39 protein-coding genes (2 of these 39 running past the window's edge) are annotated in these 57,671 nt (G+C 58.1%); 13 read left to right on the top strand and 26 right to left on the bottom strand.

Going from position 1 to position 57,671, the window contains the following annotated elements; translation table 11 throughout:
* A protein-coding gene (locus ACR0J2_RS16285) for a murein hydrolase activator EnvC family protein (RefSeq protein ID WP_480813236.1) crosses the window boundary here: on the top strand, positions 1-270 show its end. Its footprint begins 861 nt before the window's first position; 270 of the gene's 1,131 nt are visible here — the last part of the coding sequence; its start codon lies off the left edge, out of view; the stop codon is at positions 268-270.
* 6 nt (positions 271-276) lie between these two features.
* Positions 277-1,617 carry a S41 family peptidase gene (locus tag ACR0J2_RS16280; RefSeq protein WP_480813235.1) on the top strand — a complete coding sequence of 447 codons (1,341 nt, stop codon included), beginning with the start codon at positions 277-279 and terminating at the stop codon, positions 1,615-1,617.
* 65 nt (positions 1,618-1,682) lie between these two features.
* Here the strand turns inward: ACR0J2_RS16280 and ACR0J2_RS16275 are convergent, their stop codons facing one another.
* The 3 genes from ACR0J2_RS16275 to ACR0J2_RS16265 all read right to left on the bottom strand — a co-directional run bounded on the left by ACR0J2_RS16275 (position 1,683) and on the right by ACR0J2_RS16265 (position 4,453).
* The gene (locus ACR0J2_RS16275) at positions 1,683-3,209 is read right to left on the bottom strand and encodes an MFS transporter (RefSeq protein ID WP_480813234.1); all 1,527 of its coding nucleotides are present in this window, start codon (positions 3,207-3,209) and stop codon (positions 1,683-1,685) included.
* A gap of 110 nt (positions 3,210-3,319) precedes the next feature.
* The gene (locus ACR0J2_RS16270; protein ID WP_480813233.1) at positions 3,320-3,679 is read right to left on the bottom strand and encodes a hypothetical protein; all 360 of its coding nucleotides are present in this window, start codon (positions 3,677-3,679) and stop codon (positions 3,320-3,322) included.
* Between the two features lie 12 nt (positions 3,680-3,691).
* Positions 3,692-4,453, bottom strand: a complete 762-nt coding sequence (locus tag ACR0J2_RS16265; RefSeq protein WP_480813232.1) for a DUF6478 family protein — start codon at positions 4,451-4,453, stop codon at positions 3,692-3,694.
* A 247-nt stretch (positions 4,454-4,700) separates the two neighbouring features.
* On the opposite strand from ACR0J2_RS16265, the gene ACR0J2_RS16260 reads away from it, so the two are divergent.
* The 4 genes from ACR0J2_RS16260 to ACR0J2_RS16245 are packed head-to-tail and all read left to right on the top strand — an operon-like array spanning position 4,701 to position 10,942.
* Complete coding sequence (locus ACR0J2_RS16260; RefSeq protein ID WP_480813231.1) at positions 4,701-7,787, top strand: ABC transporter transmembrane domain-containing protein; 3,087 nt, start codon at positions 4,701-4,703, stop codon at positions 7,785-7,787.
* Positions 7,777-8,679, top strand: a complete 903-nt coding sequence (locus ACR0J2_RS16255) for a CPBP family intramembrane glutamic endopeptidase (protein WP_480813230.1) — start codon at positions 7,777-7,779, stop codon at positions 8,677-8,679. Before ACR0J2_RS16260 ends, ACR0J2_RS16255 begins: the two co-directional genes overlap by 11 nt.
* 59 nt (positions 8,680-8,738) lie before the next feature.
* The gene (accD, locus tag ACR0J2_RS16250) at positions 8,739-9,671 is read left to right on the top strand and encodes an acetyl-CoA carboxylase, carboxyltransferase subunit beta (protein WP_170614077.1); all 933 of its coding nucleotides are present in this window, start codon (positions 8,739-8,741) and stop codon (positions 9,669-9,671) included.
* Positions 9,668-10,942 (top strand): bifunctional folylpolyglutamate synthase/dihydrofolate synthase, encoded by a 1,275-nt coding sequence (locus ACR0J2_RS16245; RefSeq protein WP_480813229.1) that lies wholly within the window; start codon positions 9,668-9,670, stop codon positions 10,940-10,942. Before accD ends, ACR0J2_RS16245 begins: the two co-directional genes overlap by 4 nt.
* A 55-nt stretch (positions 10,943-10,997) precedes the next feature.
* On the opposite strand, the gene zapE is transcribed toward ACR0J2_RS16245, so the two are convergent.
* On the bottom strand, positions 10,998-12,056 hold the full coding sequence (gene zapE / locus ACR0J2_RS16240; RefSeq protein WP_480813228.1) for a cell division protein ZapE: 1,059 nt from the start codon (positions 12,054-12,056) through the stop codon (positions 10,998-11,000).
* Positions 12,057-12,221: 165 nt separating this feature from the next.
* On the opposite strand from zapE, the gene ACR0J2_RS16235 reads away from it, so the two are divergent.
* The 4 genes from ACR0J2_RS16235 to ACR0J2_RS16220 all read left to right on the top strand — a co-directional run bounded on the left by ACR0J2_RS16235 (position 12,222) and on the right by ACR0J2_RS16220 (position 18,480).
* The gene (locus ACR0J2_RS16235; RefSeq protein ID WP_480813227.1) at positions 12,222-13,760 is read left to right on the top strand and encodes an alkaline phosphatase family protein; all 1,539 of its coding nucleotides are present in this window, start codon (positions 12,222-12,224) and stop codon (positions 13,758-13,760) included.
* Positions 13,761-13,904: 144 nt separating this feature from the next.
* Entirely contained in the window at positions 13,905-15,770 is a 1,866-nt protein-coding gene (locus ACR0J2_RS16230) for a PAS-domain containing protein (protein ID WP_480813300.1), read from the top strand.
* Complete coding sequence (locus tag ACR0J2_RS16225; protein ID WP_170614072.1) at positions 15,770-16,471, top strand: response regulator transcription factor; 702 nt, start codon at positions 15,770-15,772, stop codon at positions 16,469-16,471. The genes ACR0J2_RS16230 and ACR0J2_RS16225 overlap by 1 nt, the downstream gene beginning before the upstream one ends.
* 242 nt (positions 16,472-16,713) lie before the next feature.
* Positions 16,714-18,480 carry an ABC transporter ATP-binding protein gene (locus ACR0J2_RS16220; RefSeq protein WP_170614071.1) on the top strand — a complete coding sequence of 589 codons (1,767 nt, stop codon included), beginning with the start codon at positions 16,714-16,716 and terminating at the stop codon, positions 18,478-18,480.
* A gap of 94 nt (positions 18,481-18,574) precedes the next feature.
* Here the strand turns inward: ACR0J2_RS16220 and ACR0J2_RS16215 are convergent, their stop codons facing one another.
* The 5 genes from ACR0J2_RS16215 to ACR0J2_RS16195 are packed head-to-tail and all read right to left on the bottom strand — an operon-like array spanning position 18,575 to position 28,054.
* The gene (locus ACR0J2_RS16215; RefSeq protein WP_480813226.1) at positions 18,575-19,885 is read right to left on the bottom strand and encodes an HlyD family type I secretion periplasmic adaptor subunit; all 1,311 of its coding nucleotides are present in this window, start codon (positions 19,883-19,885) and stop codon (positions 18,575-18,577) included.
* Positions 19,869-22,013 (bottom strand): type I secretion system permease/ATPase, encoded by a 2,145-nt coding sequence (locus tag ACR0J2_RS16210; RefSeq protein WP_480813225.1) that lies wholly within the window; start codon positions 22,011-22,013, stop codon positions 19,869-19,871. Before ACR0J2_RS16210 ends, ACR0J2_RS16215 begins: the two co-directional genes overlap by 17 nt.
* Complete coding sequence (locus ACR0J2_RS16205; protein WP_480813224.1) at positions 22,010-23,353, bottom strand: TolC family protein; 1,344 nt, start codon at positions 23,351-23,353, stop codon at positions 22,010-22,012. The genes ACR0J2_RS16210 and ACR0J2_RS16205 overlap by 4 nt, the downstream gene beginning before the upstream one ends.
* Positions 23,340-24,173, bottom strand: a complete 834-nt coding sequence (locus tag ACR0J2_RS16200) for a SapC family protein (RefSeq protein WP_480813223.1) — start codon at positions 24,171-24,173, stop codon at positions 23,340-23,342. The genes ACR0J2_RS16205 and ACR0J2_RS16200 overlap by 14 nt, the downstream gene beginning before the upstream one ends.
* Positions 24,174-24,226: 53 nt before the next feature.
* Positions 24,227-28,054 (bottom strand): Ig-like domain-containing protein, encoded by a 3,828-nt coding sequence (locus ACR0J2_RS16195; protein WP_480813222.1) that lies wholly within the window; start codon positions 28,052-28,054, stop codon positions 24,227-24,229.
* Between the two features lie 221 nt (positions 28,055-28,275).
* Here ACR0J2_RS16195 and ACR0J2_RS16190 point away from each other — a divergent pair, with 221 nt between their 5' ends.
* Positions 28,276-30,327: a beta-propeller fold lactonase family protein gene (locus ACR0J2_RS16190; RefSeq protein WP_480813221.1), complete on the top strand. Its 2,052-nt coding sequence runs from the start codon at positions 28,276-28,278 to the stop codon at positions 30,325-30,327.
* Between the two features lie 24 nt (positions 30,328-30,351).
* Here the strand turns inward: ACR0J2_RS16190 and ACR0J2_RS16185 are convergent, their stop codons facing one another.
* Complete coding sequence (locus ACR0J2_RS16185) at positions 30,352-31,668, bottom strand: HlyD family type I secretion periplasmic adaptor subunit (RefSeq protein WP_480813220.1); 1,317 nt, start codon at positions 31,666-31,668, stop codon at positions 30,352-30,354.
* Positions 31,668-33,365: a type I secretion system permease/ATPase gene (locus tag ACR0J2_RS16180; RefSeq protein WP_480813219.1), complete on the bottom strand. Its 1,698-nt coding sequence runs from the start codon at positions 33,363-33,365 to the stop codon at positions 31,668-31,670. Before ACR0J2_RS16180 ends, ACR0J2_RS16185 begins: the two co-directional genes overlap by 1 nt.
* 535 nt (positions 33,366-33,900) lie before the next feature.
* On the opposite strand from ACR0J2_RS16180, the gene ACR0J2_RS16175 reads away from it, so the two are divergent.
* Positions 33,901-36,345, top strand: a complete 2,445-nt coding sequence (locus tag ACR0J2_RS16175) for a GcvT family protein (protein WP_480813218.1) — start codon at positions 33,901-33,903, stop codon at positions 36,343-36,345.
* A gap of 22 nt (positions 36,346-36,367) precedes the next feature.
* Here ACR0J2_RS16175 and ACR0J2_RS16170 read toward each other — a convergent pair whose 3' ends face one another.
* Positions 36,368-37,252, bottom strand: a complete 885-nt coding sequence (locus ACR0J2_RS16170; RefSeq protein WP_480813217.1) for a LysR substrate-binding domain-containing protein — start codon at positions 37,250-37,252, stop codon at positions 36,368-36,370.
* Positions 37,253-37,472: 220 nt separating this feature from the next.
* On the opposite strand from ACR0J2_RS16170, the gene ACR0J2_RS16165 reads away from it, so the two are divergent.
* Entirely contained in the window at positions 37,473-38,828 is a 1,356-nt protein-coding gene (locus ACR0J2_RS16165) for an MmgE/PrpD family protein (RefSeq protein WP_480813216.1), read from the top strand.
* A gap of 13 nt (positions 38,829-38,841) precedes the next feature.
* Here the strand turns inward: ACR0J2_RS16165 and ACR0J2_RS16160 are convergent, their stop codons facing one another.
* The 14 genes from ACR0J2_RS16160 to ACR0J2_RS16095 form a co-directional block, all read right to left on the bottom strand.
* Positions 38,842-39,540: a maleate cis-trans isomerase family protein gene (locus tag ACR0J2_RS16160; RefSeq protein ID WP_480813215.1), complete on the bottom strand. Its 699-nt coding sequence runs from the start codon at positions 39,538-39,540 to the stop codon at positions 38,842-38,844.
* A gap of 38 nt (positions 39,541-39,578) precedes the next feature.
* Positions 39,579-40,646 carry a pyridoxal phosphate-dependent aminotransferase gene (locus tag ACR0J2_RS16155; protein ID WP_480813214.1) on the bottom strand — a complete coding sequence of 356 codons (1,068 nt, stop codon included), beginning with the start codon at positions 40,644-40,646 and terminating at the stop codon, positions 39,579-39,581.
* Positions 40,643-42,295 (bottom strand): hydantoinase B/oxoprolinase family protein, encoded by a 1,653-nt coding sequence (locus tag ACR0J2_RS16150; RefSeq protein WP_480813213.1) that lies wholly within the window; start codon positions 42,293-42,295, stop codon positions 40,643-40,645. Before ACR0J2_RS16150 ends, ACR0J2_RS16155 begins: the two co-directional genes overlap by 4 nt.
* Positions 42,295-44,391, bottom strand: coding sequence for a hydantoinase/oxoprolinase family protein (locus tag ACR0J2_RS16145; protein WP_480813212.1), 2,097 nt, complete (start codon positions 44,389-44,391; stop codon positions 42,295-42,297). Before ACR0J2_RS16145 ends, ACR0J2_RS16150 begins: the two co-directional genes overlap by 1 nt.
* A 335-nt stretch (positions 44,392-44,726) precedes the next feature.
* A complete protein-coding gene (locus ACR0J2_RS16140) occupies positions 44,727-46,016 on the bottom strand; it encodes an amidase (protein WP_480813211.1) in 1,290 nt (429 codons plus the stop codon).
* The gene (locus ACR0J2_RS16135; protein WP_480813210.1) at positions 46,013-47,206 is read right to left on the bottom strand and encodes a YlbE family protein; all 1,194 of its coding nucleotides are present in this window, start codon (positions 47,204-47,206) and stop codon (positions 46,013-46,015) included. The genes ACR0J2_RS16140 and ACR0J2_RS16135 overlap by 4 nt, the downstream gene beginning before the upstream one ends.
* Positions 47,203-47,829 carry a hypothetical protein gene (locus ACR0J2_RS16130; RefSeq protein WP_480813209.1) on the bottom strand — a complete coding sequence of 209 codons (627 nt, stop codon included), beginning with the start codon at positions 47,827-47,829 and terminating at the stop codon, positions 47,203-47,205. The genes ACR0J2_RS16135 and ACR0J2_RS16130 overlap by 4 nt, the downstream gene beginning before the upstream one ends.
* Entirely contained in the window at positions 47,829-48,458 is a 630-nt protein-coding gene (locus tag ACR0J2_RS16125) for a hypothetical protein (protein ID WP_480813208.1), read from the bottom strand. The genes ACR0J2_RS16130 and ACR0J2_RS16125 overlap by 1 nt, the downstream gene beginning before the upstream one ends.
* A gap of 37 nt (positions 48,459-48,495) precedes the next feature.
* On the bottom strand, positions 48,496-49,881 hold the full coding sequence (locus tag ACR0J2_RS16120; protein ID WP_480813207.1) for a Rieske 2Fe-2S domain-containing protein: 1,386 nt from the start codon (positions 49,879-49,881) through the stop codon (positions 48,496-48,498).
* Between the two features lies 1 nt (position 49,882).
* A complete protein-coding gene (locus ACR0J2_RS16115; RefSeq protein WP_480813206.1) occupies positions 49,883-51,403 on the bottom strand; it encodes an aldehyde dehydrogenase in 1,521 nt (506 codons plus the stop codon).
* A gap of 521 nt (positions 51,404-51,924) precedes the next feature.
* Complete coding sequence (locus ACR0J2_RS16110; RefSeq protein ID WP_480813205.1) at positions 51,925-52,743, bottom strand: TIGR03084 family metal-binding protein; 819 nt, start codon at positions 52,741-52,743, stop codon at positions 51,925-51,927.
* On the bottom strand, positions 52,736-54,739 hold the full coding sequence (locus ACR0J2_RS16105; protein ID WP_480813204.1) for an acetyl/propionyl/methylcrotonyl-CoA carboxylase subunit alpha: 2,004 nt from the start codon (positions 54,737-54,739) through the stop codon (positions 52,736-52,738). Before ACR0J2_RS16105 ends, ACR0J2_RS16110 begins: the two co-directional genes overlap by 8 nt.
* A 122-nt stretch (positions 54,740-54,861) precedes the next feature.
* Positions 54,862-56,493, bottom strand: coding sequence for an acyl-CoA carboxylase subunit beta (locus ACR0J2_RS16100; RefSeq protein ID WP_480813203.1), 1,632 nt, complete (start codon positions 56,491-56,493; stop codon positions 54,862-54,864).
* On the bottom strand, positions 56,493-57,671 hold the 3' portion of the coding sequence (locus tag ACR0J2_RS16095; RefSeq protein WP_480813202.1) for an acyclic terpene utilization AtuA family protein. It continues 603 nt past the right edge of the window; only the last 1,179 of its 1,782 coding nucleotides appear in the window; its start codon lies beyond the right edge, outside the window — the gene reads right to left on this strand; its stop codon occupies positions 56,493-56,495. Before ACR0J2_RS16095 ends, ACR0J2_RS16100 begins: the two co-directional genes overlap by 1 nt.

The following is a 57,671-nucleotide window of genomic DNA, read 5'->3' as shown; positions in this document are numbered from 1 at the left end:
CTTGGCAACCTGATGATCCTGGAACCCCAGCCCGGATTGCTTTTTGTCTTTTCCGGGTTGCAAGAGGTCTTCGGTACACCCGGAGAAGTGATCACCGAAGGAACGCCGGTTGGGTTAATGCCTGGTGAAACGCCGGAAATCGGCGCTATTTTGTCAACTACAAGTGATGGCACTGGAACTGACCGGTCAGAAACGCTCTATATAGAGGTAAGACAGGATAATAGCCCGGTGGACCCGGAATCGTGGTTTCGGACCCAAAAGGATGGATAAACAAACATGAAGAGATTTGTGATGGCCGGTCTGGCCGGAACTGTGGCAGGCATTATCGCAACCACTCAGATTGCCGGACCTTTGCTGGCGCAAGAGGCCGAAAGCAAGGCCAGCGTGTATGAGCAATTGGATCTGTTCGGGGACATTTTCGAACGTATCCGCGCCCAATATGTCGAAGAAGTCGAGCCGGAGGAGCTGATCGAGGCAGCCATTGACGGAATGCTGACCTCACTGGATCCGCATTCCAGCTACCTGTCGCCTGACGACGCCGAACAGATGCGCGTGCAGACACGCGGTGAATTCGGCGGGCTGGGGATTGAGGTCACACAAGAAGAAGGCTTCGTCAAAGTCGTCTCACCCATCGATGATACCCCCGCGGACGAGGCGGGGATCGAAGCCGGCGACTTCATCACCCACGTTGATGGTGAAAGCATTCTGGGCCTGACGCTGGACAAGGCGGTGGATCTGATGCGCGGGCCGGTCGGCTCGGAAATCGTGATCACGGTGGTGCGCGAAGGCGAGCAGGAACCGTTTGACGTCACCATTATCCGCGACACCATCAAGTTGACCGCCGTACGTGCACGGACCGAAGGCACCAGTGTCGTTCTGCGTGTGACCACATTCAATGATCAGACCTACCCCAATCTGGAAGCCGGATTGAAGGAGCAGATCGAAGAAGCCGGCGGGATCGATAAGGTCAATGGCGTAGTGCTGGATTTGCGGAACAATCCGGGCGGCTTGCTGACACAGGCGATCAAGGTGTCGGACGCCTTTTTGAATGAAGGGGAAATCGTTTCGACCCGCGGCCGCGATCCGGGCGAAGGGGAAAGGTTCAATGCAACGGCAGGCGATCTGACCGAAGGCAAACCGATTGTGGTTCTGATCAACGGCGGGTCAGCCTCGGCCTCGGAAATTGTGGCAGGGGCGCTTCAGGATCATCGCCGTGCGATTGTTGTTGGCACCAAGAGCTTTGGCAAAGGCTCGGTCCAGACAGTCATGCCATTGCGCGGCGACGGTGCAATGCGTTTGACCACATCACGCTATTATACGCCTTCGGGCCGCTCGATTCAGGCGCTTGGCGTCAGCCCCGACATCATCGTCGAGCAACCGCGCCCAGCCCCAGAACCCGAAGAGGAAGAGGGCAATGCACGCACCCGGTCCGAGGCCGACCTGCGTGGCAGCCTGAACAACGACAGCCTGAGCGAGGATGAAGTTCGCCAGATCGAAGAAGACCGGGCCCGTGCCGAAGCGACTGCCGAGTTGCGGGAAAAGGACTATCAGTTGGCCTATGCTATCGATATTCTGAAAGGCCTGTCGGCCTTCAACCCCAACGGGCCTTCGCAGTAACAAATAAATTGGGCCGCCGGTTTCGGCGGCCCTCGTTACCGGAACAGATCTTTCATCGGCTGCGATCAGCTTTCTATTTTGTGCAGCTTGCTTTCATCCAGCATCAGCGCAAGTACGATCCCGACGGACACGGAAATCGCTGCAAAGACAAATGCCATGTTCATGCCGGTATCGAATGCTCCGGCTATCGCGGTTTTGACCGTCGCAACTTCACTTTCGCCGAGCTTCTGCATGACTGCCTGCGCGGATTTGGTGGTCAGCGTTCCGCCATTGATTGCCTGAAGTTCAGCATCAGACAGTGTGACACCGGCCGCTGTCAGTTTGTCGCGCAGGCTGGCAAGGCTTGTGACATACATGATTGCCGTGGCGCAGGCGACGGCAATGGCCCCGTAGACCAGGTGGGTCATGAAGCTCAGCCCGCCAACAAGACCCGCCCGTTCGGGCTTTACAGCGCAGACTGCCGCCGTTCCCGACGGCCCGACAGTCAGCGTCGCCCCCAATCCGATGAACGCCATGCCTGGCAGAATTTGGAAATAGCCAAGGCCCTGCGGCAAGACGACAACAGTTACTGCGCCAATTGTCGCGATCAGGTAGCCCCAGAACATCAGCCTTTTTGGACCGAAATCGTTGTAAAGCGTTCCTGAAACAATGGATCCGACCGCCAATAGAACAGTCAGCGGTGCCAGCCCAAGCGCCGATTGAAAAACGGTCCAGCCCAGTACTTTCTGCATGTATTGCGGGAAATACAGCAAACCCACAAAGGCCGCAGACACATTGAACATGTTCAGGCCCAGCGTGATCAGAAATTCTCGGTTCTGCATCAACTGAGGCAGCAGCAAAGGTTCCTTTACGCGTTTTTCGACACGTGGGAACAAAAGAAACAGGACTGCGCTGACAAAAAACAGAAGAAGCAGCGGAACCGAAGTCCAGCCCCAATCCGCACCGACATCCAGGGCGTACAGCAGCAGCAAGACCGCGAACGACAGGATGCCCATTCCGGCAAAATCGATGTGTTCGCCTTGTTTGTGTTTGGTCTCACGCTCCATCAAGAACAGGGCTGTCGCCATCGAAATGCAGGAAAACACGACGTTGGCCAGAAAGAACAATCGCCAGTCACCAAGGTCGACGGCAAAGCCGCTGATCATTGGGCCGAAGACATTGCCGCTGGTTACACCTGCAAGGATCAGCCCCATAACCAGGGCCCGATGCTCGGGCTTTGATACTTTGGTGGCGCCGAAGGCCAGTGTGCAGGGCCAGATACATCCGGCTCCGATGCCTTGAAGGGCCCGTGCTCCGATCAGGTAGTCCAGACCGGGGGCGACAAAGCATAGGATGGAAGAAAACAGAAAGATCGAAAGACCGATGATCATGATCTTTCGGTGCCCGTACATGTCGCCGAGTCGCCCGCCGGCGACCATGGTCATGGCGAAAAACAGGGCGTAGATGTTGAGCACCCACTGGGTGCTTGTAATGTCGGCATCAAAGCTGTTTTCGATGGCCGGGATCAGCATCAAAGCGCCGGTAAAATCAATCCCGATCCCAAATGCGGTCACCATAAGGGCGATGACCTTGATGATACTACTGCGGTCCATTGAGAAACCCAGGTTGCTCCGGATGTCCCGATAATGCATCAAGCCGGTCAAAAAAGATAGGAAAACAGCAGTTTAACGGTCCAGCCGGTACGACAGGCTGAACGCCCGGCCTATTCCGCGTTGCCGCAGATCCGTCGTAATGCGCGTTTCAGCATGTCCAGTTCGGCGCGCAAAAGCTCCACCTCAGCCCTCAGGTTATCCGCAGCGGGAGTGCCCGCGATCACCGTGATGTCGCCCAGTTTGTTCGTCGTTGCGGTGTCGACGATCACAAAACAGTGCACCCCTTCGGAAAGGGCAGAGATGGGCAACTGAATACTCAGATCCCAACCGCCATCCGCGCGTGAAACGCTGAACTTTTCCAGCGGTTCACCGAGATAGCGCACTTCGATCTTGGGTTCCGTTTCGGCCTGCAGATGGCCTTGCCAAAGCCCGTCTTCGAACCGTGTGCATGTGAGGGAGGGAAGGGTCATGCGGCAAGCACCTTACAAGTCAGCTCGGAAATGGCGGCAAAACGTCAAATCGCGCAAAACGATCCGATTCATCCCAGGATCGTCAAAGATCAGATCCAGCCAGATCTTTTCAACACGTTTCTCGTTCAAAGACAGATGCGCAAGGTCAAAGTCCATTGCGTTGGAGGTTCGGTTTTCGTCAAGTTTGCGCAACACTTGTTCCGTATTTGGGCCGTGCTGAATGTTGAGACGTGCGAATATGTCTCCGTTCCGCTCGCATTCGACCAACGTGTCGACACGCATCAGGTGTTGGCGCGTCAGGTCTTGCGCTGCGTCCGGTGGGAGCTCGACCGACAGGGACAGGAAAGAACCGGTGAACCCGAACACCTCGATCGCAAGGCTGAATGGGGCGAGGTCCTTGTCACGGCGATTGCGTATTTGGCGCATTCCGATTTCGGACTGCTCGCAATCATGAAACAGGGTTACCTGCCGGTCCATCGGCGCTTTTCGCGGGGCCGAGGCGACGCCGTGCCTGGACAGCGGCTCGCGCCACAAATCCGGACGCCAGGACCAGTCCGTGCCAAGCGGTTTGGGAAACTGCACCGAACCAATCAGTGGCCGGGCCAGCCGCCCGTCGGCCTGTTGGATCAACAGGTCAAGATGTGTCCGCAATTTGCGCGCCTCATCCCGTTGCCTGCGCAGCAATGGCTCAGGCGTTTCGGTCGCAGCCTTTGCGGCTTGGCGCCAATGCCCCAGAGACTTGCGATGCATATAGCGATCCAGAAAACTGCCCATGATCCTATCGTCCAAAGTTGTACCTGTTTAGTCAAAGACCAAGTGGCGGTTAAACCCGAATTACAGCATTTCAGCGCTTAATTTTCCGGAAATGTGATCTGCGGCGGGCTGGACAGAACCGCACCTTTCTGCCAAAGCCGCGCCCGTTCTTGCAATAGACCGGGGCAGTGCTTACCGTCTGATACCGGATCGCAGTGGAACATCCGTCAAACAGCGCACATCCGAATTTCTCAGGACAAGGGCGGTCATGGAACCCACTCTGTTTTCGTTTATCTGGAAATACTCGAAGAAACAGCAGCTTGTATTGTTGTTGCTGACCGTATTGTCGTTTCCCTTTCTCTATGCCTCGCTCGAGTTACCCAAACAGATCATAAACGATGCAATTGGGGCGCCCACCGACACGGTGACGATCTGGGGCCATACCGTGACGCAGATCCAATACCTTTGGATCCTGTGCTTTGCATTTCTGGCCACGGTGATTGCCAGCGGGTTGATGAAGATGCGCATCAACACGATGAAAGGCGTTCTGGCCGAGCGTATGCTGCGCCGCCTTCGCTTTTCCCTGATCCAGCGAACGATGCGGTTCCCGAAATCCTATTTCGCCACCACCAGCCAGGGCGAATTGGTTTCGATGATCACCTCCGAGGCCGAACCGATGGGTGGGCTGATGGGCGACGCGATTGCCCAACCGGTGTTTCAATTCGGGCAGATGATGACAATCGTCACATTTCTGTTCATGCAAAGCGTCTGGTTCGGATTGGCCAGTGTCGCGCTCATCCCGTTGCAGGCTTGGCTGATCCCGAAACTGCAACGCCAGATCAACCTGCTGAACAAGGACAGAATTCAACAGGTTCGACATCTAAGCTCGGAAATCGGTGAGAGTGCGGCGGGCATCAGTGATCTGCGCACCAATGGCGGCTGGCGTTATCGGCTGGCGCAGTTCAGCCATCGGCTCGGCATCTTGTTCGAGATCCGCTTCAAGATCTACAACAAGAAATTTTTCATGAAGTTTATCAACAACCTGATCACGCAGATGACGCCGTTTCTGTTCTACTCTGTCGGCGGTTATCTTGCGATCACGGGAGAGGTGACAGTGGGCGCACTGGTCGCCGCACTTGGGGCCTACAAGGATCTGAGTGGCCCTTGGAAGGATCTGCTGACCTACTACAATCAGGTGCAGGACATGTCGCTGCGTTGGGAAATCGTTATAGAGCGTTTTGCCCCAGCCAACATGATCCCCGAGGAACTGTTTTCCGGAGAACCCGAAACCATCCCGCACCTGACCGGTGACATCGAGTTGCGGAACGTGACGGTCCGCGATGATGACGGCAAGACCATTCTTGAAGATATCGACCTGACAATCCCAAAGGGTGCCCGGGTGGCGATACAGTCGCCACAAGCGGCCGAGCGTGGTGCGCTGGCTCAACTGCTGACAAGAGAGCTGCTGCCGGTACAAGGCGACGTGATTATGGCGGGTCACAATCTCAATTCGCTGCATCAAACAGTGATTGCCGCCCGAATTGGGTATGCCTATTCACGCCCCTACCTGTTCGATGGAACACTGGGGGACAATCTGCTGATGCCCCTGCGGATCCGCCCGCAACATCAGTCGGACGCGATAAAGGCCCCTTCGCGTCGTCAGATCGAGGCCGTGCGGGCCGGAAACCCCCCCGATTCCCTGTCGGATGAATGGGTCGACCCCAGCCTGGCCGGGCTGGATAGTGCTGACGACATTCGCGACTGGTGGTTTCAGCTTGTCGAGGCGATGGGGATCGACGAGTTCATGTTCCGCCGTACTTTACGCTCCCGGTTCGACCCGGAACAGCATCCGGCTTTGGCAAAAGACGTTGTTGATCTGCGCGGAATCGTTGCCGAGCGTCTGCGCGAGCGCGGCTTGGACCGATATGTCTTCAGATTCGACCCGGATCAGTTCAATCCCGCCGTTCCTTTGGGCGGCAACCTGCTGTTCGCGTCTCCGTCGCAGGATATCTCTCCGGAAACGCTTGCTGAAGATGATCGATTCCAGGCAATGCTCAGCGCGAACGCCCTGGACGATGACGCCATGAGCATTTCCAGTGCCGTGCTGGAAACGCTGACTCAGGCATTTGGCCGGGATGGCACGGACCACCCTCTGTTTTTGCGCCTTGGCCTGTCCCGCGACATGTTCCACAGCCTGCTGGACATCGAAGACCGTCGCAAAGCCAAGGGTGATGCCGCGATCAGTCAGAAAGAAAAAGCCCTGCTGATGACCGTGCCCTTCCTTCTTACGGCCGAGCAGATTGGTCCGAATTTTCCGGACGAGTACAAGAACAGAATTTTGACGATTCGAAAGACGCAGGCAGAAAGAATCCGGGAATCGATGCAGGGGATGTTCCTGCCAGTGTCGCCGGATCTCTACATTCCGCGTCTGACCGTGATCGAGAATGCGCTTTACGGACGCATTTCGATCATGGCCGGGGCCAAAAAAGACGAGATCGAAGATGTAGTTGCCGAAGTTATGAACGAAGCCGGGCTGCGCCGCCGCGCCGCCGCGATCATTTACGATCTGCCGTCCGGACTGGGGGGAAACAACCTGCCGACCGTTTTTCAGGAGCGTGCCGCGTTTTCGCGGGCGGGCATCAAACGCCCCGACATTCTGGTGCTGGACAAGGTGCTGGCCAGCCACGATTCGGAAAGCCGACTGCGCACCCGCCTGAAACTGCGTGAGCTGCTGCCTGATTCAATCATGATCTTCATGGAAGATCATTTTGCTCATCCCGAAGCGTATGACCTGTTCGTCGAAATCAAGGACGGCCGTATTGACGGTGTGTCAAGAACTCAAGCAGAAGCGGAAGAAGGCGCTACGGCAGACCTGAGCCGGAAGCTCAAGATCATCTCCTCGACCGAGTTGTTCTCCAAGCTGGATGGCAGAAACCAACGTTTGCTGGCGTTTTCCGCACAATGGTACGAGGCCGCAGCCGGGCAGACCATCTTTGCCCGCGGCGAGGCACCTGACGCGGCCTACCTGTGTATTTCCGGTCAGGCCAATTTGGAATGGAACGACAGCAAGGGTCTCAAGCGGGTAATCTCGGTCATCGAGCCGGGACGATTGATCGGAGACCTTTCGATTATCACCAAAGACGCCAGACAATTCGATCTGGTTGCAACACAGGATTGTACCTTTCTCAGGATCGGCGCCGGAGAGCTGCGCGCCGTCGTGGAGAGCGACGTTAATGTCGCCGTGCAACTTCTTGAAACCGTTGCCGGCTACCTGATGACAGTGTCCGATCGTGTGGCCGCCGCGCAAACCCCAGAGGACATATTCACCGATACCGGCAGTTCCAGTGGAACCTAAAATCACGACACATACGGCATACGCAGCCCATGAGATGCTTGTCCGCGACGCACGTAACAGACCGGAACTGTGGCGGCTGACGGTCGGGTTGGCGATTGTTGGTGGTGTTGCAGTTTTCCTGAACCTCACCCTGTCTTCCGTGATTTTCAGTCTCGGCACCGCGCGGTGGGTTTCCGGCTTTCAGGCGGGGGCAACACCGTCTGCTTTGTTAATCCTGTTGTCGAGCTTCGGGTTCATTACGTTGGGCGTCAAACTGGCCGCCGGGGCGATGCAAAACCGCCCGTTGCATGCCATCCTGGGTCCCCGCCGTCTGGGCGTTCGCCAGTTCTGGCGCGTACTTCTGGCATTGGTGCTGCTGGCCGCGTTGATCTTCATCCTGCCGCCTTACAATCTGGGTGCACCGTTCAAACCCAATTTGGCTGTCGAAACGTGGCTGCTGCTGTTGCCGCTGTCTCTGACTGCGGTTTTGATACAAACCAGCGCCGAGGAAATCCTGTTTCGCGGCTACATTCAGCAATCACTGGCTGCGCGGTTTCGGTCACGCCTGATTTGGATGGGTCTGCCTGCCTTGTTGTTTGCGGCCGGTCACTACGCGCCGGCCACATCCGGAGAGAACGCCCTTCTGATCGCAATCTGGGCCGGCGCTTTTGGCCTGATCAATGCCGATCTCACCGCGCGGTCGGGTACCCTTGGTCCGGCTATTGCGCTGCACTTTTTCAACAACGTTGTGGCGCTGCTGTTTTTCTCGATCCCTGACAACCTCAGCGGTCTTGCCTTGTTCCTTCTGCCCTATGACATGTCCCAGACAGACGTGATACGACACTGGCTGTATGTGGATTTCGTGATGATGGTTGTTTGCTGGCTAACCGCACGGCTTGCGCTGAGGCGCTGATTGCATTTCCTGACGTAGCGCCTTATTTGACGTCAAAACCGCATCAGCAAGGTTCCGACATGAACTGGATCACAAACTACGTCCGCCCCCGGATCAACTCGATCTTCTCGCGCAGGGAAGTGCCCGAAAACCTGTGGCACAAATGCGATGAGTGCGGAACCATGCTGTTTCACCGCGAACTGGCCGACAACCAGAATGTCTGCACGCAATGTGATCACCACATGGCAATCACGCCGCGAGAGCGGTTTAAGCATCTGTTTGATGGCGGTATTTTCACCGAGGTCGAAGTCCCCGCGCCGAAGGACGATCCGCTGCATTTCCGGGATCAAAAGAAATATCCCGACCGCATGAAAGCGGCCCAGAAGAAGACCGGCGAGAAAGAGGCGATGCTTGTCGTGAGCGGTGAAATCGGCCGCACGCCAGTTGTAGCTGCGGCGCAGGATTTTTCGTTCATGGGCGGATCGATGGGCATGTATGTCGGCAACGCCATCATCGCAGCCGCGCAGGAGGCCGTGAAACTCAAACGCCCGCTTATCCTGTTTTCGGCTGCCGGTGGCGCGCGAATGCAGGAAGGCATCCTGAGCCTCATGCAGATGCCCCGTACCACGGTCGCGGTGGAAATGCTGAAAGAGGCGAACCTGCCCTATATCGTGGTGCTGACCCACCCGACCACCGGCGGCGTCACCGCGTCTTATGCGATGCTGGGTGATGTGCATATCTCGGAGCCGAACGCGCTGATCTGCTTTGCCGGACCGCGCGTGATCGAACAGACCATCCGCGAGAAACTGCCCGAAGGATTCCAACGCGCTGAATATCTGCTGGATCACGGGATGCTTGACCGTGTGACAAAACGCACCGAAATGCGCGATGAACTGATCACCATCACCCGAATGCTGATGGGCCTGCCGCCAGCTGTCAAAGGTGACCTTCCCGCACCAGAGCCGGAAGAAGCACCGGTCGAAGCTTCGACCGAGGGCGCAGGCGAGAAATGACGACCCCGACATCCGACGTCATCCTTGATCGGATGATGGCGCTGCATCCCAAGATCATCGATCTGACTCTGGATCGTGTGTGGCGCTTGCTGGCAGCTCTGGACCACCCGCAAAACCGATTGCCGCCGGTCATCCATATTGCCGGAACCAACGGCAAAGGTTCGACGCAAGCCATGATCCGCGCAGGGATCGAAGGGGCCGGGCTGACAGCTCACGCATACACATCCCCCCACCTGGCCCGCTTTCACGAGCGAATCCGACTGGCGGGAGAGCTGATCTCGGAGCCTGACCTTACGGCGGTTCTGGACGAGTGTTACGCCGCAAACAATGGTGAGAATATCACCTATTTCGAAATCACCACCTGTGCGGCCCTGCTGGCTTTCGCCCGCACGCAAGCTGACTATACGCTCCTTGAAGTCGGGCTGGGTGGCCGCCTGGATGCAACCAACGTCGTGGAACAGCCTGCGGTTACAGTCATCACGCCGGTTTCGATTGACCACGAACAGTTCCTTGGCGACACATTGGGCAAAATTGCAGCCGAAAAGGCCGGCATCATCAAGCCCGGAGTGACCTGTATCGTGGGCCCGCAAGAAGACGAGGCGCTCGAGGTCATTGAATACACCGCCGCGCGACTGGGTGCGCCACTGCTTGTTAATGGCCAACACTGGCACGTAAACGAAGAAAACGGACGCCTGATCTATCAGGACGAAACAGGATTGCGCGATCTGCCGCTTCCCAATCTGCTGGGCGCGCACCAAATTCAAAACGCGGGCGCAGCGCTGGCGGTTCTGCGCCATCTGCAAATGGGCGATGACGCCTATGAGGCCGCCGCGACCAAAGCCGAATGGCCAGCACGCATGCAGCGCCTGAAAACAGGGCCACTGACAGAACAGGCTCCGCTCGCTGAACTGTGGCTCGACGGGGGCCACAACGCTGCTGCTGGCGTGGCGTTGGCCGACGTTCTGGCGAAACTGCCCAAACGCCCGACACACATGATCTGCGGCATGCTGAACACCAAGGACGTCACTGGTTATCTGGCGCCGCTTGCCGATCAGGCCGAAAGCCTAACCGCCGTATCCATTCCCGGCGAGGCCAACACGCTCAGCGCTGACGACACTGCGGCTGCAGCCGCAAGGGTCGGCCTGCCAGCTTCAACAGCGGAAAACGTCGCGGCAGCCCTGACAGCAATCACGGACAAAGATCCACAAGCGCGTGTTCTGATCTGTGGCTCGCTCTATCTGGCGGGCAACATCCTGCGCGAAAACGGCTAGTTGTTTTTCTGTTTGGAAAACCTCGGAGCGCGCTGGGGCGAGGGGGCAGAGCCTCCTATTTCCCCCAGTCCTGATCCTGCATTTCCCGCAGGCGCGAAGCGGTGCGCTCGAATTCAAACGTTCCTTCACCTTCGACATACAACATCTCGGGCTCGGCCGCCGCCGAGCAGATCAGCCGGACCCGGGCCTCGTAAAGGGCGTCAATCAAAGTGACAAACCGCTTGGCTTCGTTGAAGTTGTTGCGGGACAGGCGCGGAACGTCTTCCAGAACCAGCACTTTCACCGCTTCCGCAATGGCCAGATAGTCTGCCGGGCCCAGCATACGTCCGCACAAATCATAGAAGCTGGCCCTCGCTACGCCATTGCGAAAGGCCGGAAGTTCAACGGCCCGGCCGTTCACTTTCAACACCAGCGGCTCCGCTGCGCCTCCCGACAGGTCATTCCAAACCGCCCGGATATTCTGCCGGGCCTCGGGCCCGATCGGCGTAAAATACACAGGCTCACCCGCCAGTCGGTTTTGTCGATAGTCGGTGGGCGAGATCAGCTCCCAGACTTCAAGCTGTTCCTTGATTTGCGCGATGAATGGCAAAAACAGCTGTCGGTTCAGCCCGTTCTTGTACAGCTCATCCGGGTGCCTGTTCGACGTAGTGATCACGACCACCCCGCCTGCATGCAAAAGATCGAACAGGCGGCCCACGATCATCGCGTCCGTTATGTCCGTGATCTGCATTTCGTCAAAGGCCAGCAATCGGACTGATTTGACCACTGCCTCGGCAACGGGTGCCAGCGCGTCCTCGACCCCTTCCTTTCGAGCCTTGTGCATACCCGCGTGAATTTCCTGCATAAAAGCATGGAAGTGCACGCGCCGTGCAGGAATATCCTCCAGCGCATCCACAAACATGTCCATCAGCATGGACTTGCCGCGCCCGACGCCACCCCACAGGTAAAGGCCTTTGGGGGCGGGCGGGGCTTTTCGGAAGAAACCGCGTTTGACAGGTTCGGCTAGGGTGGCGCGAATACGCTCGAACTGTGGCAGAACGGCCTCCTGCGCGTCATCCCTGATCAGGCTGCCATCGGCAATGCGGGCCTCGTAAAGCGAAATCAAATCCGTCATGTCTGAGCCATAGCGTCCGCTCTGCCCCTTGAAAAGCGGCCTTTTTCTCTCGGCTTCGTTTTTGACGGGCTTCGCTCTGAAAAAATCTGTCAACGTGTTGCACGAGCGTCGGAACCAAGACAAAGTCCGCGCCAGACAGAAGCGTGGCTAAACAGGATTGCGGACATGTCACAGGCAGGAAACGTCTTATTCATAATCATCGACCAACTGCGTGCAGATTGCCTAACCGGCGCATTGGCGAACCATGTGGATCTGCCCAATTTGCGCGCGTTCATGAGCGATGCGGTCACCTTTACGCGCCACTTCTCGGTGACCAACCCGTGTGGCCCGTCCCGGGCTTCGATACTGACCGGTCAGTACGCGATGAACCACCGCTCTGTCCGCAACGGAACGCCACTGCGCCACGACATTCCCAATGTCGCGACCGAGATGCGCAAGGCCGGATATCTGCCCATGTTGTTCGGCTACACCGACACGTCAGCAGATCCGCGCGTGTTTGATTCCAACGACCCGTCGCTCAAGTCGTATGAGTACCCGATGCAGGGGTTTCACGAGGTGGTCGAAATGCGGCTCGAGGAATCTTTTCCCTGGCAATCTCATCTGATGCAAAAGGGCTATTCATTCGACGATTACTGGGATGTCTACAAGCCCGTATCACCAACTGGCAGCACGCCGAAACTGAACGACCCCGCGTTGTACCGGGCCGAAGACAGTGACACGGCCTTTCTGACGGACGCTTTTCTGAATGGTATCGCCGCGTACCACAAACAGAGCTGGTTCGCCCATCTGACCTATATCCGGCCGCACCCGCCGCTTGTTGCACCTGCGCCGTATAATGACATGTACGATCCTGCCGAGTTGCCTTTTCCTGCCGGGTTCCCGGACCAGCAGGCCGAAGCGGCGCTGCACCCGTTTTTTGCCCCTTCGATGCAATCCCAAACGGCCACCGGCTTTGTAAAGGGCATGGGGGAAATTGAACCGACACAGGAAAACGTTCAAACACTGCGTTCCGTCTATCTGGGTCTTGCGACCGAGGTCGATCATCACGTCGGCCGTGTAATCCAGTACCTGAAGGAAAGCGGGCAATATGAGAACACTTTGCTGGTGATCACCGCCGACCATGGCGAGATGCTGGGCGACCGGCATACCTGGGGCAAAATGACGGTGTTTGATGCCGCCTATCATACGCCCCTGATTATCAGGATGCCGGGGAATTCAGCCCGCGCGGGTTCGGTTGTCGATGTGCCGACGGAATCTGTGGACGTCACCCCAACCATTCTCGACTGGGTGGGCAAATCAGTTCCGAACTCGATGGACGGACGCTCGCTTGTGCCGCTGCTGAAGGGTGATGTTCCCGACGACTGGCGCAGGTATTCGTTCAGTGAGCTTGATTTTTCAGAACCTGAAAAGCCAACTCTGTGGCAGCAGCAATTGGGAACCGGCAACAGCGACTCGAATCTGAGCATTCTTCGGGAGGACCGGTTCACGCTGGTTGAGTTCGCCGCCGATCTACCTCCGATCCTTTTTGACCATGCCGGCAAGGGTGAGCTTGAGAATGTCGCGAACGATCCGGAATTCGCGTCGGATCTGGGCCGGCTTGGGCGTCAGATGCTACGGCACCGCATGCGCAATGCGGACCACACGCTTTCCCTTTATTCTCTGACCCCAGAGGGTGCCAAATCGAAAGAGCGCTATCCAGACTAGGGCAGTGCAGCGTGACCATGAGCCCAAGGCAGGCCCGGCCTGTTTTTGTCGCATCTCTGCCCCCTACACCTGCGGGGGTTCTGATGTTACGCCTGTTCCGTGGGGAGAACTGTCTTGGACACCACCGAACAGCATATGAAAGCAATGACTATGGCCGGTCTGAATCTGATCGGCCAGGCCCTTTCGATTTACGACAGCCAATTGCGGCTTGTCGTCAGCAATCGCCGCTTTCAGGAAATGTTCGATCTGCCCGACACCCTGGTCCGCCCCGGCGCCTTGTTTCACGACACCATTCAGTTCCTGGCCAGCCGTGGGGAATATGGCGACGACGGAAATGTGGACGAAATGGTGAAGGCCCGCGTCGAGCAGGCGCTGAATTTCGAACCGCATTACATGGAACGGGCGCGACCAAACGGACAGGTTATCTCGATCGAGGGGGCACCGTTGCCACAAGGCGGCTGGGTCGCAGTGTATACAGATATCACCAGCAAAAAACGGGCTGAGAACCTGTTGCGCGCACGGTCCGAGGAATTGTCCGGACAGTTGCTGAGCCATGCCGAGGAATTGTCAGCCGCGAACCGAAAGCTGGCCGCAACCAACTCAGCTCTGGAAGAGGCAAAGCGCCAACTGACCGAGATTGAGGCCCGCACCCGTTTGACGACGGAGATGATGCCGGCCCATATCGCTCATCTGAGACAGGACGGTATTTACGACTATTCAAACCGCCGCCTGAGTTCCGTCATGCCGGGCCGACCGTCTGAGATTGCAGGTCTGCACATCTCCGAGGCGCTGGGTCCTTCGGCATTTGAACGGGTCGAACCCTATCTGGAACGTGCCTATGGCGGCGAAACTTCGGTTTTTGAGTTTACCGAGGATCAGGATTCGCGCCGGATCCGCGTTTCTTTCACCCCGGACGGGGCAGGGGGCGTGTACATAATGTCGGTCGACGTGACCGAAGAAACGCAAGCCAGGGTCGCCTTGCAACAGGCCAGCCGCCGCGCAATGGCGGCGCAGATGACCAGCGGCATGGCACATGATTTTTCAAACCTGCTGACGATCATTCTGGGAATGCAGGCGCGACTGAACAAGATGGACCTGCCCGAAGAGGCGCAGGAACTTGTTTCGGCCACTCAACTAACAGCGCGCCGTGGCGGACAATTGCTGAACCGGATCGCGGATATGACGGGAAACCGGACACCTCAACCCAAGGCGACCGACATGCGAGGGCTGCTGGAAGACCTTCGCATTCTTGCGTCGCCATCGTTGCCGCGGGGAGTGGGGCTGTCGGTGGTCAATACATTGCCGGACGAGGCGCTGATGCTCGACCCGGGTATGGTTCAGGATGCAATGCTCAATCTTGTCCTGAACGCGCGTGACGCATGCGGCAATTCCGGTCAGATCACCATCAGCGCCCATGCGATCGGAAGAATATGGGCCGAAATCACCGTATCCGACACCGGACCCGGGTTTTCACCCGAAGCTTTGGAAAAGGCTCTTAACCCGTTTTTCACGACCAAAGGCAGCGACGGTTCGGGGTTAGGCCTTCCCATGGTTTATGACACCGTCAAACTGGCTGGCGGAGACCTGAACCTGCGCAACACGCAATCAGGTGCATCCGTTGTCATGCGATTGCCTTATAGACCTGCCCCGTCCGGTCGCGGCGGTCTTGTCCTGCTTGTCGAGGATAACGACGAATTGCGTTGCCAGTTCCGCGACCTGCTTGTTGATCTCGGCTATTCTGTGATCGAGGCCACGTCAGTTGATGAAGCGCTCGGTTTGATCTTGGATATTGACGATATTGCGTTGGTTCTGTCCGATATCCGGCTTGATGGACCGGCCACCGGGATTGATCTGCTTGAGCGGCTAAAGCCTGGCCTTCCCTGTATTCTGATGACATCCTTGCCCTATTCCGACCCTCTGCATCGACAAGCGCTTGCTTTGGCGCCGGTGTTGCGTAAACCGTTCTCCCGGGCACAATTGTCTGCACTGATCCGAACCGAGGCCGCCTGATGAACCAACCATTGGTGACCATCCTTGATGACGAGCCCGAAATACGGCGCATATTGACGGATGCGCTGGAAGAGGCCGGATTCCGCACACAAAGCTTTTCACGCGCCCGTGAATTCGAAGCCTCGCTGAAACGGGTGACGCCGGATGTTTGCCTTGTTGATCTGTCGCTTCCGGATACAGATGGGCTGGCGTTGGTGCACCGACTGGCGCTGGAACAGGGGGCTGCGGTAATTATCATTTCGGGCAGGGTGCAGGTACAGGATCGCGTCACCGGGCTGGAACTTGGGGCTGATGACTATATCACCAAACCTTTCGATCCTGCCGAGGTTGTCGCCCGAATCCGTGCAAGATTGCGCGCACCGAGAACCCAGTCTCCCCAGTCGGAAGTCGCATATTTCAATGGCTGGACCGCATATTTCGATCGCTATGTCCTTGTGGACGGAACCGGTTCGGAAACTCCGTTCAGCCATGCCGAAGGCGAGGTTCTGCGCCTGTTTCTGGAAAGCCCGAAACGGTTGATCAGTCGTGGGCAGATGCAGGAAACTTTAGGCGGCGCCGCAGGTGAGAGTTTCGACAGGGCAATGGATGTGCGAATTTCGCGTTTGCGCACCAAACTGGGCGAAGACCCCAAAAATCCACGCCTGATCAAAACGATTTACGGTGCCGGGTACATTTTTTTGGGGGAAGTTGATTGGCAATGATTTGTTCAGCACACGATCTTCCCAACTGCGTCTGCTTGAGATTTTCGAATTTCATCTCTTTTTCAGATAGTTGGGGGATGTCCAATATTATCTTTGGGCCAGCTATGGATTCTTGCAACCGTCCCGCTTAACTAACACCAACCCGTCTTTCCTGAAAAGACAGGCGACGAGATCGTTTCCGACCTATCGAAGTATCGCGTCGGCAGCAGGTGTCGAAGGCAATTGAGGGCCTGGAGAGTAGAATGGTCAGAGATTTCTGGGAAAAATGGCGATCCGGTCACATAGGCCGATTGGTTGGCAGCAGTTTGCGCAGCCAGGGTTGGCTTTACGGCATCGCCATGGCCGCCATGGTTGTTGTTGCGGGGACAACTGCGGGCACCGCCTGGATGATGGAAAACATCGTCAACGCCATGACAACGCCGGAAGCGCGCTCAAAGGTCTATCTCGTCGCGCTTGCGATTTTGGGGCTGTTTTTCGCCAAAGCAGCTGCATCCTACATTCAGTCTGTTTTTCTGGCCCGCGCGGGCAACCGGATCATTGCCGTTCAGCAGGAACAGCTATATGCGAAACTGCTGAAACGAGGTGTTGGATTCTTTGCCGACACGGAATCCTCTGATCTTTTGATGATCGTGACACAGGGTGCTCTGGCTGCAAGGCGCCTGGTTGATGTCGTGGTCACGAGTTTTGTTCGCGATGCGCTGACCCTTGTTGGTCTGGTATTTGTGATGGTCTATCAACAACCGGTGTTGTCGGTGCTGTTCTTCGTTGTCGGACCAATCGCCCTGCTGGGCGTCAGAGTTCTGCTCAAGAGCGTGCGTTCGATCATGCGTTCTGAAATGAAATCTCTGGCAGAGATCATGAAAGTCCTTCAGGAAACCTCGGGGGGCATCAAGATCATCAAGGTTTTTGCGCTAGAAGACCACATGGCCGATCGCATGAACCGCGCGATCAGGGCTGTCGAAAACCGCGCCAACTCCATTTCGCGGTTGCAATCTATCGCCAGCCCATTGATGGAATTTCTGGCAGGTATAGCGATCGCGGCCATTCTGATCATCAGCACGATTGGTATCGCAGGAAGTGAGCCGACCACACCGGGGCAACTGATGTCTTTCATCACCGCTTTGCTGATGGCTTATGAACCGGCCAAACGCCTTTCCAAGATGCGCGTGGTCATCGAGACGACATTGGTGCCAATCGGCATGATGTTCGAGTTGCTGGACCAGGAAGACCCGATGCGTGAAAGCATCGAACCCGTTCAGCTGCGCCCAGGTCCCGGCGAGGTTCGGCTACATGATGTGACCTTTGGCTATCAAGGTTCCTTGCCCATTCTCAAGAATATGGACCTGACTTTTGAAGCGGGAAAAACCACTGCGCTGGTTGGGCAGTCTGGCGGTGGCAAGTCCACCATCTTTGGCCTGATCATGCGTTTTTATGATCCGGATCAGGGGCGCATCGAAATCGACGGACAAGATGTCATGGACGTGAGCTTCGCCTCGTTGCGGCGTAAAATCTCTTACGTCGGGCAAGACACGTTCCTGTTTTCGGCCAGCGTAATGGACAACCTTCGATACGCGCGACCCGACGCAACGGTTGAAGAAGTTATGGAAGCCGCTCGGGCGGCACATGCCCATGACTTTATTACCGAATTGGCGAACGGATATGACACGCAGGTTGGCGAAAACGGCGCATTTCTGTCCGGTGGGCAGAAGCAAAGACTGGCAATCGCGCGTGCAATCCTGCGCCAGGCAGAAATTCTGTTGCTTGACGAGGCAACCAGCGCATTGGATGCGGAATCAGAAACTTATGTGAAAGAAGCGCTCGACAAACTGACCAAAAATGTCACCACGATCGTGATCGCGCATCGGTTATCGACTGTGTTGGAGGCCGACAAAATAATGGTTGTTCAGGATGGAGAGGTGATCGAACAGGGTAATCTCGACAACCTGATGCAGCGTAACGGGGCATTCCGGCGTTTGTTTGACCAGCAGTTCAAGCAGCCTGCCTCCTGATCCACTTAGGTCAAGCGGCGCAGGATCGGAAAGCGAGTCTGGGATTAAGCAAGCTTCATCATGCGCAGCGGGTAACCGGAAGTCCCGGCAGGTGTTATTCTCGCAAGGCTCTGTCCTTGATTTTGATCACAGGCTGGACGAGATAGTCGAGGACCGACTTTCGACCGGCGAGAATATCCACTTCGGCAACCATGCCGGGGATGATCTCTATTTCTGCACCGTTGCCGTCCAGCATAGTGCTGCCGGTTCTAATCTCGACCACAAATACTTCTTCGTCGTTTCGGTCGGAACGATTGATCGTATCCGCACCAATGCGGAAGATTTCGCCGTCCAGTCCGCCGTAGCGGGCAAAGTCATAGGCCGTTATCTTGACTTTCACTTTTTGTCCGGCGTGCAAAAAAGCAATGTCTTCAGGGCGGACATAGGCCTCGACCAGCAAGGAGTCGTCCAGCGGGACAATTTCGATCAACTCCTCGCCGCTTCGGGCCAACCCGCCAACGGTTGACCGGTGTATCCGGTTGACAATACCACGAACTGGGGCTCGGATCTGCGCCCGTGCCGCGCGGTCACGCAACGCAGGCAAGGCAGGTTGCAGCGCGGCAAGCTCTGCTGTCGCAAGCGCCAGATCGGTAAGGGCACTGCTGCGAAACCGACTGCGTGTCGCCCGGATGCGATCATCAATTTCGTCGAGACCGGATTTCAACCTGTTGGTCACCGCTTCGGCCCTGACCTTGCGCCCGTTCCATTCCGCCTCACTGCGACGCAAGGAAAGCAGCGTCGTCGCCGGCTCCATCTGTTGCTCGACCAATGGTTCCATAATCAACCGTTCCTCGGCCAGCACCTTGAGCGTTTCCTCGACCGTAAACTGATCCACCAGTCCTTCTTCGTATTCGCGACGGCGTTGCTGGCGTTGGCGTTCAAGGATGGCGATTTCCGCCTGCAACTCAGACTGTCGCCCCTGAAACAGCGCCGTTTCAGATTGAATGACCGCTGGCGCGTCTTTCAACAACACAGGCTTGAACTCTAATTCGGTGCCGTCGATTTCCGCCTGCAGCCGCTGCGTCCGCGCCATCAAACCAAAGGCACGCTGCTGTTCCTGACCCAATTGACTCGCTATCTGAGTGGTATCGAACTCCATCAGAAGAGTTCCCTCGTCTACCAGCTGACCTTCCTGAACATTCAGGGACCGCAGAACACCCGGTTCAGTAGCCTCGATCACCTGTAAATCACCCGATGGGACAATGCGACCGTCCACGCGGGTTACATCGTCAAGCTCGGTGATATGCGCCCAGAAACCTGCCGCGACCAAAAAGGACAAAATTAGAATTAGCAAGGCAGACCCCCGCAGCGGGGAACGCCCCTGCATCTCACGGGCCAGTTTCGCAAGATCAGGATGCCGCGACATTCAGATGCCTCCCCTTGCGGTTTGCATATTGAGTCAGTAGGCCTTTCGAACCATCAGCCACAATCTTGCCGCCTTCGAGAACGATCACCCTGTCAACTAGGTTCAGCAAGCTTGTGCGATGCGTGATGACAATGACTGTGCTGTCACTGGTTGCGTGCTTTAGCCGCCGGATGACGTCCGCTTCCGTCCGGACATCCATGGCGCTGGTTGGTTCGTCCAACAGCAGGACTGGCGGGCGACCGACCAAGGCCCTTGCCAGCGCAATCGCCTGCCGTTGCCCGCCGGACAAACCTTCGCCGCGTTCAGCCAGTTTCAAATCGTAGCCGCCGGGATGGCGCGCCACAAAATCTTCGACACCCGCAACCCGTCCGGCCTTCAGCAGATCTTCATCGTTGGGGCGGATCGCCCCACTGGCGATATTTTCGCGAACGGTACCGGAAAACAACCAGACATCTTGAAGAACGGACCCAATGTTTCGGCGCAGATCACCGGGGTCAATTTGTCGAATATCCGCTCCATCCAACGAAACCGAACCAGTCTTGGGTTCGTATAACCCCAGCAAAAGACGCGCAATTGTACTCTTGCCCGAACCGATCGGGCCAAGGATTGCTACTTTTTCGCCCGGAGCAACCGAAAAAGAAATGCCGTCCAAAGAGTCGTTTGTCTGGTCAGGATAGGCAAAATGCACGTTGTTGAAGGAAATGCGACCTTCGAAACCTTTGCGACTGATCCAGCTTCGTCCTTGCGGTCGCTCACTTTCCGCCTGCATCAGAGAATCGAGATTGCGATATGCGCTGCGCGCCTGATTGATCCGCGTCAGGGTTTGCGCCAACTGCCCCAGAGGAGCCAGCGCACGTCCTGTCAGCATTACCGAAGCAACCAGTGCCCCCATGCTTGCCTCACCGCCCGCGATCAGAAAGACGCCATAAAAGACAATCAACACCTGAGCGGCTTGTTGGACGAACCCGGTCAGGTTCAGTGCAAATTGCGTGACGGCACGACTGCGCATACCGTGCTCGGATTGGCGATCCATCGCCTGTTCCCAACGGGACCGCATTTGCCGCGCCGCTCCGGTTGTCTTTATGGTTTCAAGGCCGGAAAGAACTTCGACCAGAACCGATTGTTTGGATTGCCCATCAGCAAAACTGTTTTCCGCAAGACGGGACAAAACAGGCTGAACGATCAACCCGGTCACCAGAACGACAGGCACAGCAAGTGCGGGGATCAGGGCCAGCGGGCCACCGACCAAATAAATGACGAAAACAAACAGCCCAATGAATGGCAGATCCACCACCGCGACCAGCGTTGCCGATGTAAAGAACTCGCGGAGTGTTTCGAATTCCCGGACGGTGCTGGCCATGGCGCCAGATGACCCGGTCCGGGACTTCATACGAATGTTCAGCAAGTGGTCAAATACACGCCGCCCCATGAACAGATCAGCCTGCTTTCCCGCTGCATCAATAAACCCGGCTCGTAGCAGTTTGAGCACAAAGTCGAAAATCAGAGCTAGGCAAACGCCTGCGGTCAAGGCGATCAGGGACTCCGTCGCCTCGTTGGGCAGAACCCGGTCGTAAACGACCATGATGAACACGGATGTCGACAGCCCAAGCAGATTGGCAAGGGCGGCTGCCAGCGCCACCTGAATATATGACCAGCGGTTGGCGGCAAGGGCGGACCAGAACCAATGACCTTTCCAATCGTTGCTGATCGAACCAATTTCCTCCTGATGGATACCGCGCACCAGAATTGCATATCCGGTGTATGTTTCAGAAAGGCTGGCTTCTGGTATCTCTCCGATTTCGCGGCCCAGTTCCGGATCAAAGATCAGTAAATCGCCGTTGGATGCTCGCCCATGCAAGACCACTGCACGCTCATTTTCCAAGAGAAGGATCGCCGGTACCAGATGATTGTTGAAAGCAGCCAGTTTCCGTTTGCCATACGCGGCCTGCATGTCCGCTCTGTTAAGGGCTGTAATGACATCCCGGATTGTCAGTTCACCGTCGCCGGATTGTGTCGCCTGGACCGCTGCCAATGTCAGTGGGCGGTCGAGATGCGCGGCGACGTGCAGGAGGCAGACCTCCATTGCCGTCAAAGAGTGGGGGCGTGTACCCGATTGTGCCTGCATCATGGTTGCCCAATCCTGTTGTTCAGAGTGACACCAAGAAGATCAAGAATATCCCCGGTTAGGCTGAGCGCCGCATAATTTGTCAGAAAGTAGTTCTGCTCTGCCAGGATCAGTCGTTCTTGCGCGTTCACATAATCCCTTTGTGCATCCAGAATCTCGATCAGAGTACGTCGCCCGATTGAAAACTGTGCTTGTGCTGCCTTGATGCTGTCGGCGTTTGCTTGGGCGGCCTGACGCGCGGCCTGCAGGCGTTCGGCGCCAGCTTTCTGATCCGAACGAATGAACCCCAATTCCCGGGATATTTCGCGGCTTAGACTTTCACGGGAAAACTCGACATCTCGGACCTGCGCTTCCGCAGCCGCAATCGCCGCACGTCGCTTCCCGGTACTGTCGATTTCGTAGTTAACTGCCAGATCGACACCGTAATTCGCATCCCGGCTATCGTCCCTGTTGGCAAAAGCGGCCAGTCTTATATCCGGTTGGCGACGGGCCAGAGCGGCAGCAAGTTCTGCCTTCGCGGCCAGAACAGCAGCATCTGCGCGGCGGATCTGAGGGCTTGCCTCCACGATCTGTGCGTCACTCCGTGACAGCAGCGGAGCGGGGATGGCAGGGGCCAACACTCCGGGCGCTGTTCCGTAGATTTCAACAAATCGCGCCTCGGCGCGCGCCGTGCGCGTTTTTGCATCCGCAAAGCGTGTTTGTGCGTCAGCCATGCGGGAACGCGCGGTCAGAACATCCGCCTTCGATCCTGCGCCGCTGGCCGCCCGTTGCGAAATCTGCTGGACAAGCTGTTGGTGTACCTCGACATTCCTGGCGGTCAGGTCTTGAATCTTCCGGCGGTCCAAAACTGTCACATATGTTTCGATCGCGGCCAGCGCCGTTGCCGAGGCCGTTTGCAGACGGTCCCCCTGACTTTCAAAAATCCGGGCGCGTGCCGCAGCCAAATCCCCCGCCGCCGCGCCACCATCAAATACCAGTTGCGAAACACGCAGGTACGGTAAAAAATCAGCGACATCCGAAACAACTCGTTCGGAGCGCGCGTTCAGACCCAAGGAGACCTGGGGCAGAAACGCGCCCTTCGCGGCATCCTGACCGGCATTTGCGGCCGCAAATCTGGCATCGCTTTGTGCCAGATGAGGACTGCTTTCGACAGCTGAGCGCACGCGTTGCCCAAAACGGCTTTGAGCAAGATCGCTGGATTGGCGAGTAGCACCGGCCCCTGCTGTTCCGCTGGCAAATGAGGTTTGTAGGCCTGTCAGCTCCGGGGGTGAAACACAGGCCGAAATCGCGGCAGCCAGGACCAACAGTGGCAGCTTGAGAAGGTATCTTCTAAATCGCGACATGGAAGCCTTCCACTGCCTTGTGGCTGGTGAAGCTCTCGCGTTGCTGGTCATCGGCAATCGCAGAGAGAAACTCCAGCACGTCGGGATTGGTTTGGATGGATCGCGTTGTACTGGCAGCCATGGCTTGCCGCTGTGCCCGCTCTACCCAGGCACAATGACACAATGACAGCTGGTGCGCGTGGATCAGCCGCAAGGCACCGCTGGCTAGAAGGGCAACACTGCACGCGATAGGCAGATTTGCCAATCGCTCCTCATTGACACACAACAAGCCAGGCGGCAGATCAACACCATCATGGCGGGTAAGCGGGTCGTACAGGTTCATTTTGTCTATCTGCCGGCACAACGCCAGAGTTTGTTGACCCGCGTTCCTTCGGTTTTGCAGAAAGGCGCAAACCTTTTGCAATTCGGGGCTCAAATCACCTGTTTTGGTGAAAAAGGCTTCGTCTTTTGGGTTGTCAGATACTAATCCCGTTGCTTCGTCAATCATCAAGGAAACCGGAGCCTCAGGGTCCTGATCGTCTGGAGCGATTTCAAATGGTGTACACCGCAAGGCCGACGGTACATAGCCGGCCAACCACATACCATTCCGCGACACGAACGGTGTGCCTGCTTCGCCAACAAGTGACAGGATCGCCAAAGGTTCAACGAAGCTGTCGCGCCGATGAAACAATACCGGAAAAGCAGCGGCAACTTGATGAATTTCGGCCGCAACGACCGGGCAATCCGCTTTTTGGCGCGCAAACCCATAGTCGGAAAACCTTCGCCAATACCGATGCCCATGTCGTGTCTTGCTGACCGGGTGCAGGCCATTCTGTGCCATTTCGCCCTCGTGAGTTGGAACTGTCTGCAGGATTTGATGTGCGGAGTCTGAGGTCAGGCTGTCGCGCCGGTCGGATCCGTATGAAGGATGTTATCCGCCGTCAGGCCACTCAAATCGCCCAACCCGCTGAAATCGGCAATCTCTTCGACTGTGGCTGACCCCGGCGCAGAATAATCGACCCTGACCAGAACACTGTCCGCACCGTCTGTGGCAAGAACATAGAGCGCATCGCCGGCGTCAATTCCGGCAAAGCTCTCGACTGCGGTTTCGATTGTTCCTAAAGACAGATCCGCCAGAACAGTGCTTAGCCCGATGAAACCCGTGTCAGTTCCGATGACTTCACCCAGGTTGCGTATTTCAACTCCGGTCCCGTCACCTCTCAGGCTTGCAACGTCCAGCCCACTGAACATCAGGGCGTCTGACACATCACTTTCGGCACCGAGTGTGAACCCAGTGATTATGTCCACCCCATTGGCCGTGGGGTCGGCTTCAAACACCACCACGTCACGCCCTGCGTCCGAGACGTCGATCGTATCATCACCACCTCTACCGCGTAGGATATTATCAGCACCCGTCGCTGTCAGATTATCGTGATTTGCCGTGCCGAGATGAAAGACGGTGGGGCCGCCATCATCGGTGATCAGCGTTAGCTCGATCGGCTGTATCGGGTCTTGAACGGTCATGGTGAACGTCACCAATGGCTGACTGAGATCCGAGAATGTGGTCGCGGCGCCGCCGAACTTAACAGTGTTGCCACCGACCGGATTGGCAAGGAACAGATCGAAGGCGCCGTTTTCAACGTCAGATCCTGTATCGAATGTGACCACGGCAGGGTCGAAGACAAGATCAGCCGTCACGGACAGGCCAGACGAGATGTCCCGGTCCGAGTCCGCGTAGATTTCAAATGTCACCGTGGACCCGTTTCGCCCTGCTTCTGTGATGACATAGGCAGAGGGCACATGAGCGGTGATACTGTCTGACACAGGCAATGGATCCGGACCACCAGATACAGAAGCCTGCACCTGGATATCCAGGTCGTCACCGGCTTCCAGACCTGAGAATCCGGAACCTGGCACCGACAGTGACCAAGTTCCGTCCAAGGCAATTGTTGCGGTTCCGACCGAAACACTGTTGAGCGTTACGTCCACGCTCTGACCGGCGCTTAGACCGTGCGAGGAACCGCTTATGGTCAGGCCCGAGCTTTGCGCGTCACTGAGAGAAACGGCACCGTTTGTCCCGACAGCATTCAGGGTCAACACCGGGCGGAAATCCGTCGTGAGCGTTGTCGTTGCAGCGGGCGCACTGTTGCCAGCCGCATCATCCACCATAGCCGTCAGCGTAAAGGCGGTCCCATCCGCCAATGCCGCCAAATCGCCCGAAAGAACGGTGGCGGACCAAGTTCCCGAGGAAACAACGGCCGTATAGGTCTGCCCGCCGAGCGTTACCGAAACCGTCTGGCCATCCTCAGCCGTGGTAGTTCCCGACACTGCTAGATCGCTGTTTCTTTCAATCACATCCAGAACTGCACCGGTCAGAACCGGATCAAGCGTGATTGAAGGTGCGCCAAAGTCCGTTGTGAAACCGTCTGCAGCCGAGTTGCTGTTTCCTGCCGCATCCGCAACCGAAGCGGTGACACTGTAGTTTTCACTGTCCTGCAACCCGGCTAAGTCCAAGCTTGCGGCGGTATAGTTCCACCCTCCACCTGTTACAGTCGCCGTTCCGCTCACATCAACGGTTCCGTCAGCACGTGCGATCTGAACTGTGACCGTTGTTCCGTCCAGCGCATCTGATGTGCCCGACACGGTCAGATCCGTGCCCTGTTCGGCGGCATTCATGATCGCGCCGTCTGACAGGGCGGAGATCGTGATTGAAGGTGCCGTAAAGTCCGTGTCAAAGCTGCTGGTGGCTTGAACGGAGGGGTTACCTGCGGCGTCCGAGATGTCAGCGGTAACCGTCACAGTACCATTGTCGGACAACAACGAAAGATCTGAGGACGGTACAGTCACACTCCAACTGCCACTCTGGACCTGGCCGGAATACGTCTGCCCGTTCATCGAAACGGTCACCATTTGCCCGTCTTCGGCATCCGTCGCACCAGTTATGGTCAGATCCGTAGCTTGCTCCGAGGCATTCAGAACGGCACCAGAAGAAAAACTGTCGATGCTGAGCGTTGGGGCGGTGAAATCCGTCGAGACCGAGCTGCTGGCCTGTGGCGCGTCCAATCCGTGATTGTCGGAAACGTCAGCGGTGATGGTAAATCCCGAACCGTCCGCAAGTGCCTGCAAATCCACCGCGGGAACCGTAATTGTCCATGTATCTCCTGATACAGCGCCCGTATAAGTTTGACCGCCCAGATTTACCGTTACCTGCTGTCCATCCGGAACATTGCCCGTCGTACCGCTGACAGTCAGATCCGACCCGGCCTCGACCGCGTTAAGAACGGAACCGGTGAGCAGTGGGGAGATTGAAATGGAAGGCCCGCTGAGATCCACGGGCAGGGTTGCCGTTGCCGGAGTGGCGAAATTACCCGAGGTGTCGCTGACCGTGGCACTGACCGAAACCGGGGTGCCGGTAGTCAGACCCCCAAGATCGGCGCTGGGGACGGTAACGCTCCAACTGCCGCCAGATGTTGTGCCCGTGTAAACTTGGCCGTTGAACGTCACCAAAACACTCTGGCCATCGGCTGCCGTTGTCGCGCCGGTCAGAGCCAGATCGCTGTTCAGATCGACCAGTTCGATCGAACCGCCCGAAACCGGGTCAAGTGTGATGGTCGGAGCAGTGAAATCCGTGTCGATACTGTCCGCGGCCGGAACAGCCGGATTGCCTGCCTGGTCGGTCACGTCCGCCTGTATTATGATTGTCGCACCATCCTGCAGCGCGGCCAGATCAGAGGCGGGGACCGTTACGCTCCACGCCCCGTTGGCGACGATGCCGGTATACGACTGCTCGTTGAACGAAACAGTTACAAGCTGGCCGTTTTCGGCGTTTGTGGTTCCGGTCAGGATCAGATCGGTCGCCTGTTCAATGGCGTTCATCACGGCCCCGTCAGATACCCCGGTTATAGCAAGGGTCGGTGGTATGGTGTCAATTTCGAACTGAACCGATTCAGTTGACAACTCGGCGCCAGACGCATCGAGGCTTCGAATAGTGACTGAATTTACACCTTGCGGCAGACTGGCCGCTTCGGCTTCGGTCAGCGAGATGACCCAGCTTCCGTCTGCATTCGGTGCAATGGTTTTCGTGATCGAACCGATGGTCACTTCAATAGTGTCCGCGTCTGCCGAGGCCAAAACTCCGGTGCCGAAGCTGCTGAGTGTCGTCGATTGGGCCCCCGCAAGGTTGAGGGTCGGGTAGCTGGGTGTCGGACTGGGGGTCGGGGTGGGCACGACTGCGGGGCTGTCATCTCCGCCGCCGCCACCACCGCCACCTGCGCCTGCAGCAGCAGCGCCAGCCAGACCTATCCCGCCCAAAACTGCGCCAGCGCTGCCCATCCCACCGGCTGCTGCACCACCCGCCTCTGCCGCAAGGCTGAACTGAGCGATTTCGGCAACGGCTTCCTCAGCTATCATGATTGCGCCGCTGTCCAGAACCTGAACGTTTTCGGCAGCCACGATCAGGGTACGACCATCGTTGAGTTTCAGCAAAACATCGCCGTTTTTCAAAAGCTTTGCCGACTTCACTCCCGGAATGGTTTCCGCAAACTGAAAGGCATAAAGCTCTTCCACGGTGGCCTGTCCCAGCGCCGGTAACGCCATCAGCACGGATCCGAGCCCCCCTGCGGCGCCCCGGCCTGCCCATTTGCGCAACCTCGCATCGATCCATTGGCGAATATGCTTCTTGCGATCCGTGTCAGGAGTGTTGAGTTCAGAATTCTTCGTCATCTTGTCCTCACAAGCAGTTGCCGCTTTCGTCGGGAAGACGTTTGGCCTGGGCCAGGTTCCGTTCTTCTGTCTTTCCTTTTGATGACTCACGCGGTCGGACCCGAAAATTTGAGTTAATCTGAAACCGAACTCCTCGTTTTCACCACAATTGCGCTTTGGTTTTGGTCTTTGCGTCAGAGCACCCTGTTATCAAAGCCGGCATCGGCGTGGGGTGATCAGATATGAAGTTCAATTTCCAAGGCGTGGTAGAAACGGCGAGCACGGCGCTCGATTCAGGTATCGGCGATACGGCTTTAAAAACGTTTAACGGGACCACGTATTTTTACAGCGTGACCGGACCCGGCGGCGGTATCGCTGTCTGGACATTGGCAAACGGCGCGATTCCACAACTTCAGGACACGCAATATTTCAGCGGCTCGATAACGTTTCAGGTCGGGCGCGGCGGGATGCCGGTGACACTTGGGGGGCAGGACCGGCTGATTCTGGATGTCGATTCCGCAACGGGTCTGGTTGGATACGATCTGCTGGCTGACGGCTCCATCGGAACCTTGCGGGAAACAGGCACTCTGTCGGGCGGTGGCGACATCGCGGCCATGGCAGGGATCACTGTCGGGCCAGTTGAATTTCTGGCAATTGCCCACGAGGACAGCGGCAATATTGCGACCTATCATGTGAGCACGGACGGATCGCTGTCATTGGCAGGCATCACCCCCGGACAGGCCGATTCGATGCAAAGCCTGAAATCCGAATCCGGACATTTCTTGATCACTGCGGATGGGGCCAGCAATGTGATCTCCACCTACGAAATAGACGATACGACCGGAATCCTGACCACGGTGGATAACAGCGCCTCTCTGTCGACACTGGGCATTGCCACTCCGACAGCTATCGAAGTGGTGCAGGCGTACGGACTATCCTGGGTGTTGGTGGCGGGTTCGGGCAGCAACTCTCTCAGCGTCATGAAGTTGGGCGGTGACGGACGTTTGACACCGACGGACCATGTTCTTGATTCCTTCGGCACGCGGTTTGAAACGGTTCAGGATCTGGCAGTCGTTGAAGCAAACGGGCGGGCCTTTGTTGTGGCCGGAGGTGGCGATGACGGGCTTACCCTGTTTACCCTGACACCCGACGGCCAGCTGATCTATCTGGACAGTTTCGCAGATACTCTGGCAAGCGGTTTGCAGAACGTCGAAACGATCAGCGTTGCCCAGGTCGGGGACGAGTTACAGATCCTTGCTGCCTCGCAACAGGAATCCGGCCTGACCCAATTGACTGTACCGATCGCCGATCTGGGGGTGGTCGACGAAGGGCTGGGCATCGTCAACGGAACTGCGCTGGATGATATGCTGACCGGCAGTATCCTGAACTCGACCCTTCTGGGTGGGGCGGGAGACGACATTCTGATCGCTGGCACAGGCGCCACAACGATGACCGGAGGTTCCGGCGCCGATATCTTTGCCATGAACTACGGCAGCGACACGACCACGATTACTGACTTCCAGCCGGGTCTGGACCGGCTGGATCTGTTCGACTACCCGCTGATGCGAACCCCATCGCAACTGACTTTCACCGCGACAGCGCAAGGCGCGCAGATTGACTACGTCAATGAAACCATTCTGGTTCACTCCGCAACTGGTGGCCCGTTGACCAGCGCCGACATCTTTGGGGCGGGGTTTGGCGGGCCTGACCATATCCCGGTCAATTTCGGCAATTTTGGCGGGCTCGTGCCTGAAGGCTCGGGTGGCGTGCTGGGGGACATCACAGTCGACACACAAACGGCCAATCCAGCGCTGGCGGACGCAGAAATCAGGTTCACTCCAAACGGAGGTGGCACGATCAGTGTTTTTGCCGATGAGAGCGGGCAATTTGATCTGGGCCTGCCTTCCGGCACGTTCCCTGGTCAATTCGATGTTGTAAAAAGCTATTCGACCGCCAGCGACCAGATAACCGCACTGGATGCACTGCAGGTCCTGCGTATATCCGTGGGGCTTGATCCGACCTGGGGGCCCGCCACGCCTGAAAACCTGATCGCGGCCGACATAACACAGGACGGAACGGTAAACGCTCTGGATGCGCTGGCGGTATTGCAGGTCGCTGTTGGTCTACCGACCACACATCCTGCGGAATGGGTGTTTCTGGACTCCGCTGCGGATCTTTCCGGGATTACCCCGACCAACGTAAACTATGCAACGGGCACAAACGCTGTCGCCGTGGATGGACAGTTTTCGGTCGACATGACCTCGATCCTGCTCGGAAATCTGGAAGCGGCCTGAAACCCGGCGCGATGATGCGCCTGGTTACTCGCGGAACGCGCGATTGAAATAATCGGCCATCGGCTTGATCAGATAGGACAGCGGTGTACGTTCATCCGTTTTGATCATCGCCTCAACCGGCATACCGGGAAGCAGAGCTTGCCCGTTCAGTCGTTCAACTTCGCCGTCGTCAGGGGCTACTTCTGTCCGGTAGAATGTAAATCCAGTACTCTCGTCCATGAAGGTGTCGGCAGATACATTTATCACATGACCATCGATCTCAGGTGTCTCACGCTGATTGAACGCCGGGAAGCGCAGGGCGACCTCTTGTCCGACATACAATTGATCAACATGCAGCGCATCCACACGCGCGGCAACCAGCAGCGGTGTGTTCTGCGGCACAACATACATCATCGGCTCACCGGGCTGAATCACCGATTGCAGCGCAAAAACCTGACTGTCATAGACTGACCCCGAGACCGGTGAACGGATGTCCAGACGCGACAAACGCTCGGTCAAGGCCAGCCTGCGTTCCGACAGTTCTGACACCTGCGCCTGCACTTCACGTAACGCGGTGATCGCCTCCTCCCGCCGTGTGGCGGTGAGCTCGACGATCTGAATCTCTGTTGCGGCGATCTGGCCTTTCAGGCGGGCCACCGATGCTTCAAGACGACCAATTTCACCGGTCAGGCTGGCATTTTCACGTTGAAGGGCCGACACCCGGCTGGCCTGCGTCAAACCGCGCTTGAGCAGGTTTTCCTGATCCTCCAACTCGTTCTGGATCAGATCGACCTGAGTGCGCAGCGACACCAACTGGGCCTGTGTGCCTTCGATCTCACTTTCGATCTGGGTGATTTGTTTGCCCAGTTGCTCTTTCTGCTGGGCCATCGTATCGATCCGCGCCTCAAAAAGCCGTTGTTGGCCATCAATCAGATCTGAATCGATGTTTTCCTGTTGCTGAAGGGCGCTTAGACTGGATGCCAAACCGTCTGCGTTGCTTCCGTCGCGTTCAGCCTCCAGCCGCGATTTCCGCGCCAGAAGTTCGAAAAGCTGAGATTCGACAATGCTTTTTTCCGACGACAAAAACGTATCATCCAGCCGCAGGAGTAAATCGCCCTCGGCGACGACATCGCCGTCCCGCACAAAGATTTCACCGACCACACCACCGTCGGGGTGTTCGACGACCTGGCGGTTGCTTTGGACTTCGATCACCCCTTGCGAGACGATTGCCCCCGCCAATTCTGTCTGCACCGACCAGAGCCCCAGTCCGCCAACCAGGATGGCCAAGGCAGAGAAACCGACAAGCGCCGGAACCGTAATGCGCCACGCCGGACGTGGATGTTGTTCAAGATTCGCCGCCATCAGCTGCCTACCTGATTGAATTTTCGTTTGATGGCTTCGGCGTTTTGCACAGCCGCGCTCAAAATCTCGTCCCGACTGCCGAACTTCACAACTTGACCGCGTTCGACCACGGCCAGATCATCGCATTCCGAGATTGCCTGCGGACGATGTGTCATGATGATCGCCCCCTTACCTTCGGCCTTCAGGCCACGAACGGCGGCATTCAAAGCCTCGGTTCCGTCTGCGTCCAAGGCCGAGTTCGGTTCGTCCAGAATCAACAGGACCGGGTCCCCATATAGGGCGCGTGCCAAGGCAATGCGTTGTTTTTGGCCACCTGAAAGCTGGCTGTCATTGCCTTCCAGAAAGGTGTCGTACCCTTTTTCCAGTGTCAGGATCAGGTCATGCGCATTGGCTTTCTTCGCAGCATCAACGACTGCCTCGGGATCGGGGTTTTCAGACATCCGGGCGATGTTCTCGGCCACCGTTCCGTTGAACAGGGTAACCTGTTGCGGCAGATAGCCGATATGCTGCCCCAGATCGTCCGGATCATACTGATCCAGCGTCGCACCGCCCAACCGTATTTCGCCCCCGGCCGGTTGCCACAGCCCCAGCAGGGCCTTGGCAAGTGTCGTTTTACCCGACCCGCTTTTGCCGATAACTCCCAACGCCTTGCCCGGTTCCAGGCGCAGCGTGACATTGCGCAGTGTCGGTGTATCGGCACCCGGCGGAATGACGGTCAGGCGCTTGGCCTCCAATTTCGCTTTTGGCACCGGCAACTTGGTACGCGGCAACTCGGGCGGGGTGGTGTCCAGAAATCGGTTCAACGAAACCCAGGCCGTCCGCGCCTGCTGGATCATCCCCCATTGGCCCACCGCCTGTTCCACGGGCGCCAATGCCCGGCCCAAAAGGATCGAGCCTGCAATCATCGCACCGGGCGACAATTCATTGCGCAGCACTAGCCAAGCCCCAAGCGCCAGCATCGCGGATTGTAAAAACAGCCGCAGCGATTTGGTCAGCGAAGTAAAGCTTCCAGTCCAATCGCTGGCGGAAATGGTCTGTGACAATGCACTCGACCGTTGCCGCAACCACCGCTGGGTCACAGCCCTCTGCATTCCTTGCGATCGGACCACTTCCGCGGCTTGCCTGGCATGTTCGGAAAACGAGTTCGCCTGCGCCGATGCCCGCTGGGCTTCCGCTACTTTGTTCCGGGTCAGAACCTGGTTGAGCAGAGCAATGAATATCAGCAGCGAACCGCCACCAACGGCCAGCCAGCCAAGCAATGGGTGAAACAGGAAGATCGCGGCCAGAAACACCGGCGTCCAGGGGATGTCCATCACCGCCAACAGAACGGGAGACGCGCATAGTTTCTGGATAATTTCGAGGTCCCGCAATGCCGTTGCCGGTGCGGATCTCGTTTTCGGATCAAGCGATCGCCGCAACGTGGCGTCGAACACCCGTTCGTCCAAAGCGGATTGGAACCGGGCCCCGAACCGGGCGACAATCCTGCCGCGTGCATAATCCAGCATGGCCATCAGGACATAAAGCAGTGCAACCAGCAGGAACAGCGCCGTCAGCGTCTCGACCGCGCGCGATCCCAAAACCCGGTCATAGACCTGCAACATGAACAATGGCCCGGTCAGCATCAGCAGATTGACAAAAACACTGAACAGAAACGCGAGTGCCAGGAACGTCGTTCCCTGATTGCGGGTATTACGCAATTCGTGTCTGGGGGACGCAGAAATTCTGAAATCCGGGTTCACAGTTCAAGCCTTTGCTGATTGCGGTATGCAGACGGTCCCGTCTGCAGCGTCCGGCATCTTAGAACGTTGTCGCGGGGCATAAAATGCGCCGTGTCGATGATCGGCAAAAAACCTCTGACCAAAGCCATTGCAACCCCCTGGATGACCGGCGAGTCAAAGCGACTGCCTCTTGAACGCCACTATGACGGCGTATGCAGGACATGTCGAACCTATTGATACCAATTGCTGAATCTGTCGGGCATTTTCTTTTTGACACATCAACCCATTGAATTTGTGATGATCCAATAGCTTTGGTCCTGCATGTTCATTCTCAATCAGTATGCATGGAAAATCTCCGGGGCTTTGCCCCACAATATTTTGCAGGTCGAGCAACAGGTGATCGTTTAGTTTTGTCACGAATCGTGCCGTTATCCGACGAACGAGAAATGGTCGGATGACCAAAACCATGATGACTCAGAATATCTGACGTCTTTGATTTCGAGAAGGAACACCGATGAAGACGCACGCGCAGGCTGTAGTGATCGGAGGCGGCCTTGTTGGTTGCTCGATCCTGTATCACCTGGCCAAGCTGGGCTGGAGGGACGTTGTCCTGCTGGAACGGGACGAACTGACCAGCGGATCGACCTGGCATGCGGCGGCAAATATTCACGGGCTGCACGATAACAACAACGTCACCCGCATCCAGCATTATACAATGAACCTGTATAAAGAGCTGGAGAAGGAAACTGGACAGGGTTGCGGCGTGTTCCAACCGGGCTCGCTGTATCTGGCGCAGACCGAGAACCGTGAACACCAGTTGCGTCTGCAGGAGGCCAAAGCGCGGTTCTACGGGCTGAACTTTCACGAAATCAGCCGCGAGCAGGCCAAGGAGTTGCACCCACTGGCGCAGTTCGATGACATCCGTTGCATCATGTACGAACCCGACGGCGGCAATGTTGACCCTTCGGGTGTGACCCACGCCTATGCCGCAGGGGCCCGCGCAATGGGCGCATCGATCGAGCGGTTTTGCCCGGTCATCGGGACGGAACAACAGCCCGACGGTTCGTGGATCGTGCGCACCGAAAAAGGCGACATCCATACTCAATGGGTGGTCAATGCCGGGGGCCTCTGGGGACGCGAAGTCGCGGCGTTGGCGGGGATCGAGCTGCCATTGCAGCCGACCGAACACCAGTATTTCGTGACCGAGGCGATTAGCGAGGTCGCGAGCCTGGGCCGGCGTCTGCCCTCGATCGCCGACCGGGATGGCGAATACTACTTCCGCCAGGAAGGCAACGGCCTGCTGATCGGAGCTTATGAAAAAGACATGAAGTTCTGGGCAGAAAACGGTACGCCGCTGGACTTTGCCCATGACCTGTTCCCCGATGACCTGGACCGGATCATGGAGAATGTGATCCGCGCCACCGAGCGTGTGCCGGTGGCCGCCACGGCCGGGGTCAAGCGGGTGATCAATGGACCGATGATCTGGTCCCCGGACAGCAACGCGATCTGGGGGCCGGTCCCGGAGCTGCGGAACTATTTCTGCTGCACCGGTATTATCCCCGGCTTTTCGCAATCGGGCGGTCTGGGCTTGCTTGCGGCGCAGTGGATGATCGAGGGAGAGCCGCAATACGACATGTTTGCCTGGGATCTGGCCCGGTTCGGCGACTGGGCGGACAAGAAATTCACCAAGGCGCGGGTCGAGGATCAGTATACCCACCGCTTCGCCATCCATTTCCCGAACGAGGAACGCAGTGCCGGGCGACCGGCCCGCGTGCGCCCGGCCTATGAGATGCAAAAGGACATGGGTTGTGTCTTTGGCCTGAACTGCGGCTGGGAACACCCGCTTTGGTTTGCAGATCAGCCCGGGGCGGTCGAAACAAACGGTTTCACACGACAGAACTGGTGGGAACCGGTGGGCCGCGAGGTGAAGATGCTGCGCGAGAGCGTTGGCGTGATCGATATCTCGAACTTTGCAAACTATGTGATCAAGGGGCCAGGCGCCCATGCGTGGCTGGACAAGCTGGTCGCCAACCGGGTGCCGACCCAGATTGGCCGGTCCTGCCTGACACCACTGATCTCGGTGCGCGGTGGCGTGGCAGGTGACTTTACCATCACCAAGGTGGCTGACGACGAATACATGATGATCGGCTCGGGCATGGCCGAACGCTATCATCAACGGTTCTTCAACATGATCGACCTGCCCGAGAGCACCACGTTCGAGGTGGCGACAGACCGGATCGCGGGTTTCAACGTCGCAGGGCCCAAATCGCGTGACCTTCTGCAGCGGTTGACCAATGCGGACCTGTCGAACGAGTCCTTCCGTTTCATGCGATCGGCCACGATCGAGGTGGCAGGCGTGTCCTGCCTCGCGATCCGTGTCAGCTTTACCGGTGACCTGGGGTGGGAGTTGCACTGCGCCGAAGAGGACCAGATCAGGCTCTACTCTGCGCTGCTTGAGGCGGCGAAGGATTGCAATGGCGGCCCGGTGGGCGGCCGTGCGCTTGGGTCGTTGCGGATCGAGAAGGGCTATGGCTCGTGGGGTCGCGAGTATTCACAGGAATATTGGCCGCAGGAGGTCGGGCTGGCGGGCCTGATCAAGCTGGACAAGGATTTCCTGCACAAGGACGCCTATCTGGCCATCAAGGATAACGCCGCCCGCGAAGTTCTGTCGATCTTCGAGGTCGACGTAACCGATGCCGATGCGACAGGCGGCGAGCCGATCTTTACCCCGGACGGCACACCGGTCGGTCGCGTGACCTCGGGCGCTTACGGCTATTCAGTCGGCAAATCCCTTGCCATCGGCTATGCCAACCCCGCTGTCGCCAAGCCCGGCGATACGGTCGATGTCTTCATTCTTGGGAAACCGCACAAGGCCAAAATCCTGGCTGAGCCGCCCTTTGACCCCGCAGGGCACCGCCTACGCGACACGGCCCCGGTTGTGGAAGAAGTCGGCGCATAACAAACAGTGCAGCTTGTTCCGGTCAGGTACTCATTTCAGCGGCAGCCTTCAAAAGCCAATCCTGAAATAGCCTGACCGGAGGCGAGGCCGATTTTTCTTTGAGCTGCATGAAATAAGCCCATGGGCTTTCCAGCTCAAAGCTAAAAGGTTCAACCAAAAATCCCCTGTCGACATAGGGTCGCGCAAGCGAACGGGGTAGTGCTATGCACCCCAGAGACTTGACCGCCATCTCCATTGCCAGGTTCGAAATATTGGTGCGCAAGCCGTCCTTTTGGTTCAGATCCGATAATCCGAAATGCTGCGCAATACGCTCCCAATAGGCGGGGCGACCCAGAATGTGGATCAGTGACGCATCCTGCAATTGGGCGGGGTCGGTCAGGGGTCTTCCATCGACCAAAAAATCAGGAGCACAGACCACGGCCAGCTTTTCAACCCAAAGACATCTGGCACCTTCCGCCACGTCTTCAGCATGATTGATCGTCAGAGAAATATCAGAAACATTTGCGCCGACATCTGTCCAGACGGTGCCATGGACCGTCAGATCGATATCCGGATGCACGGCGTTGAAGCCCCGGATTACATCCGGCAACCAGTTTTCCGCCAGGCTGACAGGGCAGGACACCACGACCCGCCGCTTGTGCGTGTTCAGAATGACGGATTGCGTGGCCACGTCGATTTCGTTCAGGGCATGGCGCACGGATGGCAGATAGGCCTCACCCACATCTGTCAGGGTCAATGACCGGGCATGGCGAACAAAAAGCGGACGATGCAAAAATTCCTCAAGCGAGCGCACGTGGTTGCTGACCGCCGACTGCGTGCAGTTCAGTTCCTGCGCCGCGCTGGTAAAGCTCAGATGGCGCGCTGCCGCCTCGAACGAGCGCAGGAAGGTGAGGTGGGGCAGATTCATCATGGCAACGGTATCTCAGATGGGACGCAGAACCAAAGTGAAGCGCATACTGTGCACCTTCTTGTCCGTCAGCGACGCCTGAACGGTTCTTTTTGGTCCCGCAAAGATTGGAAAGTGTCGCAAAAAATCAAGGGCCAATGCCCCCGATAGTTTTCGTCCTGCCAATCGTAAACCCTGCTAGAATTTTCGGGAAGTCAAAAGAAAACGCCCGCAGGACACCGTGACAGACACCTTTCAAGCCGTTGCCGATTTCACACTGGGGCGCCAACCGCAGGACATTCCGGACTCCACTCTCAATGCGGCGGCTCTGATGCTGCTCGACACTTTGGGCATCGCCATCGGCGCTGGCCCCATGAAGGCCGGGCAAATCGCAAGAGACTGCGCGGCAGCCTTATACGGTGCCGGTGAACAGGGGCTGAGCGCACGCATGTTGTTCGATGGCCGCAGGGTCAGCGTGGCCGGAGCCGCTTACGCAGCCGCGACCCAAACAGACAATCTGGACGGTCATGACGGGTATAACCCGACAAAGGGCCATATCGGGGTCGTCGTGGTTCCCGCCCTGGCGGCACTGGCGGAAACGGTGCCCGATTTCTCGGGGCCTGAAGCGCTGGCCGCCGTGACGATTGGGTATGAAGTTGCCGGACGAGCCGGGATTTCTCTGCATGATACGGTCAGCGACTATCATACGTCGGGCGCCTGGAATGCATTGGGCGTGGTGGCGGTTGCAGCCCGTCTTCGCGTCCTGAGCGCTGAACAGATGCGGCAGGCCATGGGCATCGCCGAATATCACGGTCCGCGCAGTCAGATGATGCGAGAGATCGCTAACCCGACCATGTTGCACGACGGCTCGGGCTGGGGGGCGTTGGTGGGTATTTCCTCGGCGGTTCTGGCAGAAAAGGGCTTTACCGGCGCGCCTGCCATCACCATTGAGGCGAAAGAGGTCGCCGCGCATTGGCAGGACCTGGGCCATTTTTGGCAGATGGAACATCAGTATGTGAAACCCTATCCGATTTGCCGCTGGGCTCACGCTGCCATTGACGCAACGCGCGCATTGATGCGCGAAAACAACCTGAGCCATCAGGATATCGCGGCCATCCACGTGAACACCTTCAAGGAAAGCGCCTGCCTGTTCCGGGGCATGCCGGATGATACGTCCAAGGCGCAATACTCGCTGCCTTTTGCGGTCGCCACAATGGCGGCACATGGCCGGATCGGTGTCGAGCACATCACCGGCGCAGGTCTGTCCGACCCGCTGGTGGCCAGCATTGTCGAGCGCATCACCGTTGCTGAAACCGCACGCCACTCTGACCGCTTCCCGCAAAGCCGCACTGCCGATGTCAGCATCACTCTGACCGACGGACAGGTGCTGAACTCGGGTGACGTACACGCGCGCGGCGGCCCCGAAGCGCCGATGGATCAGGACGAGGTTGTCGGAAAATTCATGGAATTCGCCAGCCCGTCGCTGGGTACAGAACGGGCCGCCGCCATTCGGGACGCGGTTCTCGGCCTCAACCATGCCGGATCAAAGTTCTCGGACCTTGGCGCACTGATCTACGACGCTGCCAACAGCACTTGAATACGGGCGAAGATCAAAGCCACTCGAACAACTGGCCTGGCAACGCATCGTGACGCGGAAGATTCAGGGCCCGCATAAGGCAGAACATCATCGCCTGATTTGACGTCACCACTGGTTTGCCCAGCTTTTCTTCGATCCGGTCAATTGCTTCTACGGATCGCATGTCCGTGCAACTGAGAACAATTGCCTGCGCGTCGGGATGATCGGCCTGACAGGCCAGATCAAAAACCTCATCCGGGGTCAGTTCACCCTGACCATAATTCCCCAGTTCGCGGCCTATGTCAGCGCAACGAACGGTTTCGATGCCGTTTTGATTCATGAAATCAATCGCCTGTGCATTGATTTCCCCCAGGTAGGGCGAGGAAAACCCGACTTTGGCAGCTCCCAGCGCTGTAATCGCCGCAATCAGTGACCCTGCGGCGGTCAGAGAAAGCGCGCCCGAACCGGATTTTATCTGCCGTGCAAGATCCGCGTCAAATGACGGGCCATGAGTCAGCGTGGCAGAAGTGCAACCGTATAATACCGCGTCCGGCCGAACGCCCGCGATCATTCGCAGGTCGTGACTGATATCGGATGCGCCAAGTCCTGCCATCTGGTCCGATCCCGGAATCTCGTCCACGTCGTACCCACCCATGCGCTGGAAATGGACGGTGGTGTCCGGCGGGCGCATCAATTCCATATCCGGTTCCAGATTGGTATTGGTGAAGGGCACAAGGACGCCGATTTTGGCTCGTCTTCGTGTTTCGCAAATCATGATATCACCTTTTTTAGCACCGCCAGGCATCGATCCATGACCGGTGCCTCGCATATGGTGGCGCGCAGGCAGTCGCTCAGCCCATAGCCACCCATTCCGCGCATCAACAGATTTTCAGCACGCAGCGCCGCATCCGCACGTTGTGCTTCTTCGGCCGAGGCAAAACGCAGCAGGACGAAGTTGGTTTGGCTTTCGGGGACGCGCAGGCCCATGGCGCGGCATTGATCGGCGAAGCGGTCGCGAATGTCGGCGGTTCGGGCAATCACGTCCCGCATATGCGCCTGATCGCGCATCGCGGCGGTTGCGGCGGCTTGCGAGGCGATCGATATATTGTTGGGATTCAGAAGCTTTCGTATCTCAGTCGCAATCGTCGGCGGGAAATACCCCCAGCCCACCCGAGCACCCGCAAGACCATAAGCCTTGGAAAACGTCCGCATGACCACGGTATCGCCCCCGTCAGTCAGGGCAAAAATTCCGGCGGGGTCATTGGTCTCGTCAGAGAACTCGGCATAGGCCTGATCCACGACCAGCAAAACATCTGCGGGCAACCCGTCCCGCAGGCGCAGGATCTCGGAGTTCGGAATCAAGGTGCCCGTCGGGTTGCCGGGGTTGCAGACAAAAACGATCCGCGTCTTGGACGACATCGCAGCCAGAATGTCGTCAACGGATACAGTCAGGTCAATTTCGCGGGCCTTGACATAATCAGCCTGCACCTGCGCCGCAGCGGACGAGACGAACGCATATCCATAGTCCGTACCAAGAACCCGGTCGCCAGGTCCGGCATAGGCCCGGATCAGGCAACCAATCAGTTCCATCGAGCCGGCGCCGCATAACACCCGCGCCGGATCCAGCCGATGCACATCGGCAATAGCGGCGCGCAGTTCCGGCCACTCCGGATCGGGGTAGAGTGGCAAATCACTCATTGCAGCCTGTCCCGCCGCGATGGCAGCGGGGCTTGCAGGAAAGGCACTTTCGTTCTGGGCCAACGAGATGGTGTCCGCGCCGCCGAGATCGGCCAGCGCATACGCCGCCATCGCGCCTACATGGGAAACCGGGCGGATCATGACACAACGCCGTAGGATTTGGCGCCGTCCTCGCTGATCAGGCCGCGTTTCAGATCCAGCGCAAGTGCCTGTGCGTCGCGTTCGGAGGGATCTCCGAAACCACCTCCGCCGGGGGTTTCGAAAATCAGATAGTCGCCGCCTTCGACCCGCAACTCGCCCTTGCCGGGAATGTCGCCTTCTCCGTCGCGGAAACGGATGCGCCCGGGTGCGCCTGGCCGTCCGCCCATACGCCCCAGGGCGGGGAACTTCAGCCGTTCGACCGAGAGGAATACGATGAAGGGTGCACCGTTGGCCGAGGTCATCTCGATCCGTTGACCCAATCCGCCGCGATACGTGCCTGCGCCGCCGGAATCGGGGCGCAGTTCGCGCCGCCAGATGGTGACGGGTGCCACGCTTTCAGTGATCTCGACCTGTGATCCGAATACGCCCGAAGGGTAAGCAGTGGCCGACAGGCCATCCGCGTGTGGCCGCGCGCCGGTGCCGCCATTATGTACCGGTTCAACGGCGAACTCGCGTCCACCATCACGGGCCACTTCCGGCGCATGACGCATTGGCAGGTCGAACATGCACGAGGCACCTTCGGCCGGCACTGCATTGGGAAGCGCCTGATGCAGACACCCCAGCACCAGATCCGGCGTCACCTGTCCCAGCGTATGCCGCATGGCGACCGGCACCGGGCGCTGTGCATTCAGGATACAGCCCTTTGGTCCGTCCACGGTGAACGGTTCCAACGATCCGGCATTGTTGGGGATGTCAGAGCCGACGATGCAACGCAGTGCGAACACTGTATAGGCGGTGGCATAGTTGAGCGGCACGTTGATACCCTTGCGCGAACAACCCGAGGTGCCGGTGAAATCAACATGCATGCCCGATTTGCTTACGGTCAGTGTCGCGTGCAGTTCCAGTTCGTTCTCATAGCCGTCCATCTTCAGCGCGTTCCTGTAGACGCCTTCCGGCACTTCGGCGATCGCCTCAAGCGTACCACGGCGCGAGGTGTCGATGATGTAGTTGCCCAGCTTGTCCAGATCGTCGATGCCGAACTCGTCCATCATGTCGACCAGCCGGCTCACACCCGCTTCGCAACAGGCGATCAGCGCATATATGTCGCCCTCGTTTGCGATGGGCTCGCGGCTGTTGGCGCGGACGATGTCGAGCAGCAGCGCGTTCGGCACGCCTTCTTCGACCAGTTTGCAGGGCGGGATCAGCAGACCTTCGTCATAGATGTCCGAACCCTCTGGCCCCATGCCGAGGCCACCCAGATCGACCAGATGCGAGGTGCACGAAGTAAAGCCCACGACCTCGCCATTCTTGAACGCAGGCATCATCAGCAGAAAATCGTTCAGATGCCCCGAGGCGAGCCAGGGATCATTGGTCATGTAGATGTCGCCGGGCTTCATGTTCTGCACCGGGAAACGCTCGCGCAGATGCATCACCGCTTCGGCCATGGTGTTGATATGGCCCGGTGTGCCGGTGACCGCCTGTGCCAGCATCCGGCCGGAGATATCGAAAATCCCGGCAGAGATGTCGCCACATTCCCGCACAATGGGCGAAAACGCCGCGCGGATCAGGGTCTGGCCCTGTTCCTCGACCACTGCCAGCAGTCGGTTCCACATCACTTGCAGGCGGGCGGGAGAATGATCGGCAGTCATCATGCGCCTCCTTTCTGGTCCTGGAGCAGGACGAGGTTTCCAATGGCGTCCACATGCGCCGAGAAATCAGCCGAGACCAATGTTGTGGTCTGCGGTTCGGTGATCAGTGCCGGGCCATGTATCCGGTCGCCGGGTCTCAGGCTGTCGCGGGGGACAAAGCTTGCCTGCTTTTTCTGCCCGTCAACATCACAGGAGATGGGGCGCGTCTCGGAAGGTGTGATCGTGGTCAGATCAGGTGTTGTCGGAATATCCGTCACCTCGGCATCCGGCGTGGCAACGCGCACGGCCCAATTCAGAATCTCGATCTGCATCCCCGGCACAGGGCGGGAGAACTGCTTGCGGTATTCCGTTTCGAACGCCGTTATCAGCGGGCTGATATCATCCGCCGTTAAGGCACGGTCGGGCAGGGGAATCTCGATCTCGTGACCCTGACCGTTGTAGCGCATAAAGGCAGTGCGTTGCGTCTCGGTAAGCGCATCGCCTGCACCTTGTGCAACAACGCCACTGGCCTCGGCAATCATGTCAGCGAACAGGGTGTTGATCCCGTCAAAATCCAGCGTCTCCAGCAGCGAGTAGCGCGAGCGCACGATCTCAAAACTGACTGGTGCGAACAGGAAACCCACCGCCGAGCCGACGCCCGGATTGGGCGGGATCACGATCCGGCTGACCCCGGCCGAACGCGCCACACGGCTGGCGTGCAGCGGCCCGTTACCACCAAAGGCGATCATGGTGCGCGGACCCAGATCCTTGCCCGATTCCACGGCATGCATCCGGCCAGCGCTGGCCATGCTTTCATCGACGATCCGGCTGACCCCATCGGCCGATCCCGTCGCATCGGTGTCCAGGCGTGATCCGATCACACGGGTAAGCGCCTCTTTTGAGGCTTCGGCATCAAGCTTGATGTGCCCTTCGGCAAAAGTGTTCGGCACGATGTAACCCAGCGTGATGTCACTGTCGGTCACGGTTGGTTCTGTGCCGCCTCGGCCAAAGGCCACCGGGCCGGGTTCCGATCCGGCCGATTTCGGGCCGACGGTCAGGCGGCCCAGACGATCGACACCCGCGATGGAACCACCACCCGCGCCAATCTCGATCATTTCTATCACCGGAATGCGCACGGGCATGCCCGATCCCTTGATGAACCTAGCTGCGCGCGCGATTTCGAACTGGCGTGAGGTTTGGGGCCGGGCGCTATCAATCAGGCACAGCTTGGCGGTTGTGCCGCCCACATCAAAGGACAGAACATCGCAAATCCCAGCCCGCGCCGCGATGCGCGCGGCAAGGATGGCACCGCCCGCTGGTCCGCTTTCCACCAGTCGGATCGGAAACCGGGCGGCGGTTCGTACCGTGCACATGCCACCCCCTGCAGTCATCATCAGGATCGGGCAGGTCACGCCCTCGGCCTCAAACCGGGCGACGAACCGTTCGAGATAGCTTTCCATCAGCGGCTGGATATAGGCATTGGCAACCGTGGTGCAGAGACGGTCGAATTCACGCGCCTCGGGGCTGACATCGGACGAGATCGAAACCGTCAAACCGGGACGTTTCTCGGCTAGCGCATCGCGCAGGCGCCGCTCATGGTCGGGATTGGCATAAGCATGCATCAGACAGATCGCGACCGCCTCGGCACCGCTGGCGTCTAGATCGGCCAACAATGCATCAATCGCGTCATCCTCCAGAGGGATCAGCACACTGCCATCCGCCGCCATCCGTTCACGAACGGTCAGCGCCCGTTCGCGCGGCACCAGCAGATCGGGCTTTTCCAGATTGATGTCATATTGCGAATAGCGCCGCTCGTACGCGATCTCAAGGATGTCCCGGAACCCTTCGGTCGTCACCGTCGCTACAACCGCACCGCGCCGCTCAATCAGCGCATTGGTTGCAAGGGTGGTCCCGTGAATGAACCCTGTTACTTCATTCAGGTCGTGCCCGGACTGTGCCATTACGCGCACCGCGCCCTCCATCGCGCCATCTGCCGGGTTCTGGTGCGTGGTCAGCGTTTTTGTCGAAGCCAGTATCGTCTCTTCACCGGATACCAGAACCGTATCGGTAAATGTGCCGCCAATATCGATGGCCAGACGCAGTCTTTGAAATGTCATGAAGTTTTCCGGATATGATCGTCACAGCGCAGATGAGCCCGGGCAGATGCCCGCGCTTCAGGCTGACGCGACCAGATCGCAACCGGTCGCGCGACGGTCCAGAGGGTTCAAGATGTGACTCGCTCTCATGCAATTGATCTTGCCGTCGCGCCAATGCTTCGACAAGCCGATTTGCGACAAAAGTTCTCGTTAGCGACATGCACTTGCTCGATCGACCGATAGTCGTGCGACAGAATTTTGTTTTGAAGCGGAACCCGTGGCCCCAGCAAGAACTGTTGAAAACCAAGTTGTCAGCAGCCTACACGCCACTTGGACCGGGATTCGTGTCTATTATTCTATGGCTCAGCCTGAAGAATATCATGAACCCATTGCGCAATACCCAACAACCGCGCGTCGGCACCGCATGGTGCGATCAACTGAAATCCCAACGGCAGGCCGCTTGGATCAGCCCCGAACGGTACGGCGCAGGACGGGACCTGCAACAGGTTCCACATTCGGGAAAACAGTGGATCGCCGGTGGCTTCCAACCCCTTAGGTGCAGGTCCCGGAGCCGATGGCACCAGCAAGGCATCAATATCCCGGAACAACTGGTTCAGAACGACAGACGCGCTGTCGCGGATTGTCAGCGCCTGCCGGTAGTCCGTATCACGCACCCCAAGGCCGTTCTCGATCAGCGAATGGAATTGCGGGCTGATCGCGGACTCGCCCGCGCTGTATTCGACAGCGCGCAACCGGGCGGCCTCATAACTCATGACGGTGTTTTGGGCGTCGGAAAGTCCGGAAAACACCTGCGGGCAGGCGACCTCTGCTGTGTCGGCTCCGGCCGCCGCAATTGCAGCCAGCGCACGAGTACATGTATCGCGCATTTCGACCGTACCATCCATCCAGTGTGGGCCACGCATCAGCCCGATACGCGGCAAGTTGTCTTGGAAGTCTGGCAGCGGCGGCACATCGGTTCCCCGCAAGACAGAATCCGCCAACAAAAGATCACGGGGGTTTCGGGCCAGCACGCCCAGGGTATCCAGGCTTTGCGACAAACCCATGACTCCGTCCAGCGGATAGCCACCGATAGTTGGCCGAAACCCATATACCCCGCAATAGGCCGCTGGCCGGATCAGGGAAGCTGCCGTTTGCGAACCAAAGGCCAGCGGCACCATGAAGTCGGCCACCGCTGCGGCTGAGCCTGACGAAGATCCGCCGGGTGTGTGCAAGGTGTTGTGGGGGTTTGCCGTCTTGCCCGGGCGAAAATAGGCGAACTCGGTTGTCACCGTCTTGCCGACTGCAATCGCGCCCGCATCTATGAATGCCTGAACGCAGGCCGCATTGCGTGTTGGCTGCCGCCCCGCATACAAGTCACTGCCCCATCCTGTTGGCATGTCTTCGGTATCAATGATGTCCTTGATCGCGAAAGGCACCCCAAACAGCGGCCCGTTGACGGGCAGAGCGTCGGCTCGGGTTGCCCGCTCCATGGCATGCTCTGCATCGAGGTATTCGAAGGCACCAATTTCAGGCTCTCTGTGTGCGATGCGATGCAAATGGGCGGCCATTACTTCGGACGGTTTGGCTTGGCCCGCGCGGATCAGCGCGGCAAGCTCAAACGCCCCAAGTTCATTCAGTTCTGTCATGAAGACAGCGCCCGCAAGGCTGTGGCAAAGGGATCGACCGGCATGTCATAAATCCCACCGCCTAAGCGCCCAGCCTGTCCCAGCCGATCCAGAATGCCAAGGCTGACCACAGGACCAGCCCCTTGCGCAACCGCCCCTCGGGCGGTCGAGCCCAGACTGATATCAAAAGCATTGAAATACGGGTGCGCGCCCACGGACAAACCGGATGTACGGGTCCTGGCATCGCCAGGCAAAAAGGCACCCAAAGCCTTTAACTGCTCTGGGCTGTGTTCGATGGCCATGGCGCCCAGCCCGAACGCGTCGACCACAGCGCTGTCACCGATAGCGCCAAGGGCACGCTCGGCCGGTAGATCGACATCGAACTTACCTGATGGCGGAGCGGCCGGAATGGTGAACCAACGCCCGGGCAGGCCAGATACCTGAATGCCGACGTCGCGCCCGTTTCCGCCGGCCGCGGTGACGAAACTGGACCCTTCGACCCCTTCGGCCAGCTTCATCATGATCTTGGTTGCGGCCATCCAAAGGTTCAGAAACAAGGACGGTGAGGTCGCCATGAATTCCAGCGCATCCGCGTCATCAATGCCCCTCGGGCTGCGGTCTTTCAGTTCCTCGACAAGCGCAGCCGTGCTGACGGGAGTTCGCCCGTGACAATCATCACCACCCACCAGACCAATGACCGCCAGAGGCACAAGTGCAATGCCCTCGGCGATGCCGTTTTGCAGGATGTCCAGAAATCGCGTGTTCAGCCAGCGGATATGATCCAGCACTGCCTGGGATCGCAGACCCAGCCGCATGGACGGGCGCGCGCCGCCGTTGATCGGGGTGAATACCCGCGTCTGTCCCCGCCACGCATCGTAAATCGTGTGAAGGGGCATATTTGCGGAGACAACGGCAGCCAGTGGTGTGACCACGTCATGGTCTTGCGCTGGTTGCAACAGGATTTCCTGTGCCATGATCATCGCTTCGGCCTGATCGAAATCCCGGGCCAACCCTTCCCAGACTGCCGCGACACAGGCGGAATTCAGGATCGGTACAGTGATTTGTTCCGGCGCAGAGAACGCCGGACCAGCATGCAACAACACATTTTCGGCCAACCCGACTGCTTCGGAGGCCGTGTTGAAACGGTTCCAGACCGGTTGCGTCACCATCGCCCGGTCAAACGCCAGCTGGTCGGCGGGGTGCAGAGTCATGAGACCTCCGGCGGGATGATCCAGGTTTCCGAAAAATAGAGGAACGCGGTCGTAGTCTCGAACCCGGCCTGAACCCGTGTCCCCAATTTTCCCGGCAATGCACGCCCATTTACAATGATCTGCGCGAATTGTGCCGGAATCAGAAGCGAGAACATGTTCTGTTCACCCGATGCCACCTCATGCGGGGACAACTCCAATGCGCGGGGTGGTTCAAGCTTCTCCCAGACCAGTTCAACCGTCAGGGTTCCGCCAACGATGGTTTCAGAGTAACGATGGCTCATCGGGTCACCCGAGCTGCGAACCACCTGCGCGCCGATTTCCGGAAGGGTTTCAAAAGCTGGCGCGTTGGCAAAGGCTGCAATTTTGCTGATGAAGTTCTTTTTCAGAAAAGCAGTCAGATCGGGATTGTCGCTGAGGATGACATTCGGCGCATCCGAAGTGCCTTCGACCTGAGAGGGGGTGCCGTACAGCAGCAGAACCTGCCCCTGTCCCACAGGCGACCAGGCAACACGGAAAAACAAGGCCATCGCGCTAATTTTCCCGTCGTCATCTTTCAACAGGATTCCGGGATTTTCCCCGGTCCAGTCAACCACGCCCGGTGTGATCGGTTCATTCAGTGGCATCAGGCATCCTCCTGCGGCGTAACCCAGGTTTCTGAAAAGGCCAGAAAGGCGGTGCTCATCGTGCGGCCAAAGAACTGACGTTCCGCCACCTGGCCGGGCAGGGTTGTGCCGTTGATCTTGATCTCCGCCTGGCCCGCCTCAAGAAAAACGGAATACATCTCGTGTTCCTTGGTCGCCGAATTCTCTTTGGTCACCTCGACCGGCAGCGGCGGGCCCATATCCCGCCAGATCATCTCGAGTGTCACGCCAGACCCACGCAGGGTCTCCGAATACCTGGTTTTGAGGTCTCCGGGACGTTTTTCAACGCTGTCACAGTCCAGCCATGTCATCGCGGACAGCCCGGCCTTGCCTACGAATGTCGGCATTTTCGTCACCCAGCCATCGACGATCCAACGCATCATACGCTGATTATCAGTCATGATCAGATTTGGCACCCTGGGCCAGCCGAGTGCGTCATCCGGCGCACCTAGCACGATGGCCGCATGACCCCGTCCGAACGGCGATACAACCACGCGGAAGAAAAGCGCCAGAGTGTCATACCTCTCCTGACCCGGATCCCGCTTCAGGTAGATGCCCGGGTTTTCCCCCGACCACTCCACCCGCCCCGGATTGTGCGGTATGCGCGTCATGTCCAATCCCCTTTTCCTGTCGCCTCGCCCTTCACCGTCAGGCCCAGCCAGATTCGTAAGCCTTCAGTTCCTTCACGATAAAGTCGCGTCTCTGTTTGCCGGTCAGGTGATCGCCCGATTTCAGGACTTCGGCGACCTTGAAGCTGACTTCTTTCTGCAGGGCACCGTCGTCGCGGCCTTCCTGCTGCGGGATCTTCAGCACCGTGTCACCGGCGTAGGTTGGGATCACCCTGCCGGTGAAATGGTCGGTCGGCTGTGCGGGGCGCTCGCCTTTTTGCAGCGCCCGGATCGCATTGCGTACCATCCGCCGCGCCTTGGCGACCCCACGGTCGGTAAACGACAGGTTTTCGCGGGCATGGATATTGATCGGGCCCTGACTGACCCAGGCGTCGTAGTCGCCTGGATCGCGTTGGCGCGTTTCATATGGGCGGTCAGGGCCCTGTCCGTAGAAATCCGTTTTGCCGAACCCGACCTCTTCACGATTGGTCAACCCTCGCGGGTCATCATTGAACTCGGGGGCGCGAAAGTGCCGCCAGGCAATGACCATCGTATTGGTGTCATCAATCGGTGTGATCCAGCGCGTCAGCCCGCCGCGACCGAAATAGCGCGAGCGGTCAGGCACCGGAAAATGCCCGCCATTCTGCGTGAAACTGGGCAGCATGTGATCGTGCACGCGCACCCAGATATAGTCCCCGTCCCGGCGCACGTTGGTATAGAAATCGCCGGTGGCGCAGTCGTGGAACTCAATCATCGGCATATGCGCGAACGCTTCGGTGAACTGCACGCGGGCGGCCAGCGTGTGCAGGTATACGACATGGAATGGATCCCAGGCATTCTCCATCACCTGCAGCCAGTTGCACGGAGATTTGATCAGATAGGGAACAAGCTCGTCTCCTTCATCATCGAACGTGTCCATGACTGGGAATGGCGGCATTTCGTTCTTTGGACCCAGATAAGCAAAGGCAAGTCCCTTGTATTCGATAACCGGATAAGCCCCCAGACAGGCCTTTTTCCTGACCTGGCTGGCAGGGGGTTCGCAGGGCGTTTCCAGAACCGTGCCATCCAGACCGTATTTCCAGCCATGATAGGAACAACGGATGCCCCCCTCTTCGACGATACCGAATTCCAGGCTCATGTTGCGGTGGCAGCAGTGCAGATGAGTCAGGCCCAGCTTGCCTTCCTTCTTTTCCCGGAACAGGACAAGATCCTCGCCCAGTATGCGCAGGCGATAGGGCAGATCGCCAATCTGATCCGTCATCGCGACCGGCATCCAGAACCGCCGCAGATATTCGCCGCAAGGAGTGCCGGGGCCGACTTCGGTCAGTTCCGGATCATGCTCAAGTGACCATACCTGTTGCTGGTCATGACCCCGGAAATCACCCTCGGGAATTGCGAACAAGATGTCGTCGGCTGGATTGCTCATGTCATTGCTCCATACTTTCCGGGTCACAAAGGGTTGTTTCCGTCGGGTCCGGGAAGGGGTCGGGAACCGGGGAAGAACCGGTCCAGATCGATTTGCTTTGCAGGAAATCCTTGACGGCATCCGGCCCCAGTTCCCGGCCATATCCCGACAGTTTGAACCCGCCGATGGGACTTGCCGGATCGACGCTTCGATAGTGGTTGATGTAAACCGTGCCTGCATGAATGGCACCGGCAACGCGCGCGCCCTTGTCCGGATCAGAGGTCCATACACCGCCCGCCAGGCCATAGTCGGTGTCGTTGGCCAATTCGATGGCCTCGTCTTCAGTTGCGAAGGTGGTGATCGCAAGGACCGGACCAAAAACCTCCTCACGCCAGACCTGCATGTCCGGTGTCACGTCGGAAAAAATCGTTGGTCCGATATAAAAACCGGGATACCCGGCCCCTGTCTCGGTACCATCAAGAAGGCAAATCGCGCCATCGGCCTTCGCCTGCCGGATCATGGCCGCAACCTTGGTCCAATGCGGTTCGTTCGCCAACGGTCCGATCTGCGTCTCTGTTTTCATCGGGTCACCAGGCCGAAGGATGCGGGCGCGTTCCAGAAGGCGATTGGTAAAGGCGGCGGCAACCGTTTCCTCCAGAATCAGACGGGACCCGGCGACACAGGTCTGACCATTCGACAGAAAGATTCCCGACATGACGCCGTTGACCGCATTTTCCAGGTCGACATCGGCAAACACGACCTGCGGGGACTTGCCACCCAGTTCCAGGGTCGTTGGAACAACTCCGGCCGCTGCCGCCTCGGCAACCTTGCGCCCGCCGATATCAGAGCCGGTGAAGGTCACTTTGCGGGTCAGCGGGTGGCGCACCAGCGCCTCACCAGTCTCATGCCCGTGACCTGTCACGACGTTCAATACACCAGAAGGCAAGCCACATTCACACGCCAGTCGCGCAAATTCCAGCGTCGAGGCCGACGCCATCTCGGATGGTTTCACCACCACCGTATTCCCTGCGGCTAGTGCGGGGGCCAGTTTCCACGCCAAGATCATCAGCGGTGAATTCCACGGTGTAATCGCGGCGACCACCCCGTAAGGCATCCAATTGCCGATGCTTTCCACTCCGAACACCCCGTTCGATTGCAGCGCGGGCGAAAGCTGGCGTGCCTGATCGGCAAAATACCTGTACCAGCCGTGCAAGCCGGAAAACTGTCCGCGGACTTCGGCGATGCGTTTGCCGTTGTCACGGATTTCGGGCTCGACAAGCTCTTCCCAGCGACTCTGCAGCCCATCCGCTAGACCATCTAGGATATCCGCGCGCTGCGAAGATGTTGCATTGGCCCAGGGCCCGGTTCGAAACGCCTTGTCCGCATCACGAACAGCCTGATCAACCTCGTCAGACCCGCAACACGCAAACCGACACCATTCCTGACCCGTCGCAGGGTCAACACTCGGCAATGTCTCACCATGCCAGTTCAGGAATGAACCCGAGATGAAAGGGCCGTATGTTTTCAAGCCGCTATCGCCCATTTACCAACTCCCGAGCCGCCATTTCAGGTTTCCGCAGACTTGAGATTGTGCACCTGTTGCCAAGACGGATCAGGCTCGCTGCACACATTCTCGGGATTTGATGGCCGTTGGTTGAAATGCATGAACTCATTGCAGGCGGATCCTATTTAACTTTCATTCATAATATTTTTGAAATCGAAAAGCAAAAACTTACTTACTGTGTGATGACACAATCTGAAAAATGAACAACAAGAGCATGCGAAACACGGTACTCACCAGCAGGAAAAGACCCGTTCCGCAGCCAATTGAGGCGCCGTGCGGCCCGAGATTTAAGCTGGCCGCAATCGAGGAGTGGTCGTTTTCAGGCTTGGCATTTGTCCGTTCGCAGCTAATGAAATAATGCCGGCCGCCAAGTTTTCGAACCTGAACACCGACAGGTTGGACACCGTCTGCGATCAGGGTCGTGGCCGACACCAGATGCTCTCGCGCGTCGCCTGATCGCACCAAACGTTCGCGGCCATACCTGGCGACTTTGGGGGGGTTTACCCAGACGTGTTCTTACGACCTCGGGCCATATGGCGCTGGCCGGGGGCCGGGGGCACTTCGGGGGGGCCCGCAAAACACTGCGCCATGCCCATCCATTCCGTGGCAACCGGGCCGGTCACTTGCAGGGCGGTGTCGGCGATATTTCGGGTTTGGGTGACGACCTGGCAAAACTCTGTGGCGCGGCCCTCGATCCGCTCGGCCTCATTGGGTTCCCCCCATTCCCAGACTTCACCGGAAGGGGCGGTCAGGTTTAGTTGGGGCATCGTACCGGGCAAATCCAAGCTGCGGTTCTTGTAGGTCCAGCCAAAAGTGTTCACACCCAGAACGACGATATTCTTGATGTAGTCGTGATCCTGCCGCACGACACCGAACAGATCGTAAAGCGCCTGCGCGTGCGACCAGGTTTCCATCAGCCGGGCAGAAATGGACGATCGCACGGACATATCCGGCCCGACCCACGGCACCCGAGCCTTGGGATCGGCCTGCGCAAAGCGGTCGCACATACCAGTGGTGTAGAACATCCATTCATCCAGCAACGCGTGCCCCGACAAACCCTCGAGGTATTTCGCCTCAAACCCGGCAAGATCACCGCTGCTGAAGTGGGCGATGGCGTCAATTTTGAACGCCGCGAAAGCCTCGGGTTTGCTCAGCGACAGGTCTGCACCGATGTTCCAGACATGCAGATGGCCCAGGATACGGTTGGCGGTCCAGCCCTTGAACAGGGTGCCGCGGGCCAGATCTTCCTCGCTCCGGTCCTTCAGTAGATCGTAGAGCGACTGGCTTTCGGCCTGAACGGCCTGCGGTTGATCAAACATCTTCACCCTCCTCGGCGGGTTCAATGATCAGGATCACCTCATCGGCGGCGATCTGCCCTCCGGCACTGGCCTGAACTTCGGTCACGGTTCCGTCGATTTCCGCTTCGATCGCGAGCTGCATTTTCATCGCTTCCAGAACCGCCAGACGATCGCCCTTGGCGACGGTGTCGCCCACGACCACATTGATTTCCAGCAGAGCACCATGCATCGGTGCCGCCACACGGCCTCCGCCGCGTGCCTCCTCGGCCAAAGCCGGAAATTCGAGCTCGTTGCGCAGGGCGAAGGTACGGCCCTTATGTTCCAGATGAATACGGCCGCGTTCGGTGACAAGCATTCCGACCGGGACAATGCGTCCGTTCACCCGCAAACGGGCTTCGGTGCCTTCTTGACGGTCGATGGCGATGGTGGCGCGGGTTTTACCACAGGTCACGTGATAGCGGCCTTCCGTGGCAGTCACCGTCACGCCGCAGGTCATGCCTTCGCTGACATAACGATAGTCGGTTTCCAGACGCCCGGTTGAACTGAAGTTGGCCAGTTCCGGGTTGATACCCAGCGCGGCCGCCATACCCCGTTGGCGCGAGTCCTCGTATTGCAGAACGGCCGCAATCATCGCTTCGGTTTCGGACAATACCGGTGGCGTCATTTCTTCTGCGCCGAACTCCTCGGCGATGAAGGCAGTAGTAGCCTCGCCCCTGGTGAAGGTTTCCTTGTCAAGAATTGCCGACAGGAAGCCCTTGTTGGTCTTGATGCCGAATAGTCGGGAGTTGTCCAGTGCCGCGTTCAGCCTCGCGGTGGCGGTTTCACGGTCCGGGCCCCAGGCGATGACCTTGGCGATCATCGGGTCATAATAGGGCGAGACGACGCTGCCGGTCTCGATACCGCTGTCGATCCTGATGCCTTCGCCGCGATGGGGTTGCCAATGGTCCACATGACCCGTCATCGGCAGGAAGTCCTGCGCCGGGTCTTCGGCGTAAAGACGCGCCTCGATCGCATGGCCATTCAACTGCACACCATCCTGCACCAACGGCAGGCGTTCGCCTTGTGCGACGCTGATTTGAAGTGCCACCAGGTCGAGACCGGTGATCATCTCGGTCACAGGATGTTCCACCTGAAGGCGTGTATTCATTTCCAGGAAATAGAACTTGCCCGAGGCGTCCACCAGGAACTCCACCGTGCCCGCGCCCAGATAGCTGATCGACAGCGCCGCATCGACGGCGGCCTTGCCCATCGCAGCACGCAGTCCGGGAGTCATGATCGGGCAGGGGGCCTCTTCAATGATCTTCTGGTGTCGGCGCTGGACGGAACAGTCACGTTCGCCAAGATGGATGGCATTGCCATGGGCGTCGGCAAAAACCTGAACCTCGACATGACGAGGGCGGATGAGGGCCATTTCCAGAATCAACTCGTCCGAGCCAAAGGCGTTCAGCGACTCGGACCGGGCCGAGATCAGCGCAGCGGGCAGTTCCTCGGCCATCTGGACCAGACGCATCCCGCGCCCGCCGCCACCTGCGGCAGCCTTGACCATGATTGGAAAACCGAGCTCGGCTGCGGCAGTGATCAGTTGCTCGTCCGACTGACCCTTGCCCTCACGGCCAGGAACACAAGGCACACCCGCCTCAATCATCCGGCGCTTGGCGGCAGCCTTGTTGCCCATCAGGTCAACCGCTTCGGCCGTGGGACCGATAAAGACAATACCCGCGTCGACACAAGCCTTTGCGAAATCAGCGTTTTCGGACAAGAAGCCATAGCCCGGATGCACCGCGCCCGCACCAGTCTTCCTGGCAGCCTCAAGGATTTTGTCCGCACGCAGATAGCTTTCGCCTACAGGTGCCGGACCCACACAGACCGCATCATCGGCAAATTTCACGTGCGGCTCGGTGGCATCGGCCTCGGAATAGACCGCGATGGTGCGATAGCCCAACGAACGCGCTGTTTTCATCACCCGCAGGGCAATTTCACCACGATTGGCCACAAGGATCGAGTTGAAGCGCGGCATGGATCAGACCTTTGCGGTTTCGGAGGTGGCATCGGCCTGGTCGGACCACACCGACCGGCTGTTGCACTGATTGTCCAGTTCGAAGGTTTGATGGGTCTTGAAATCAGCCAAGTTGCGCCCTCTCAAATCCTTGCGACGCCAAAGGTGTTGGGTTTCAGGTCTCGGTTGCGTGCTTCCCAAGTGGTCTCGATCAAAAAGCCCAGAATTTTACGAGTGTCGCGCGGGTCGATGATACCGTTATCCAACATCCGGCCCGAGGTGTAGAAGACGCTTTCCTGCGGTTCGAACACGTCCTGAATGGCCTGCTTCTGCCTGGCCATCTTCGCTTCCATCTCGGGTGTGATCTCAACCCCCTTGCGGGCGGCTCCGGCGCGGGCAACAACGCCCATGGTCATGGCGGCCTGCTCGCCACCCATTACTCCGGTGCGCGCATTGGGCCATGAGAACAGGAAATCCGCATCAAAAGCATGACCGCACATGCCGTAATTCCCGGCACCAAAGCTGGCACCGACATAGAGCGATAACTTTGGAACGCGGACATTCGACACGGCCTGAATCATCTTGGAGCCAAGCTTGATCATACCCGCCTGCTCGTACTCGGTACCCACCATGTAGCCGGTGATGTTGTTGAGAAAGATGATCGGCATGTCTGCGCTGTCGCAGAGCTGGAAGAACTGCGTTGCCTTGGCCGCACCCTGAGGGTCCAACGGGCCATTGTTGCCAATGATACCGACCGAATGACCAAAAATTCGGGCCTGGACGCAGACGGTTGCAGGGCCAAAACGGGGTTTGAATTCCAGCAGGTCCGAGCTGTCGGTGATCCGGGCCATGATCTCGCGGCAGTCAAAGGCGGTTCTGTAATCCACAGGGACGACACCGGCGAGTTCGTCCGGAGAATAGACCGGCGGTTCGACCTGTTTGCGGGGCAGGGGGCGGGCGTTCTTGTTCCAGTCCAGACGCTCGACCAGATCGCGACATATCAGGATGCCATCCGCATCGTCCTCGGCCAGGTATTCCACAAGGCCCGAAACCGAAGCGTGCATCTCGGTACCGCCCAGTTCGCGCTCATCGGCCACCTCACCAGTTGCGGCCTGCGTCAGCGCGGCTCCGGCCAGCGCCGCCATGCCATTGTGTTTCACGCCAATTACGTAATCCGACATGCCCGGCTGATAGGCGCCACCAGCAGTGGAAGGCCCGTGCAGAACCACAAAGGTCGGAATGCCGGCTGCGGACAGTTTGGCCAGACCGTAAAACAGCCCGCCGCCATTGGCCCAAAGTTCTACGGTGTACTGCATCAGATTGGCCCCGGCGCTTTCCACCAGATGCACAAAGGGCAGCTTTTGTCTCAGCGCGATCTTGAGAATGGCCAGTCCTTTTTTCACTGACATATTGGTCGACGCGCCCGCATTGATCCCGCTGTCATCGGCATAGACCAGACAGCGCGTGCCGCTGATATAGCCGATCCCGGTTATCATCGACGCGCCGGGAATGGAGGTTTCCGGGTCTGGGTCGTCGACCAGAAAATTCGCCATATTGAACAGCTCGACAAACGGCATACCCGGGTCCAGCAGGCGCTTGACCCGCTCGCGCGGGGTCAACTGGCCACGCTGGTCGAAACGGGCCTTGCGGCTGTCCGAACGCGCAACGGCGCGCGCTTCGTACTCGCGCAGTTCGGTGATCAGTGCCAGCATATCCCGACGGTTCTGCCCAAACGCTTCGGATGAGGTCGATATTCTGGTCTGGAAAACGGGCATCAGAGCGTCTCCGCAACAGAGGGGGGAACAGGAATGGGGTGATCCAGCAGAATCTGCCCATAGGCCTTGCCCAGCGGGTCGTCCTGCAGCGCGGCCGTGCCACCGCCACCCAGTGCATCATGCAGTACGAAATTCAACGCGTGCATGCCCGGCATATAAAACCGCTCTACCCCGCCTTTCAGTCGATGGGCAAAGCGGGCCGTCACCACATCCGAGGTTAATGCGGCAGCAATATAAGGCAAGTATTCGGGCTTGCGGGCGATCAGGCCGATATTGGCCTTGTCGCCCTTGTCGCCCGAGCGTCCGAAGGCCAACTTGATCAGGGGCACTTCGACTGTGCAGGCTTCTAAAACAGCGGGGATGCCGGGCAGGGGTTCGGAATCCGTAAATGGTTGCCCCGCCGCTATATCCACTGATTGTGCGCCGCTCTCCGTGACGACATGGACCGGCACATCCGCTTTCGGGATCAGGCACGAAAACAGGCGCACGATCGGCATCGGTTTTGGCTTGCCACCGCCAAAGGCGGACAGACCGGCTGGCGTTGCAAGGCCCGCGCCAATAACCTCAGCCAAGAAAAGGGCGACGCCGGTTTTATCCATGTGTTTTACAGTGATCCGGCCCGCAATCTCGCGCACGCCCAATTCTCGGGCATAATCGCCGTATTTGGCTTCGGATCCGATCGGCTCAACGCATATCTCTTCGAAATCCGGCAAGTTTCTGGCGGCCAGTTTTCCGCGAGCACGGGTCAGAGCCGCCTGCGCATAAGCGCGGAACTTGGCCTCGGCGTCAAAGCCGGTAAACATCAGCATGATTGAGCCCTTATATCCATCCAGGAAAGTGACACTGGCCTTATAAGACTCGGTTGGCGCGCGGCCCCGGGCACCAGCAACCCGGACCAGGTCGGGGCCGATCTGCGTCACGACAACCTGCGAGAAATCGCAGACAACATCAGGCAGGATATAGGCCTGCGGGTCGCCGATTTCATAAATGATCTGTTCAGCGACGGCCCCGACGGACACCAAACCGCCGGTGCCTTTGGGCTTTTCGACGGTAAAGCTTCCGTCGGCCGTGAGCGTTGCGACTGGATAACCGATGTTGGCCATATCGCCCACATCCCGCCAATCGGTGAAATTACCACCTGTGGCTTGCGGCCCGCATTCGATTACATGTCCTGCAAG

The organism is Ruegeria sp. CG4, from assembly GCF_056537185.1.
Note: the sequence above shows the minus strand (reverse complement) of the source record. Positions and strands in the feature narration are given on the sequence as shown.

Bases quoted from the DNA above. Each gene is read 5' to 3' on its own strand.
- ACR0J2_RS16280 (WP_480813235.1), top strand. From the start codon at position 277: ATGAAGAGATTTGTGATGGCCGGTCTGGCCGGAACTGTGGCAGGCATT.
- ACR0J2_RS16275 (WP_480813234.1), bottom strand. From the start codon at position 3,209: ATGGACCGCAGTAGTATCATCAAGGTCATCGCCCTTATGGTGACCGCA.
- ACR0J2_RS16270 (WP_480813233.1), bottom strand. From the start codon at position 3,679: ATGACCCTTCCCTCCCTCACATGCACACGGTTCGAAGACGGGCTTTGG.
- ACR0J2_RS16265 (WP_480813232.1), bottom strand. From the start codon at position 4,453: ATGGGCAGTTTTCTGGATCGCTATATGCATCGCAAGTCTCTGGGGCAT.
- ACR0J2_RS16260 (WP_480813231.1), top strand. From the start codon at position 4,701: ATGGAACCCACTCTGTTTTCGTTTATCTGGAAATACTCGAAGAAACAG.
- accD (WP_170614077.1), top strand. From the start codon at position 8,739: ATGAACTGGATCACAAACTACGTCCGCCCCCGGATCAACTCGATCTTC.
- ACR0J2_RS16245 (WP_480813229.1), top strand. From the start codon at position 9,668: ATGACGACCCCGACATCCGACGTCATCCTTGATCGGATGATGGCGCTG.
- zapE (WP_480813228.1), bottom strand. From the start codon at position 12,056: ATGACGGATTTGATTTCGCTTTACGAGGCCCGCATTGCCGATGGCAGC.
- ACR0J2_RS16235 (WP_480813227.1), top strand. From the start codon at position 12,222: ATGTCACAGGCAGGAAACGTCTTATTCATAATCATCGACCAACTGCGT.
- ACR0J2_RS16230 (WP_480813300.1), top strand. From the start codon at position 13,905: ATGACTATGGCCGGTCTGAATCTGATCGGCCAGGCCCTTTCGATTTAC.
- ACR0J2_RS16225 (WP_170614072.1), top strand. From the start codon at position 15,770: ATGAACCAACCATTGGTGACCATCCTTGATGACGAGCCCGAAATACGG.
- ACR0J2_RS16220 (WP_170614071.1), top strand. From the start codon at position 16,714: ATGGTCAGAGATTTCTGGGAAAAATGGCGATCCGGTCACATAGGCCGA.
- ACR0J2_RS16215 (WP_480813226.1), bottom strand. From the start codon at position 19,885: ATGTCGCGGCATCCTGATCTTGCGAAACTGGCCCGTGAGATGCAGGGG.
- ACR0J2_RS16210 (WP_480813225.1), bottom strand. From the start codon at position 22,013: ATGATGCAGGCACAATCGGGTACACGCCCCCACTCTTTGACGGCAATG.
- ACR0J2_RS16205 (WP_480813224.1), bottom strand. From the start codon at position 23,353: ATGTCGCGATTTAGAAGATACCTTCTCAAGCTGCCACTGTTGGTCCTG.
- ACR0J2_RS16200 (WP_480813223.1), bottom strand. From the start codon at position 24,173: ATGGCACAGAATGGCCTGCACCCGGTCAGCAAGACACGACATGGGCAT.
- ACR0J2_RS16195 (WP_480813222.1), bottom strand. From the start codon at position 28,054: ATGACGAAGAATTCTGAACTCAACACTCCTGACACGGATCGCAAGAAG.
- ACR0J2_RS16190 (WP_480813221.1), top strand. From the start codon at position 28,276: ATGAAGTTCAATTTCCAAGGCGTGGTAGAAACGGCGAGCACGGCGCTC.
- ACR0J2_RS16185 (WP_480813220.1), bottom strand. From the start codon at position 31,668: ATGGCGGCGAATCTTGAACAACATCCACGTCCGGCGTGGCGCATTACG.
- ACR0J2_RS16175 (WP_480813218.1), top strand. From the start codon at position 33,901: ATGAAGACGCACGCGCAGGCTGTAGTGATCGGAGGCGGCCTTGTTGGT.
- ACR0J2_RS16170 (WP_480813217.1), bottom strand. From the start codon at position 37,252: ATGAATCTGCCCCACCTCACCTTCCTGCGCTCGTTCGAGGCGGCAGCG.
- ACR0J2_RS16155 (WP_480813214.1), bottom strand. From the start codon at position 40,646: ATGATCCGCCCGGTTTCCCATGTAGGCGCGATGGCGGCGTATGCGCTG.
- ACR0J2_RS16150 (WP_480813213.1), bottom strand. From the start codon at position 42,295: ATGACTGCCGATCATTCTCCCGCCCGCCTGCAAGTGATGTGGAACCGA.
- ACR0J2_RS16145 (WP_480813212.1), bottom strand. From the start codon at position 44,391: ATGACATTTCAAAGACTGCGTCTGGCCATCGATATTGGCGGCACATTT.
- ACR0J2_RS16140 (WP_480813211.1), bottom strand. From the start codon at position 46,016: ATGACAGAACTGAATGAACTTGGGGCGTTTGAGCTTGCCGCGCTGATC.
- ACR0J2_RS16135 (WP_480813210.1), bottom strand. From the start codon at position 47,206: ATGACTCTGCACCCCGCCGACCAGCTGGCGTTTGACCGGGCGATGGTG.
- ACR0J2_RS16130 (WP_480813209.1), bottom strand. From the start codon at position 47,829: ATGCCACTGAATGAACCGATCACACCGGGCGTGGTTGACTGGACCGGG.
- ACR0J2_RS16125 (WP_480813208.1), bottom strand. From the start codon at position 48,458: ATGACGCGCATACCGCACAATCCGGGGCGGGTGGAGTGGTCGGGGGAA.
- ACR0J2_RS16120 (WP_480813207.1), bottom strand. From the start codon at position 49,881: ATGAGCAATCCAGCCGACGACATCTTGTTCGCAATTCCCGAGGGTGAT.
- ACR0J2_RS16115 (WP_480813206.1), bottom strand. From the start codon at position 51,403: ATGGGCGATAGCGGCTTGAAAACATACGGCCCTTTCATCTCGGGTTCA.
- ACR0J2_RS16110 (WP_480813205.1), bottom strand. From the start codon at position 52,743: ATGTTTGATCAACCGCAGGCCGTTCAGGCCGAAAGCCAGTCGCTCTAC.
- ACR0J2_RS16105 (WP_480813204.1), bottom strand. From the start codon at position 54,739: ATGCCGCGCTTCAACTCGATCCTTGTGGCCAATCGTGGTGAAATTGCC.
- ACR0J2_RS16100 (WP_480813203.1), bottom strand. From the start codon at position 56,493: ATGCCCGTTTTCCAGACCAGAATATCGACCTCATCCGAAGCGTTTGGG.